The sequence below is a fragment of the Pleomorphomonas sp. NRK KF1 genome (assembly GCF_023721755.1).
Lineage (GTDB): Bacteria > Pseudomonadota > Alphaproteobacteria > Rhizobiales > Pleomorphomonadaceae > Pleomorphomonas.
In genome coordinates this window covers 515,858-571,771 of the sequence record NZ_JAMDLH010000001.1, presented here as the reverse complement: position 1 = coordinate 571,771, position 55,914 = coordinate 515,858, and the positions used below count along the sequence as shown (strand labels likewise).

The following is a 55,914-nucleotide window of genomic DNA, read 5'->3' as shown; positions in this document are numbered from 1 at the left end:
GAGCCGTCCTGAGCGGCGGCCGGCTGGAAAGCAACGAACCCGGCGGCGAGGCCGGCGATAAGGACGCGCATCAGCTCTTTCCTACGACGATACTGCCGTCGGCCTGGACCACGCCGACGATGACGGTGCCGGACTCGGTGTTGCGCACGCGGATCACCTCACCGACGCTGCCCGACTGCATTGGCTCGGCGTAGGTGATGATGGTCAGTCCCCCTTCGACGAACACGAGGCGCACCGGGACGCCTCGGCGCACCAGCTTGGCGTTCTCGACTGCGTTGACGGTGATCGGTTGTCCTGGAAGCAACGTGCGCCGCGCCACCTTGCCGACCAGCATTTCACGACCGGCGACGACCGCTTCTAGAGACGCTCGCGTCAGGCGGAAGCGGCGCTCGGTCAGCATGTCGTCGGTGATAGGATCGCCGGGGTAGATGGTGATGCCGGGCACCGGCAACGTCGACACCATCTGGGCTTCGGCCGGACCAAGGGCGAGGAAGCCGCCAGCCATGAAGACAAAGGCGGCGATGAGCAGCAGGCGTTTCATGGGAACGGCCTTTCTGGCGTCAGCGCAGCCCGTTCGAGACGGTGCCGGCCATGGAATCGGCCGCCTGGATGACCTTGGAGTTCATCTCGTAGGCGCGCTGGGCCGAGATGAGCTCGGTGATCTCCGACACGGGATCGACGTTGGACGCCTCGAGATACTTCTGGCGGATCTTGCCGAAACCGGGGTCGGTCGGAATACCGGCGACCGGCGTGCCGGAGGCGAGCGTCTCGCGATAGAGGTTGCCGCCGATCGGCTCGAGGCCGACATCGTTGGTGAAGTTGGCGAGCGAAAGCTGACCGAGAGACTGGGGCGCCGCCTGTCCGGGAACTGTGGCGAAGATCTCGCCGGACTCGTTGACGGTCAGGTCGGTGGCGTCCGTCGGCACGAGGATCGCCGGCTGCACCGCGTAGCCATCGAGCGTCACAAGCTGGCCGTCGGCGTTCTTGTTGAAGGCGCCGGCCCGCGTGTAGAGCGTCTCGCCATTCGGTCCGTCGACCTGGAACCAGCCGCGCCCGTCGATCGCCATGTCATAGGTGTTGCCGGTGAGGGTCATGCCACCCTGCAGATGCAGGTTGCGGATGGCGGCGGCACGAACGCCGAGCCCCTGCCGCACGCCTTCGGGAATGACAGACTGGCCGCCCTGGTTGGGTACGCCCTGCATGCGCTGGGTCTGGTAGAGCAGGTCGGTGAACTCGGCGCGCGAGCGCTTGAAGGCGGTCGTGTTGATGTTGGCGATGTTGTGGGCGATGACCTCGACGTTGAGCTGCTGGGCGGTCATTCCGGTGGCGGCGATGGCGAGCGCTTTCATCTCTGGCTCCTCAAATGGCCATGCGGCCGATTTCCTGATAGGCGGATACGACCTTGTCGCGGACGGCGAGCGCGGTTTGCAGCGACTTCTCGGCGGACATCACGGCCTCGACGACCTGCTGCACGCTCATCTTGCCTTCCATGCCGGCGATCGAGGCGGCTTCTCCTACCCTGAGGTCGGAAATGGCCGAGCCCGAGACTTCGGCAAGCACGTCCATGAAATCGACCGGTTTGGCGACCGCCGAGGCGGCGGCTTCGGTCGGTGCGGGAGCACGGACGGCGGGTGCGGCGGTCGGCGGCGACAATCGGTCGATGTTGAAATCGAGCGAGGAGATGGGGTTCAGCATCACGAGTTCCTCAGGAGATCGATGTTCATCGTCAGCATCGAGCGGGCCTGGGTGATCGCCTCGACGTTGGCCGAGTAGGATCGGTTGGCCTGGCGCAGGTCGCTGAGCTCGATGAGCACGTTGACATTGGGCATCTTGACGTTGCCATCGGCATCGGCGGCGGGGTTGCCGGGATCGTGGCGCACCTCGAAGGGGCTGCGGTCGGCGCCGATGTCCTTGATCATGACCATCGGCGTTCCCATGGCCCGGTCCATCTCCTCGGCGAACGTCACCGTCTTGCGGCGATAGGGATCGGAGCCGGGCGTCCTGCCCGTCGACTGGGCATTGGCAAGGTTTTCCGAGACGATACGCATGCGCGTCGACTGGGCCTGCATGCCCGATCCGGAGATCCTGAGGGCGGCTGCGAGCTGGTCCATCGGGTCACCCCTTCACGGCGGAGGTCAGCATGCGGCCGAAGGCGGCGACGATGCTGCGGTTGAGGGAGAAGCTGGTGTGGATGTCACCGGCCTTGATCATCTCCTGTTCGAGACTGACCGAGTTGCCGGAATGGGTTATCTCCCAGGCGTCCTCGCGACGGACGTCCGCGGTGGCCGCATCGAGGCCGCTCGGCGCCATGTGCGCGGGGTTGGTCGCGGCAAGCTGGAGACGGGTCTGCGAAAGGACGTCGCCGAAGGGTTCGACGTCGACCGCGCGATACTTCGGCGTGTCGGCGTTGGCGACGTTCTGCGCGATCGTCGCCTGACGGACGGACAGCCAGTCGGCTTGCCGGGAGGCGATGGAAAAGAGATGGATGGGCTGCAAGACGATCCCTCCGAAGGTTCGAGAGGGATCATGGCGGTGAAATCTTGCCCGAGGCTGGTCTCGCCGACCGGGCCTGACCTAATCAGCCGATTGGAACGAGGCGCGCGTCGGCGATCGCTTCGATGAGGCGGAGCGTGTTTTCTTCCGGATCACCGGACGAGCCGGAGACGGCGAAATAATGGATCTCTACGCCGGCGTTCAGCGGGCCAAGGATCAGACTGAAGAACACGGTCACGCCCTGGTTCTGGAACTCCATGTCGAGCGTCACGGTGGTCGGGCCGGACCAGTCGGTGTCGATGGCGGCGCGCCAGCCGTAGCGAAGCGTATCGGGCTTGAAATAGAGCTCGACCGAGGAGGCAACGAGATCGTCGAGGTTGCCGTGCTTCTCGAGCTGGATGTAGACGACCAGGTTGACGATATCGATCAGGCGCAACTCGGCCGCGACGTCCTTGACGCCTTCGGCGATCGCCTTCTCGCGGGCGATGGAGCGGTGGTCGTGTCGCGTATCCGTCATGAGTGGCCGTTGACGATGGCTGGCAGGTTACTGTCGGTCGACCGAGCCTGAAGCAGATAGATGATTTCCGCCACCGCCCGGTAGAACTCGACGGGGATCATCTGATCGAGTTCGACCTTACCGTACATGGCTCTGGTTAGCAATTTATCCTCGACCACCGGGATTCCGTTCTCTTCGGCGATCTCACGGATCTTGAGGGCGACGAGGTCCTGGCCTTTGGCGAGCACCACCGGCGCACCGCCTTCTTCGTAGACGTAGCGGAGCGCGATGGCATAGTGAGTCGGGTTGGCGAGAACCAAGGTTGCCCGGGGGACGTTCGCCATCATGCGGTGACGGATGCGATCACGCGCCAACGAACGCATGCGCGCCTTGACCAGCGGATCACCCTCGGTGTTCTTGAACTCGTCCTTCACCTCCTGCTTGGTCATGCGCAGGTTGCGCCGCCACTGGATCCGAGCCCAGATGAGGTCGGCCGCCACCAGAAGCACCGTGGCGATGCAGACGGCGGAGAGCAGGTGGATGGCGATGCCGACCGTGGAGTCGACCAGGGAGCCGGGGTCGGAGAACATGGCGTTCACCATCCGATGCTGTTCGGTTTTGAGGATGATCGACACCACGAGAGCCGTGGCGCCGAACTTGAAGAGCGCCTTGCCGAACTCGACGAGACTCTGTACGCCGAAAAGGCGCTTCCATCCCTTGGCGATCGACAGACGGCTGAGCTCGGGTTTGATGCGGTCGAACACGACCTGCGGCACATTCTGCACGAACGATCCGGCAAGGCCGGCGACCGCGAAGATGATGATGGTCGGCACCAGAAAGCGGCCCATTTCGAGACCGACGGCATCGAGCAGCAGAACGGCATCCTGTCCCTGTTCAAGGCGGACGTCTCCGGGGTTGTCCAGGAAGCCGCGAAGGGTTGCCGCCAGCCGGCCGGCACCCGTGCCGATCACCCAGACCATAACGATCAGCATGGCACCGAGCGAGAACAGCATGGGCAGTTCGCGCGACTGGGCTATGTTGCCCTTCTCGATGGCGTCCTGGGTTTTCTTGGGAGTTGCTTCTTCGGTTTTGCTGTCTTGATCGGGCTCGTCGCTCATGACGCACCTCAGCGTATGTAGGTGTCGTCATCCTGATCGGAGTTGAGCTCGATCTCGCCGCGCCCGGCCATGTCCAGGGCGAGGTCGGCGATCACGCGGCGCGCCTCGAGCACGTCGCGCTGCGGCGAGGGCTCGCTGGTGGCCAGCTCGTTTTCGACGATGCGGCGCGCACGCGTCGCCAGCGACGACAGGATAGCGTCGCGGAAGTCGAGGTCGGTGCCCTTGAGGGCGAGGACCACCCGTTCGGTCGGGATCTGGTCGAAGATCGCCTGGCGTGCACGCGGGGCCAGATTGATGATGTCGTCGAAGGTGAAGAGCAGACCCTTCAGCATCTCCGCCGATTCCGGCTTCACCTTCTTGATGCCTTCGAGCGCATCTTCCATGTCGTGACGCTCCATCTTGTTGAGGATGTCGGCCATGCGGGCATGGGTGTCGGCGCCCATGTTGCGCGAGAAGTTCAACATGAAGTCTTCGTGCAACGTGCGTTCGGCAATTGCCACCGTATCCTCGACGATCGGCTTGAGGTTCAGCATGCGGCGCATGAGTTCGTGGCGCAGCGGCTGCGGCAGGTGACTCATCGTGCGGGCGGCGAAGGTCGGCCGCACCTTCGACAGGATGAGCGCGGCCGTCTGAGGATGCTCCTTCTGGAGATAGTTGGCGAAGATCGCCTCGGAGACCGAGGAGATCCGATCCCAGATGGAGCGATTGGCATAGCCGAGCACGTCCGACATGATGTCGGAGACCTGATCGGGCGGCAGGATGCCGGTCAGCATCTTCTCGACGTCGCTGACGGTGCCGAGCAGATTGCCGCCCGTGAACCGGGTGGCGAACTCCTCGACGATGTCGGATATCTGCTTGGCCGACACGGCGCCGAGATCGGCGATCGAGCGCGTGACCTGCTTGATCTCCCCGGTGTCGAAGTGGGAGAGCAGCCGTCCGGACAGCGGCTGGCCGAGCGCCAGCAGCAGCACTGCCGCCTTGTCGGGACCCTGGAGCGGGCGATCGCCCTTGTTCTTTTTCGCCGTAGCCGTGGCTGCCATGATCTCCCGTCCGCTATTCAGGCGTTGGAGGCGTTGCCGCCGACGATTTCGGTGAGCGAGATGCCGAAGCGGGAGGTATCGTCTTCGACCACCACCACCTCGCCACGAGCGACGGTACGGCCGTTGACCACGACGTCGACCGGCTCGCCGACGCGGTGATCGAGCGGAATGGCCGAGCCGCGGCGAAGCTTCATCAGGTTGGCGACCGGCATGACGGCCGAGCCGAGAACGACCTGAATGGTAACGGGGATGCGCATCACCGCCTCGAGGTTGCGCACCGCGCCGAAGCTGTCCTCGACGCTGGGGCCGCTTTCTTCGCGGGGTTCGTCCTCGGAGCCGTTGTCGACGATCGTCTCGACGGCCACCGCTTCCAGAACGTCGCCGGCCGGCGTGGGAGCGGCGGGACCGTCCATCTCGGCCATGATCTCGTCGATGTCGCGTTGGGTCTTGGAACTGCGGGCCATGGTCCTGTCCTTTTCCTGAAAATTGACGGAGGGGCGATCGATCAGCGACCGGCGCGCGCGCCGCTTCTCATCGGTTCGGCCGAAGCAAGGCCGGCCGCCTTCTCAAGCTCGTCAAGCATGGCCCGCGCCCGTTCGATTTCGACGGTCAGGTTCTGCAGAGTTGTCAGGCCCTGCATGTTGATTTCGCGGATGGCGTTGCCGACCGTCATCAGGGCGACGCCGGTCTCGTCGAGAGAAGTGGCATAGGTCGCCTGGTTGGACTTGAGTTCGCGTAGCTCGCGACGAAAGACGAGCAGACCGGCGATGGTGCCGATCAGAGCGACCAGCAGGATGCTTTCAACGAGAAAGGATGTCATTGAGGAACTCCTGATCGGCATCGACGTGTTCGTCGATCTTGATGGTGTAGACGCCGTTGCTTTGGCCGAGCTGGCACCAGAAGAGCGGCTCGCCGCGGCAGGTCAGCTTGACGCGGCTGCGCGGTGTCGCCTGCAGCTCGATGACCTGTCCAACTTCGAAGTTGGAAACGTCGGACAGATCGATCAGCCTCTCTTCGAGAATGGCGTCGACGCGCATCTCGGTTCGTTGCACTTCGCTCTGGATCTGACGGGCCCAGCGTGGATCGCGCGGGGCTGCTTCTCCGGCCATGGTGTTGGCCAGCGTTTCGCGGACCGGATTCAGAACCGACTGCGGCAGGATGACGAACATCTCGCCTCCGCGGTTGAGCGCCTGCAGCAGGAACTTGGCCACCAACGCCTGGCTGTTGCGCCGCCCGATGATCGCAAAATCCATGCGGGTCTCGATGCGCTCGAACTTGAAGGTGGTGTCTTGGGACGCGCCGAAAGCCAGCGGCAGCACCTTGGCCATGCGCTCGAAGATCGCCTGGGCGATGTTGATCTCGATATTGGAGAACGGGCGCTCGACGTCGATCGGCGGTTCGCTGCCATCGGCGCCGAACAACACCTCGACCATGGAGAAGACGAAGTCCCGATCGAAACCGACGAGAATGCGCGAGTCCCAGGCCGGCACGTGGAAAACGCCGGCGATGGCGTTGGCTTCGTAATCGTCCAGGACGTCGTCGATGCGCGACGGCGCGATGTTGGACAGCGAGAAGTAAGCCGGGGACGACGACATCTGGCGAAGACTGTCGGCGCAGTGGGTCGCCAGACGGTCGAAGGCGACGTGCAGCATCGGGATGCGGTCGACGGAGATGCCGCTCGCATCGAGAAGCTTGTCGGAGACAGGGCGGGTGGCGGTATGCAGGCTGGCCATCAGGCGGCACTCCGCTGGGCGGTCTCACCGGGCTTGGCCGCGGCCGGAACAGGCGTGGAGATCACTTCGTCCTCGACATCGTCGATGGTCGGCCGCTGGTGGGCGGGGATGGTCTTGCGTCCGTATTCGAGGGCAATCTGCGGCACGGCGCCGTTCATGGATGCGATCAGCGTCTGCTTGATCAGGATGTAAGGGGCGAGCTGGCGTTCGCGTGTCACCTTGATCTTGCCGGCGATCGGAGCCACCACGCCGTAGGAAAGAAAGATACCGCCGAAGGTACCGACCAGGGCGGCGCCGATCAGCGCACCAAGAATCTGCGGCGACTGATCGATGGCGCCCATCGCCTTGATGACGCCGAGCACGGCGGCGACGATACCAAGCGCCGGCAGCGCTTCGGCGATGGCGCCAAGGGCGAGATAAGGCATAAGCCGCTCGTGGGCGATGGTCTGAATCTCTTCGTCCATCAACTGCTCGACCTCGTGCGGCCGAGCGTTTCCGACGATGATCAGGCGGAAGTAATCGCAGATGAAGGCGCGCATTTCCTTGTCTTTGGCGACAAAGGGAACCTTGCGGAAAATGTCAGAGTTTTCCGGATCTTCGATGTGCTTTTCGACATCGCTGCGCCCCTTGGATCTCAACTCGCGCATCAAGGCATAAAGAACCTCGAGGACGCCTAGATAGTGCTCCCGCCGGGGGATGTTGCCCAGCACCGCGTCAAGGACGCCGCGACCGGTATCGCGCACCGTCCGCAACGTGTTGCCGACGATGAAGATGCCCAGGGCGGTGCCGCCGATGATGACGAACTCCCACGGCTGCCACAGCACAGTGAGATGCCCGCCAAGCGCCGCATAGCCGCCGAGCAAGGAGCCGATGGCGATAATGAAGCCGATCAAACTACCCAAGTCCCTGCTCCTTCTCGTGGTTGTCTGTCGTCGGGTCTAGGCGGCGAGGCTTGTGCGAGGCTTGGGAGGCTCTCGCCAGCCACGAGCAAGGTTCGGCCGGCATTCATTGCAGCAAGACAAGGAGAAGGATCATGCTGTCGACACCGCTGAGCTATCAGATGATCACGCGCGACATGTCGGCGACGCTGACGCGCACGGCGGCTCAACCGGACGTCAAGCGGGCGACCGAGTATTACCGGGAGACCATCGGCCAAGTGACCAGTATCGAGGAGTTCCTCGGCGATCATCGCCTCTACTCCTATGCCATGAAGGCCTACGGTCTTGAGGACATGACCTACGCCAAGGCGTTCATGCGCAAGGTTCTGGAAAGCGACCTCACCGACTCCGAGAGCTTTGCCAACAAGCTCGTCGACAAGCGTTACCAGGAGTTTGCCAAGGCCTTCTCCTTCCTGAAGCCATCGGCGCAAAGCCCGGAAGCGCTCTCCGATATAGAGAAGCGATATGCCGCGAAGGCTGTCGAGCAGGGCGACTCCGAGTCCCTGATCAAGTTTGGTACGCTGGCCTACGAGCAGACCCTGGCCAACGTGAAGACGGTCGATGATTTTCTGGCCGACGACAGTCTCGTCGCCTATGCCACCACGGCGTTCGGCGTCGAACCGCCCGGCACGGCGGCCAGCGCCAAGTCATTCCTCCGGCGCATCCTCACCTCCGACCCCAACGATGCCGACAGCTTCGCCGCCAGTCAGACCAACTCGGCGTGGCGGGAACTCGCCGCGGCCTTCAACTTTTCGACGGAAGGGACCGTCCGGGTCCAGACGAACGAACAAGCGGAGAGCACGATCTCGAGCTATCTTCGACAGACGATCGAGACACAAGCCGGCAAGGAGAACGAGGGGGTGCGCCTTGCCCTCTACTTCGAGCGAAAAGTGCCGACCATTACATCGGCTTACAGCATCCTTGCCGATCCGGCTCTTCTCAAGGTGGCGCAAACGGTGCTCGGGCTGTCGACGCAAACCGGCAACGCCGATATCGACGTCCAGGCGAAGTACTTCGAGAGTCGGATCGACATCGAAAGCCTCTCCAAGCCCGAAGAGCTCAAGAAGTTCCTGACCCGCTTTACCGCCATGTGGGAAGCGGCAAATCCCAGCAGCACGGCAACGGCATCCGTCGCCACGCTCATTACCGGCCAAAGCAACGCGGTGATGAGTGCCGATACATTGATGAGCCTGCAAGGGCTGAAGCTTGGAGGCCATTGACCGTGCAGAGCTCCCTCTACGTTTCGCTGTCGGCGCAGGTGGCGCTGGCCAACCGTCTCGACACCTTGGCCAGCAATGTCGCCAACCTCTCCACCGCTGCCTATCGAGCGGACGAAGTGAAGTTCGACACCTATCTGTCGCGGGCTGGCACCGATCCCGTTGCCTACTCCTCGACCGGGCAGACCTTCATCTCCCGTGACAAGGGCGGTTTGCGCGAGACCGGCAACGACCTCGACGTCGCCGTGGATGGCGACGGCTGGCTGGCGGTTCAGACGCCGACCGGCAACGTCTACACGCGCGACGGTCGCCTGCAGGTCTCCGCCGACGGCGTTTTGCAGACCGTCGCCGGCAATCCCATCCTCGATCCGGGCGGAGCCTCCATCCTCATCGATCCCGACGCCGGCCGACTATCGATCAGTCGGGACGGCATGATCTCCCAGAACGGTCGGGCGATCGGCGCCCTCGGACTGTTCTCCATCCCCGACGAGGCGAAGCTGGCGCGCGGCACCAACTCGGGTGTCATTCCGGACCTGCCGGCCGTTCCCGTGGTCGACTTCGTCGGCCAGGGCGTCGCGCAGGGCTTCGTTGAGGAGGCGAACGTCAATCCCGTGCTGGAAATGACGCGCCTCATCGAGGTGACGCGGGCCTTCGAACAGGTCACCGCCGCGTCGAACAAGTCGGAACAGTCGATGCAAGAGGCGATCAAGCGGCTCGGGCAGGTCACGTGACAAAATCCTTCGGACTAGAGAACCTAGCAGATCGCGTTGCGACGGCCGCCCACGAACTCGGCTACATCCGTGTAGGCGGGCGTGTGTCCGAAGTGGCTCCCGACGCCTTCCGTCTGCGCGGACTGTCGCGTCACGTTCGCCTGGGCGACCGGATCGAAATCGCCGCCAAAGACGGAGCGAGCCTCGCCGAGGTGCTTCGGATCGATGGCGATGGCGTTACCGTCAAGCCGTTCGCGCCACGTATCGACGCCGGCCTCGGCGCCGCTGCCTGGCATGCCGGACCGGTGGTGCTGGCCCCGCATCCATCATGGAAGGGGCGCGTCATCGACGCCATGGCGGCGCCGGTCGACGGACTTGGTCAACTGACGCCCGGCGTGGTTGCCGTACCTGTGGACGGCCGGCCGCCCAACGCGCTTCGCCGCGCCCGCGTCACGAAACCGATCCGGACCGGCGTGCGCGCCTTCGATCTCTTCACGCCGATCTGCGCCGGCCAGCGCATCGGCATTTTCGCAGGCTCTGGCGTTGGCAAATCGACGACACTGTCGATGATCGCCCGCTCACGCGCCTTCGATACGGTGGTCATCGCCCTGGTCGGCGAGCGCGGCCGCGAGGTGCGCGAGTTTCTCGACGACTCCCTTGGCGACAATCGCGCCCGTTCCGTGACGGTCGTCGCAACCGGCGACGAGAGCCCGATGATGCGCCGGCTGGCGCCGCGCACCGCCATGGCTGTCGCCGAGTATTTCCGCGATCGCGGCGAGCAAGTCCTGCTGATCGTGGATTCGGTGACACGCTATGCCCACGCGGCCCGTGACGTGGCGCTCGCCGCCGGCGAACCGGCTGTGGCGCGCGGCTACGCGCCGAGCGTCTTCACCAGCCTGCCGGAGCTTCTGGAACGGGCCGGCCCGGGCGAGGAGGGCAGCGGATCGATCACCGGCGTGTTCGCCGTTCTCGTCGATGGCGACGACCACAACGATCCGGTGGCCGACAACATCCGCGGCACGCTCGACGGGCATATCGTGCTCGACCGAGCCATCGCCGATCAGGGACGCTATCCGGCCGTCAATGTACTGGCGTCGATTTCCCGCCTTGCCCAGCATGTCTGGAGTCGCGAGGAGCGGGATCTCGTTCTGCGCCTCAGGAGCCTGATCGCCCGTTTCGAGGATACACGCGACCTGCGTCTCATGGGCGGATACCAGGCCGGCCAGGACCCCGAGCTCGATCAAGCCGTGTCGCTGGTGCCTCGCATCTATGAAGGTCTCCGCCAGAACCCGACGGATCCGCTCAGTCAGGACGCCTTCCGAGAACTCGCCGAGAAGATGCAGCCGGCGCCGGCAACGAGTTGAACGAACGACAGTTCATCGCGTCGACAAAAAGGCGGCCCTCCGAAAAGGAGAGCCGCCTTTCATGGTTTGATACGAAGACGAGGGATCACTGCTTCATGGCATCTCGCGAGAAGTAGCCGATCTGGTCGACCAATACTTCCTGGACGATGTCGCTCTTCAGGCGAACGTTGACCTTCTGGCGAATGCCGTCTGCGAACGCCTTGAGGTCGTAGCGCTGGATGTGATCGAGATCGATGCTGTCATCGCCGTAGATCGTCCGGAAGGCTTCGTCGGTGACGAACAGCTCCGGCGGCACCGGAGCTTCCTTGAGACGAGTGCTGTCGGCGGTGAACACCAGCTCCAGCACGCTGTATCCCATCAGCTTGCCGTCACGGATCATCGGCACGTTGATCGGTTCGGTCTTGACATACTGAAGACCTTCCCAAGTCGGATCGGCCGTCGATTTCGCCAGACTGCCGTTCACCAGCCACCAGGCCGCGCTGTAGGCCGACAGGAGCGTGACGACGCAGACCCAGAGGCCCGTGAAGAAAAGCCGGCTCATTGCGGCCGCGTCCACAAACGCTGCGGCGGTGCGTAGGTCCCGTCGGACTCGGCGTCGCTGATAGCGGCGGTGAGGATGGCCGAGATCTCGCGCGTGGCGTCGAGGTGGGTCTTGAGCAGCATTCTGTTGCGTTCGAGTTGTTCGCGGAAGCTCTCGAGCCGGTCGCGAAGGTCGTCGCCGATGCTCAGGGGGTCGACGAGACGCATGGCACGCGTAAGCTCGAGGAGCCCATGACTCTTGCGATAGTTGAGGTCCTCGAAGGCGGGCGTCTCGCCCGCTCGAAGAGACTGCGTCTCCTGGTCCACGACCTGTTCGAGACGGGCGATGGCTTTGAGGAGGGCAAGGATCTCGATCGGCGTGCTGCCGTCCGGATCGGTCCAACCATCAAGGGTTGCGGATAGCGCCGTCGAGGCGCCGGTGTCGAATGGGGTGGCGACGGCGGCGAGCGGTTCGTCCATCAGGAAACTCCGAAATTAGGTCGGACGTCAGATACGTGGAACGGTGGAGAGGAGCGCGGCAAGGCGCAGCGGGGAGGGGCTGGTTGCGCCGGAATCGAGATTGGCAACCTGTCCGGGAACAAGCCGGTCGGCTATGCCGATGCCCCCAGCCCTGGCCATCTGGCGACCGAGCTGGTCGGACAACATGGATTTCCAGACATCGCCGGCCGTGCCGGAGCCGTAAACGCTTTCCGCGCCTTCGGGCAGCATCGAGCCAATGAAGGTGCTCAACACCATCGCCTCGAAGCTTTCCAGCGCCTTGGCCTGGCGATCGCCTGCAGTGACGGTCGCTCCGTCCACACGGGCGGCCAGGGCCGTTTCGTTCTGGAGACGCAGGCGAGCGCGATGAAGGTCGAACGGCACAGATGGCGAAGGATCGACCGTTGGCGTAGCCTCAGCCAGTGCGACAAGCGCACCGCCGGCCTCTGATACGGCGGGCATCAGGTCGGCAAAGGCCGTGCCGGCGGTCTCCGCCAGCCTGTCGAGCTTGGCGGTAGCTACCTTGAGCCGCTCGGGGTCGGCGGCGCGAGCGACGTCGAGAATGATATCCGACGGGGGAGAGATGGCCATCAGCGTCCTCCGGAAACGTTGCGAAACAGATTAGCCGGCCGAGCTTAAGCGAGGCTGGCGTGATGGCGCCGGGCGAGCGCGCCTTCGACTAGGCTTTCGAGCTGGCGCTTCTCCTCTTCGGCTGCGACGCCGCTCTCCAAACGATCGATCATCGTCTCGGCGAAGCGCGTGTGGCGCGCTTCGGTCATCACGGCGGCGATCTGTTGCGCCTTCAGCGGCTCAAGCAGCGTTCGTCGCTCCGTCAGACGCTTGAGACGGCCAGCCATGTGACCGGCGAACAGGCCGTGCAGGGGCGTGTCGTCGTTGAGCGTGGCGATCAGTGCCGCGCATTTCTCATCGATCTCGGCTTCCTCGCGCATCACGCGGGCAAGTCGCAATTCCTCGATCTGCTTGAGCTGGCGGCGAAGCTCGGCGATGCGACGCATCGCGTCGAGGCGCTTCCTGTCGGGGGCGGTCATTGGGAGGCCAGCCAATTCGAGAAGCCCAGCACGAACAACTGCTGGAACTCGACAGCGGTAAAGTAGAACAGCATCAGACCACCGAACAGGACGAAGGGCATCGAGATGAAATAGACCGGAATCGACGGCGTCATCTTGTTGACGAGGCCGAGCGTGAAGTTGATCACCAGACCGTAGATGATGAAAGGGCTCGCAAGACGCAGCGCCAGCCAGAAGGCGGCGGAAAGCGTGTCGGTCACTTCGATAAGGCTACCCTGCGGGTCGAAGACGCCGGCGACGGGAAGTACCCTGTAGGAAGAGATGACCGCTTCCAGCACTTTCACATGCTGGTCGGTCAGGAAGAACATCAGCGTCGCCGTGAGCATGATCAGGGTTGTCATCGCCGGCAGGGCTTCCTGATCTTCGACCGACGCGCCGGGCATGGAAAAGCCGACCGTCATCGCCATGGCGTGCGACAGCATTTGCAAGGCCAGGAAGAACAGGCGACCGAGAAAGCCGATGAAAAGGCCGGTGAAGGTTTCGGCGACAATGAGGCGCAGGAGCGTCACGGGGGTATCGTCGGTTATGGCCGCCGAAGCCTGGTCGATCAGCATCGGAGCCACGGCGAGCGTCAGGCCAAAGGCAAGGAACAAGCGGACCTGCGTCGGCACACGGGCGCTCGATATGCCGACCATGAGCATCAGAACGCCTCCGATCCGGCAGAACAGCAGGCAAACGGCCAGAACGGTGTTCGAGCCGATGCCGGTCATGAAATGGTCCCGAGCGCTTCCACTTCGACGCCGCGCGCAATCTCGACGTGGCTCAGCACAGGGAGCGACGGGAACAACCGCTCGACGATAAGCCGCACGTAGGGGCGCGCCTCGGGCGCGGTGACGACCGCGAAGCTGTGGCCCTGCGACAGGCGGCTGCGGACGGCTTCAGACACTTCGGTTCCGAACTGTTCGACGAGGCGCGGATCGATGTCGAACTCGATGACGTCGCCCTTGCCGTCGCGCTTCAGGCCCTGATGGAATGTGAGATCCCAGCGGTTGCCGAGGCGCAACACCTTGAGCGTGCCGCCATCGGCGAGGTCGCCGCAGATCTGCTGGGCGATGCGCATGCGGACGTGCTCGGCGATCTGCTCGGCGCGGCGAACATGCGGAGCGATTTCTGCCACCGCTTCCAGAATGAGGTGGAGGTTGCGGATCGACACGCGCTCGGCCAGCAGAAGCTTCAGTACCGCCTGGAGGCCGGAGAAGGAAATCTGCGATGGGCAGATATCGTCGACCAGACGCTTGTACTCGGGATCGAGGCGGTCGATCAGGATACGCATGTCCTTGTAGGAGAGGAGCTGCGGCAGGTTGTTTCGCAGTACCTCCGACAGATGGGTGAGCATCACCGACATGCTGTCGATCGGCGTATACCCTTCGCGCGTCACCTCGTTCACGTAGTCCTGCGACACCCATACCGCCTTCATTCCGAAGGCTGGCTCACGCGTTTCGTCGCCCGGTACGTCCGGTCCGGCCGTGTCGCCGGTGATCACCATCACTTCGCCGAGTCTCAGTTCCTGGGCGGCGATGACGGTGCCGTGGATCTTGATCCGGTACTCCTTCTGCGGCATGGCGAGGCTGTCGCCGAGCTTGATGTCGGGCACCACGAAGCCATACTGCTGGGCGAACTTGCGCCGCATCTTGCCGACGCGGTGTGCCAGTTCTCCGTGGTTGTTCATCATGCGGGCGGCAATCTGCTTGCCCAGGCAGAGTTCGATCTCGTTGGTGCGGAGCTGTTCCTTGACCGAGTCCTTGGCCTCGGACTTTGTCTCCTGTTCGACCCGGGTCTTCTCGGCGGCCTCGGCGGCGGCGCGCTCGGCGCGGCGCTTGGGGATCGACCGGGCGACGAAGCCCATCAGGGCGGCTGGAACGAGGAAGGGCAGAAGGGGCAGGCCGGGCACCAGCGACAGCCCCGCCAGAAGACAGGCGGCGACGAGGAGGGCGCGGGGATACCCGCCCAACTGTCCCATGACCGCCTGTTCGGCCGAACCACGCGTACCGCCCTTGGACACCAGAAGGCCGGCGGCCAGCGAGACGATCAGGGCCGGAATCTGAGTGACCAGACCGTCGCCGACGGCGAGCTTGACGAAGGCGTCGGCCGCCTCCGATACCGGCAGGCCATGGCGGGTTGAGCCGATGACGATGCCGCCGAAGATGTTGACGGCGGTGATGATGATGCCGGCGATGGCGTCGCCACGCACGAACTTGGAGGCGCCGTCCATCGAGCCGAAGAAGGTGCTTTCCTCTTCAAGTTCGCGTCGGCGCTGCTGGGCTTCCTTGTCGGTGATCAGACCGGCCGACAGATCGGCGTCGATGGCCATCTGCTTGCCGGGGATGGCGTCCAACGTGAAGCGGGCCCCCACCTCGGCGATACGAGTGGCGCCTTTGGTGATGACCACGAAGTTGACGATGATCAGGATGGCGAAGATGACGAGGCCGATGACGAAATCGCCGCTCATCACCAGGCGCGAGAAACCCTGGATGATGTGACCGGCGGCACCGTCGCCGACGTGGCCGCCCGACAGGATCTGTCGCGTCGTCGCCACGTTGAGAGCGAGGCGCAGCAGCGTGGCAATCAGGAGGACTGTTGGGAAGGAGGAGAAATCGAGTGGCCGCTGGATCCACAGCGCAACCATCAGGATGAGAACCGACAGTGCTATGGAGAACGCGAGACCGGTGTCGATGAGGACCGGCGGAATCGGCAGGAACAGCACGGCCAGGATGGCGACAATGCCGATGGCGAAGCCGATATCGCGTTTGCCGGATGTGCTCTTGGTCCCGGCAGAGGGCGACAGGCTGAGGTTCGACATGCGGTGCGCTCCTGAATGCGGTCGGTTCCGAAATATTCCCGGTAGATTGAGCGAAGCTTGCGCGCCGTCTCCCGGCTAGAAGCCGCTTTCGATGCGTCCGTAGACGATTTCCGTGAAGGCATAGATCTGGGCGCCGATGAACGGACCGGTGGCGACGATGGTCAGCAGGATGGCGACGATCTTCGGAATGAAGGTCAGCGTGATTTCCTGTACCTGCGTCAGCGCCTGCAGAAGCGCGATGACCACGCCCACCGTCATGGCGGCCAGGACCGCCGGTCCCGAGCCGATGATGATGGTCCAGATGGCGTCGCGGACCAGGTCGAGGGCGTCGAACTCGTTCATCAGGTGATGATCACGCCGGGGCCGAGCACCACCGACTTTCCGCTGTCGAGATCGGCGAGTGCGCCGCCGTTGACGATGCGAACCGCCGTGACCTTGCCGGAGACGCTACCGTCTTCGGAGGTCAGGGTCCGGCCAATGATGCCATCGGCTTGCGACAGGGCAAGCGAGGACAGGAGACCGTCGAGCTTGGTGTTCGTCTGCATCGATTGCTCGACCTGCGAGAAGGTGGCGAACTGCGCGATGTACTCCGTCGAGCTGGTCGGGGCCGTCGGGTCCTGGTTCTTCATCTCTGCCATGAACAGCTTCAGGAAGGCGTCATAGTCGAGCGAGCTGCCCTGACCGGACGTTGTCGCCGTCGAGGGCGAGCCCGAGCTCTGGCTGTTTGCGGTGTTGACTTGCATGGTAGGTCTCCTGATCAGGCGGCGATGAGCCCGCCGAGCACGCCGGCCTCAACCGGAAACAGCGAGCGGATCGTCTTGAGGGCGTCGAAGGGGCGTTCGGCGGCCAGCTGGGCCTCCACAGCCCGCAAACCGGCGCGAATGTCCGGGTTGATCAGCGTCCGGTCGAGCGAAGCGATCAGACCGGCGGCGATCGAACGAGCGCCAGGACTGTCGGCTCCGTCGATCATGATCATCTGGACGGCGAAGTAGAGCTGACGCAGCGGCGTGGTCGTCTCTTCGGGCTGCATGACATGCGCCTCGAGCAGGAAGCTCACGTCATTCAGGAGTTCGATGGAAACCTTGCGGTCAACGCGGATCACCGCGCCATTGATGTAGAGGCGCTCGCGGGCGCGCAGACCGATGTGCATCGAACGACTGCTCATGCCAGACCCGCCCGAATGATGCCGTTGATCTCGATAAGCCCGTCAAAGTTCTCGGACTCGTTGCGGCGGATCTGCTCGGCTTCCTTGATGATCCACAGACCGATCGAAATGAGGTCGGCGCGCAGCTTGTCCGGCAGATCGTTGTCGGGGCTGGCCAGGTCTTCGATGAGGTAGCTCCACAGGCGGCGAAGATAGAGGATGGCGTCGGTGGCTTCCCGCGACCGGCTACCCTTGGCCTTGGCCCGTTGGAGCAGTTCGACGGCATGGTCCATGGCCTCGGCCTCGTGCTGGCGCGCGAGGTTGACGGCATCGCCGACGATGTCGGCGTAGGAAAACTGATGCATGAAACACCCTGCGGGTTGACGTGAGACAATCTGCCCCGGCGGACCGGGAGGGTCAGAGGTAGTTGAGCAGGCTCAGCTGCTGCATGCGGCTGGTCAGCGCGAACGCCATGTCGAGCTGGGTCTCCAGCGCGGAAATGCGCGTCTGCGCCTCGATCGGATCGACCCGCTCGAAATCGTTGATGTTGCGGTTGAGGATATCCATCTGCGCCTTGATGCGGCCGTTGGCGTTGCTGAGCCGCTCCTGCGCGGTGCCGAGGCGGGCCTTGACGACCGTGAGATCCACCGTCGCCTCGCCGATAACCTGGGCGGTCTTGTCGATGAGGGTGTGATAGGCTGTCTCGGAAAGACCGGCATCGGCAAGTTCGCTGATCATCGTGTAGGCCATGGCCAGTTCGCGGAAGGCGGGTTCGTTGGCATTGGCCGAGGTTTCGATCAGCTCAGAGGTCGAGATCCTGCTCTTGACGTTCTGGCCGGAGGCGGACGACCAGCCGGTGGTCGGATCGGTCCAGCTTGTCTCGTCGAACATGCCGGCGAGATTGACATCGATGAAGGTCTCAAGATCGCCGGCCGTGAGATCGGCGGGGCTGGCGGCGCCGACGCTGGTGCAATAGCTCGCAAGCTCGGCATCGAAGGCGGCCTTGGTGGGGGAGGTTGGTGTCGAGTAGTAGTCGGTGACCGGACGAACGTCGGTGTTGATGCCGGCGAACAGATACTCGCCATTGATCGATGTGTTGAGCGAGGCGATCAGGGACTGCAGATTGTTCTTTGCGTCGTCGGCGATCACTTCGGCACCCACATTGCCGGAGCGGACCGCGATCAGCGAGGCAGCGAAGTCCTGAGCGTTCTTCAGCACGCCGTCGAGCGACGCCTGACTCGTGTCGAGACGCGAGGCAACCAGGCCGTTGGTGTCGCAGATGGCATCGAGCCGTTGATAGTCCTGACGCAGGGAGATGGTGCGCCCGGTCCTGTTTCCAAGTTCCAGGCCGACATCGGCCCAGCGGCCCGAGCTTAGTTCCTTGGTGTTCTTGGCAAGCTCGGTTTGCATCTTGAGGATGGAAAGGCGGGACGCGGTGGACGCCGCCTGGGTCGAGATGTAGGTGGTTTTCATGTCTCACTCCTCTCTCAGACGGCGTTGAGCAGGTCTTGAAGCATTTGGTCGACCGCCGCGATGAGCTTGGCGGACGCCGCGAAAGTGCGCTCGATCTCGAGCTGCTTGGACAGCTCGTCGTCGAGGTTGACGCCGGTTGTGTTGGACAGCGCTTCGGACGCGCGCTGCAGCATGGTCGACTGATAGGTCGCGGAGGTATCGACCTGTTGCCGGTTGAACTCGAGCCAGCTTGCCGAGGAAGCGGCGTAGTCGGAGAGCGTGTTGGTGGGATCGGCGCCGGAATCCGGATCGAAAACACGCGCCTCGCCGAACTCGGTGACCATCGTGTTCAGCCGTTCGGTGAAGCCGGCTTCGTCGGTCGTGTTGTAGTCGTAGGTGATGCCGTCGCGGATCAGATCGAGGTTGCCGCCGGTCGTCGGGTCGATGGCCGGATTGACCATGATGAGCCCGGCGAGGCCGGTCTCGATGGTGGCGCTTGCGGGAATGGTGCCGGCCGGCCAGGTAAACAGTCCCGGCACGTCCGGCCCGACGCTGGCGGGATCGCTTTCGGCGAACACTTCGATCAAACCACGGGCGATTTCGTCGAGCTGGCTCTGGTAGGTGACGCCGACGTCGTCGCGCAGCGTGGCGAGGCCGGCAAGGCGACCGGTCGTGCTGGGCATCGACGATGGGCCGCCGACCACGGCCACACCGTCAACGTAGACGGCGTTGCCGATGGTGGAGGCGTTGAAAACATTGGTCGCCTGGAAGGTGACCTCGCGCGGATGCGTCTCGAACAGGGCGACGCCGCCATCGGTGTAGATGGCGACGTCGTTGTTGTCGCGCGCCACCACTGAAATGCCGATCTCCTCGGACAGCTGGGAGATCAGGTTGTCGCGGCTGTCGAGATTGTCGGTGACGTCGGCGCCCGTCACGGTTCCATGGACAATGCTTGTGTTCAGGGAGTCGATCTTGGCGAGCAGATCGTTGATGCGCTGGACGGAGGAAGCCATGTCGGCGTCGGCAAGGGCTCGCGTGGCCTGCACCGTCGTGGTCGCCTGGTTGAGCGTGTTTGCCAGCGTGGTGGCAGAGCTCTGCACCGCCTGAGCCAAGATGGTGTTGCTCGGGTTGGCGGCATACTGCTGGAGCTTGTTGTTGAGGTCTCCCAGCTTGGCGGCCGGGCTCTGGTCGAGCTCCGGGTCACCGATAGTCTGGGACATCTTCGTCAGGCCATCGAGCAGCGCGTCCTGCGTGGCTGCGGCCGAGGTGGCCTTCAGCATGGTCTTGTAGAGGGCGGCGTCGGTCGCACGCTGGATCGACACGACCTGGACGGTTCCCCCGATGCCGGTAATGACCGTCGTCGACTTGCGGGAATAGGAGGCCTCCCTTCCGGCGGCGATGTTGCGCGACGTCGTCGCCGTCTGCACGCCGGAGGTTTGCAGAGAGGAGTTGGCGACGTTGAGGGCCATCGAGAGGGACATTGGAGGAATCCGCCAGTGGTTGGAAGTCAGCGCTTCAGGTTGACGAGAACGTCGAGCAGGTCGGAGCCGGTCTGGAAGACCTTGGAGTTGGCCGTGTAGCCGCGCTGCGCCTCGATCATGGCCGTCAGTTCGTTGGCCATGTCGGCGTTGGATTGCTCCAACGACCAGGATTTGATGACGCCGAAGCTCGACGAACCGGCGAAACCGACGCTGGGATCGCCCGAGTCCATCGAGATGGCGTAGGCGTTGCCGGCAACCGGCGTCAGATTGTCCGGGCTCGGCACGTTGGCCAGCGGGATCTGGAAGGTGGCCTTGCGGGTGCCGTCGCCGAAGATGGCGTAGACGATACCCTCGTCGCTGATCTCGATGCTGTCGACCGCCTGAGCCGCGTTGCCATCGGTGTCGCCGGTCGGATTGAACTCCTCGGTGCCGAGCTGGGTCATACCCGAGAGGTCAAGCGTCATGGTCTGCGACGACCCGTTGTTCGGAACGGAGAAGGAGGCCATGACCGGAGCGGTCAGCTTGCCGTTGGTGGCGTCGAAGGTGAGCGTGCCGGAGTCGAGCAGCGGACCGACCGCCGGCGTACCCGTGGCGGCATAGGGGAAGCCACCGGACGTGGCGCCAGCCCGATCGAAGACCGCGTACTCCCACTGGTTGGATCCGGTCTTGGTGAAATAGACATCGAGCATCACCTCGTTGCCGAGGTTGTCGTATGTCGTCATGGAGGTTTTGTTGGTATAGACGGAGGCGGCCGTGTTGGAACTGGCTGGTACGCCCGGCGGCGTGGTGGTGGTCACGTCGGTGGCGTTGGAGTTGAGCGTCGCGGTGATGTAGCCGCTCGTCGTCGGCGAGGCCGTCATGCCCAGGGCGTTGACGTTGACCTCAACCAGCCCCGTCAGGCTGTTTGCGGACGGGGAGGGAGGGCCGGCCGACAGATCATAGCCGAGCAAGGTGAAGCCGCCGGCATTCTTCAGGGTGCCGTCGGTCTGCTTCACGAAGGAGCCGGCGCGGGTGAGATAGGGAGTGCCGCCCGCATCCTGGACGACGAAGAAGCCGGAGCCCGTCACGGCGAGGTCCAGACCGCTCGTCGTCGAAAGATAGGAGCCAGCCTCACCGATGGCGTAGCGCGTCTGGGTAGTGACGCCGGCCGGCTGATAGGCGCCAGAGTGACTGTTGCCAATCACCATCGAGGAGAACTCAGTGGAGGCGCGCTTGTAGCCGACGGTATTGGCGTTGGCGATATTGTCCGCAGTGGTGGCCAGCCGACCGCCTTGGGCGTTCATTCCGGAAACGCCGCTGCGCAAGACACCGTAAAGACTCATCGCTGATCTCCTGAAGCACTGTCATTGCTTGCAGGAAACACCGCCACCCTTGCGCGAGGCTTGTCGTTTGAAAGCTAAAATTGAAAGTAAAACGCTATTGAAGTTGACGTTATTTCAGCTTCTTCTGCCATCATAGCTGGCGTTAACACGGTATTCGAGATTGCTGCTGAGCGGGTCAAAAATACCTAGGGTGTTGAGGGGGTATTTACAACACCCAGGCCGATCAAGGCGTCCGGCATCGTTTCGGTGACCATTCCACCACGGAAGTGTGCCGAACCGGCACATGTACCCTTCCTGACCGGATATCCATATGAGAAACAACTACTGGTTGATTTGAAAGCCGGCTCGATTCAAGCGAAAGCGACCGAAGGGCGCAGGATCAGGCACTCGCCAAGCTGACGGTCAAGGCTCTAAAAAAACGGAACATGTCACATTCCGCTCGTTTGCCCTGTCATGACATGTGCAATACCCGCACAGGAGATGACGATGCCCCGCGGAACAATCGCGACGATCGACGCCGAGACTGAACGAGTGACTTTGATCAACCTATACGAGGTCGAACCGGCAAAGCAGGCGGATCTCGCCCGACTGCTGTCCGAAATCACCGAAAGTACGATCCGACACGAACCGGGATTCATATCGGTCAGCGTACACAGCAGTCTCGATGGAACGAAGGTGGCAAACTATGCGCAATGGGCGTCGAAGGAACACTTTTCAGCCTTCATGAACAAGCCGGAGTCCAGGGAACTCCTGATGCGGTTTTCCGCGCTGGCCAAGTCCGTCTCGCCCGCGCTCTACAAGGTGAACTCTGTTCACTTGGACCGTTGACGAGGAGGGTGATCTCACCATGAGCGAAGAGTCTCCCGAGCGCATCTTGTCGAACCTCCGTCCCGGCCTGATCCGGATTGCCTATCGCATGCTGGGATCGGTCGCCGAGGCGGAGGACATCGTTCAGGAGACCGCAGTTCGCTGGCTTGCCGTCGATCACCAAGCGGTGCGCGAGCCAGCGGCCTTTCTGCGTCGAATCGTCACGAGGCTCTGTTTGAACGAGCTGCAATCGGCCCGCCGTCGGCGCGAGGCCTATGTCGGCCCGTGGTTGCCCGAACCGTACTTCGACCCTGAGGACCATGATCAGGCCGACGACATCACCTTGCCCTTGATGATTGCCTTGGAACGCCTGTCGCCATTGGAGCGAGCAGCGTTTCTTTTGCACGACATCTTCGGAATGCCCTTTGATCAGGTGGCCGACATCGTCGGGCGCGAAGCACCTGCCTGCCGCAAGCTGGCGAGCAGGGCGCGAGCCCATATCCAGGAAGCCCGTCCCCGCTTTGCCGTCGACAAGGATCGTGGGCTCGAGTTGGCACGGGCTTTCTTCACCGCGTCGCGAAGCGGGGACATGACCGCTCTTCGCGCCCTTTTGGCTGAAGATGTGGTGGCGATTGCCGATGGTGGCGGCAGGATCGTCGCATCGCTTGCGCCACTGGTCGGCCTCGAAGCGGTTCTGGCCCGGCATGCCGAGATGGCTCGGAGCTTTGCCATCCAACCTTCGCAGATCATCCGTTATGCGACGATCGACGGCTTGCCCGGGTTCGTCACGATCGAGGCGGGCGGCACCCTGCAGACGACCGCTCTGGATGTCATCGAAGGGCGGATCACAGCCATCTACGTGACCCGCAATCCCGACAAACTGCGACATGTGTCAGAGATAGGCGTTCAATAACAGGACGACGCCACCAGGGCTTGCTTCGGCAGAAGCCGATCACGTCTGATGCAGGATCGACATCACCTGCCGCGCTCGGTCCGGCGCGACGATCAGCGGCGTGGCGTCGGTAATCTGGTCTATCGAGCCGATGACTGCCCGTCCGCGAAGGAGCGGGTCGGTGATCGCGGAGGCCAGCCCGGCGCTGATATCTTCGGCATTGATCGTCAGGAACGGACGACCGAAGTACGGGCCGATCCTGGGCGTGACGGAGAGTGAAAAGCCGGCCGGTTCGTGCATTTCGGCGGCAGCTAGATAGGCCTGGGCCAGATAGCGTTGCCGGTCCTCCCAACTCTCCGCCGTCATAGCTGCGTTGAGCAGCGGCGTCAGCGTCTTGGCTGCGGACAAGCGGGCGAAAGCCGAGCCGAACCATTTCGGGTAGGGTGAGTACTGCCGCTCCAGAAGAAAGCATATGCGCATGACGTCGTGTACGAGCCTTGCAGTGATGACGCGCGAGCCGAGATCGTCGCCGACATGACCGGCTCGTCCGACAAAGGCCTGCTCGTCGGCAATGCGGCGCCACTGGGCCGAGAGCTTGTAGAGACTGACGTCGTGCGGGCAGTTGGCGAAGGTATCCCGGAGGTTTGAAAGCTCTCCGAGGCCGTCATGAAAAACCTCGCCGGCGGTCAGCTCCAGCACTCTTTGTTCGGGCAGGGATAGCCAGGTCAGGGTATCAACGGAGGCAGCCGGATCGAGAGCCAGCCGCGTTCTCAGTATTCCTGCGGCGGTGAAGACCTCGACACCATGCTCCACCCGACCAAGAGCGTCATCCGCGACAATGGGGGGATGAGGACGGGACCGGTAACCGATGGGTTCGCTGAGAAAGCTGGCGGGCTTGACCGCGTCGAAGCCGTTGACGATGGCCTCGGCATGAGCGGCGAAATCGGCCCCGGTCACCACCAGCTGGACGCGTGGTCCCCAGTTGTGGTCACGCGACATGTCGTCGTCGAGGCCAAGTAGCTCGGAGCCATAGCCGAAAATGCCCGCATCGTGCCTGAGGCTCGGAAATGCCTCGTCCAGCCAGGGGCGAACGACCTCCCGGTAGAACAGTCTGGATAGCTCCAAGCCTCTCATCTGGGCCTCAATGAGTAAGGTGCGTTTCGCTGACCACGTTGGCGAACAACTGGGTCAGAACAGCGCTGACGTCGCCGGACGGCGGTACTTCGGCATAGAGACCATCGGAGGCGCAGGCCTTCATCTTGGTCGCGATCCTCGTTTGGAACGGTGCGATCCAGGTCGTATACCAAGTGTTGCTCGGGATCTTCTGGTACGTGGTATAGAGGCTGGCGAGTTTGACGTCGTTGGCCTTGATCGAGACGCAGGGTGTCGTGTCGAGTGGTTGCTGGCAGCGATTTCCGTTCAGCTTCTCCCAGCAGTTCTTCGGACGTTCCGCGTCCTCAACGCCATCGCTGATGAGAAACAGCACCTTGATCGGATCGTTCGCCGACAATCCGCTACCACTCACGCCCATGATGCTTCTGATGCCGTTCAGCGCAGCTAGAAGGTCGGTTTGTTGATCGTTGTTGTAGTTCTGGTACGGAATCGTCATGAGATCGACGTTGGCTGCCGCAGAGGCGACGGACGCGAGAGATGACGACAGACCGGCAACCTGCGTCAGCTTGGTGGTCTGCGCATCAGCGCCTAGGGAATAGACTGCCATTTTGTACTGGTTCGATACCAGTTGGCTGGCAGCAGCATTGGTGATCATCGACTGTACAGCCCTCGACACCACCTTGTAACGCAAGGTGATGCCCTGCTTCTGAGCCAGGGCATATGTGTCATAGCTCGCCCCCGTGATGTGGCAGGCAAAGGCGCACCCGCCGTTCACAGCCTCGAGGGCGGAAATGTCGGCCGCCGTGGCGCCGAGACCCATGGATGGGCTGTTGTCGATCAGAACATAGAAGTTGTAGTAATAGATTGGCTTGTTCTGCGCGGTAGCTCGCACCGAAACCGTTACCGTATCGACACCAAAAATACGCACAAAGTAGGTTGGGACCTCCGATGTTAGGGCGACGTCGGAGCTGAACGTATTTCCGGTATACTGCACCGATATCTGCGACGAAGTAATATCCGAGAACCTCGATCCGCTGAAATTGGTTTGGGCAATCTTCAGGGCGTCGCTCTCCGCTACCTTGATTTCCCCCGACGTGCCGCTAGCGATGACTTGCTTAACGGCGCTCGAACTCATGGATATGGCTCCGACTGCGGCGGCATCGGCGGCCGCCTGCAGCATCTCCCTGGTACGGGCTGCGATCGCATAATCGACCGCTGCTCCCACAGCGATCATAAGTGGCAGGATGAGCAGGGCAAAGATAACACTGACGGCTCCGGACCTATCGGTCCTCGCTTGTCTCAGCGTGCGCCGCACCCGCTTGTCCGCTGTGCCGACTTCATTCGAGCGCATCACGAAACACCCCGCTTTCGGCGGGGGCACCCTCACGCAGTTCGCGGCGGTACGCAGTTCGGTCGCCTGCGATGCGCGCCACCTACCGATTAGCGCTCAGGCAGATGAAATTTTCGCTAAAGTTCGCTCGTACAAGCGGAATCCGGCGACCTAGCACTTCAGACGATCACGATTGCCCGGAAGTCGTTGACGTTGGTCAGTGTCGGACCAGTGACGACGGCGTCGTCGAGCGCACCAAAGAAGCCATGGCCGTCGTTGTTGTCCAGGGCCGCTTGTGGATTGATGCCGAGCGCCCAGGCGCGGGAAAGGCTGTCGGGCGTCAGGATGGCCCCGGCGATCTCCTCGACGCCATCGACGCCATCGGTATCGCCGGCGAGCGCCCAGACGTTTGGGATCCCGCGCAGATGCAGCCCGAGCGACAGAAGAAACTCCACGTTGCGACCGCCGCGTCCCTTGCCCCGCAAGGTCACGGTGGTCTCGCCGCCCGACAGCAGCACGCAAGGCGCCGTGAAAGGCTGGCTGCGACGGGCGACCTGCGCGGCAAATCCGCTCAGAACCGCGCCGACATCACGTGCCTCGCCTTCGATGGCGTCGCTGAGAATATGCACGGCAAGGCCGGCCTCTCGAGCCACGAACGCGGCGGCCTCCAACGAGGCTTGCGGCGCGGCGATGATGTGCGTCTCGCTGCCCGAAAGGCGCGCATCGTCCGGCTTCACCGTCTCGCTGCCTCCGCTCACGAGCAGGGCCTCCGCGGCTTTGGGAAGGGCGATGCGATAGCGTCGGACAATGGCCAGCGCGTCGGCGGAAGTTGTCGGATCGCCAATGGTCGGCCCTGAGGCGATGTCGATGGGATTGTCGCCGGGGACGTCGGAAATCAGCAGCGTCACCACCTTTGCCGGGTGGGCGAGCGCGGCCAGACGCCCTCCCTTCACCGCCGACAGATGACGGCGCACGCAGTTCATTTCCGAAATGGGCGCGCCGGAGGCAAGCAGCGCCCGGTTGATCGCCTGCTTGTCATCGAGGCTGATCCCGTCGAGCGGCAAGGCGAGCAGCGAGGATCCGCCTCCGGAGATCACACAGAGCACCGTGTCATCCGGGCCTGCGCTTGCGGCGATGTCGCGCATGCGTCGAGCCGCCTCAAGGCCGGCTGCGTCGGGAACCGGGTGGGCCGCCTCGGCGATTTCTATGCGTTCGGTGGGAACGGCATAACCGTACCGCGTCACCACCAGTCCTTCGATCGGCCCGTCCCAGTTCCGCTCCACGGCGCGCGCCATGGCCGCCGACGCCTTGCCCGCCCCAAGAACGATCAGCCGACCCTTCGGGCGAGGCGGCAGAAAGCGCGGAATGCAGAGATCCGGCTGGGCAGCGGCGATGGCCGCGTCGAACATGGAACGGAGGAGGTTGCGTGGATCCGGTGTCATGGATATCTCCTCAACCGAGCGAGCGGATGGCTGTCTTGTAAGCCTCGACGATTCCGGCGCAGTTGGCTTCGGAGGCGACCAGCTTCGAGGGGTGACCATCCCAAGCGCTGGGGCCGAAGGCATGCCCGTCGAGTTTCTGGATGGACTGCCCGATGGCGATGCCCTCGGTCACGACACGCACGGCCCCCGAGCGCAACGCAAACAACTCCGGAGCGACCAGGTAGGCGGCGGCGGCCACATCGTGCAGGCAGCACCCATCCACTTGGTTGCGACGGCGGTAGAGTGCTTCGTAGCCGCGCGAAATGTCCCAAAGGAAACGGCCTGCTTGGCCACTGGACGCCAGTTGGGCCGCATCGTCATGGGTCGCCACGCAGTGGCTGGTGACATCCAGGCCGATGGCGGTCACGGGCCAGTCCGCCGTAAACACCTTGTCGGCAGCGTGAGGGTCGTTGTGGACATTGGCCTCGGCCACCGGCGTCGCATTGCCGCGCCTGCCGCCCCAGGCGAAGGCGCCGCCCATGATCACCACGTCCTTCACCAGCGTTGCAATGCTGGGGGCGCGGTCGAGGGCGAGGGCGAGATTGGTCAATGGCGCGACGGCGAGAATGGTCACCCGGCCGGGATTGGCCTTGATGATCTCCACCATCCGGTCGGCCGCGTGCCCCTCGGCCGGTCGAGCCTCGAAGCTTTGGGTTGCCCCGGCATCACCCAGCCCATCTTCACCGTGAATGAACACCGGTGCCGGACCGCGCTTGATGGACAAGGGGTGGGTCGCACCAGCGTAGACCGGCGCGTCGATGCCGAAGCGCCGAGTGAGATAAAGTGCGTTGCGGGTCGTGACCTCGGTTTCGGCATTGCCAAACACCGTGGTGACGGCAGCAAGCTTCAGACTGGACTGAGCCTTCAGGAACAAGAGCGCCATGGCGTCGTCGATCCCCGGATCTGTATCGAAGATGACGAGGTTTTTCTCCGTATCGGTCATTGCAGTTCCTTTTGGCGCAACCTCTAAGACCCGCCAATCAATTTGATTTCAACAGGATCGCACGGGTCGATCCTGTTTATGTCGCGACAGTTGACTGGACAACGACGTTCAGCCGACCTCTGTCCAAGTGTTGCCGGCAGCGTTGGATTTCAGGCAGGCCTCGACGAACTTCGAACCACTGACGCCATCGAGGGCCGAGGGCACCACCGTGCTCGCAGCCTTACCCGAGAGGATGTCGGCAGCGTCGCGGTAGAGGTTGGCGAACGCTTCGAGATAGCCCTCGGGGTGAGCTGCCGGCACGCGGCTGCCGGCGATTGCGGAGTTTGTCGCTCCGGCGCCGTTGCGGCGGATCATCTGACGTGGTTCGCCGAGCCGGGTGAACCACAGCTCCTCCGGCTTTTCCTGCCACCATTCGAGACCGGCCTTGTCGCCGTAGATGCGGAACGACACGTTGTTTCCGTTGCCCGGCAGCACCTGGCTCGCCAGGATCGATCCCTTGGCGCCCGAGGCGTAGCGCAGGAGGATGGCCGCGTCGTCGTCAACCCGACGCCCCTCGACCAAGGTCGATAGTTCGGCAAGAAGGTGGGTAGGCTCTTCGCCGGAGACGAAGGCGGCGAGATTCCAGGCGTGGGTTCCGACATCGCCGATGGCGCCGCCGGCGCCGGCCCTCTTGGGGTCAGTCCGCCACACGGCGCCCTCAGCGCCGGTGTTCTCGACCGGTGCGGCCAGCCAGTCCTGGAGATACTCCACCTCGACGCGACGAAGCCTGCCGATCTCGCCGGCGGCGATCATCTCGCGGGCCTGCCGCACCATCGGATAGCCGGTGTAGGTATGGGTCAGGAAGAAGCGGTGACCTGTGCTCTCGACCAGCGCGGCCAGCGCCTCGGCGTCTTCGAGCGTGGTGGTCATCGGCTTTTCGCAGATGACGTCGAAGCCGGCTTCCAGCGCCGCCTTGGCTATGGGGAAATGCAGGAAGTTGGGGGTGACGATCACCACCGCGTCGACGCGATCGGGGCGTAGCGCCTCCTTGTCGATCAGGTCCTGGTAGGTGGCGTAGGCGCGATCAGGGGCAATGCCCAACGTGGCGGCAAAGGCGCGGCCCCGCTCGGCATCGACGTCGAGCGCGCCGGCCACCAGCTCGAAGCGGTCGTCCATGCGCATGGCGATGCGGTGCACCGCACCGATGAAGGCGGTGGCGCCGCCACCGACCATGCCGAGTTTGATGCGGGTCTGGCTCATGTCCTGTCCTCAACCGATGCCGAGCAGTCGGCGGTTCGTGGCAGCGTCGACGCCACTCTGGGCAAAGTCATCGAAGGCATGCTCGGTGACGCGGATGATCTGATCGGCGATGAAGGGCGCCCCCTCGGCGGCGCCGTCCTCGGGATGCTTCAGCGCGCATTCCCATTCGAGCACGGCCCAGCCGGGATAGTCGTACTGCGCCATTTTCGAGAAGATGGCCTTGAAATCGACCTGACCGTCGCCCAGCGAACGGAAACGGCCCGGCCGGTCCACCCATGACTGGTAGCCGCCATAGATGCCCGAACGCCCCGATGGGTTGAGCTCGGCGTCCTTGACGTGGAAGGCCCTGACCCGCTCGTGGTAGATGTCCAGGAAGGCGAGGTAGTCCAGCGCCTGCAGCACGAAATGCGAGGGATCGTAGAGGATGTTGGCGCGGGGGTGGTTGCCGACCTCCGACAGGAAGCGCTCGAAGGTCGCTCCGTCGTGAAGATCCTCTCCTGGGTGCAGTTCGAAGCAGACGTCAACGCCGACCTCCTCATAGGCATCGAGGATCGGCTTCCAGCGCCGCCCCAGTTCTGCGAAAGCTTCCTCGACGAGACCGCCCGGCCGCTGTGGCCAAGGGTAGATGAAGGGCCAGGCGAGCGCTCCTGAAAAGGTGGCATGGGCCGCAAGCCCGAGCCGGCGCGATGCTTGTGCGGCAAGCTTCACGTCACGCGTCGCCCACTCGATGCGGGCGGCGGGGTTTCCTCTGACAACCGCCGGGGCAAAGCCGTCGAACAACTCGTCATAGGCAGGGTGGACCGCGACGAGCTGCCCCTGAATGTGGGTTGAAAGCTCGGTGATCTCGACACCTGCCTCGGCAAGGCGCCCCTTCAGCTCGTCAGCGTAGGTCTGCGAAGTGGCCGTCTTTTCAAGGTCGAACAGGCCGGCAGTCGTCGGGAGTTGAAGCCCGACGTAACCGAGCCCGGCGGCCCAATGCGCCAGCCCGTCGAGGCTGTCGAAAGGCGGGGCTCCCCCCACGAACTGTGCCAGGAAAATGCCCGGTCCCTTGATCGTCTTCATGACGGTTTCCTTGTTTCCCAGACGGAGCCGATCCATCCGCCCGGCGGTTTGAGCCAGCTTACATATCGTTTCAAGGGGAGGTAAGTCCCTTGAGCGGGATTGGAGCGACATCGTCTCAGAGAGCTCGGCGAAATCATCAACAAAATCAGCACTATCACTTACTTACCTCTCTCCGGACCGTCCGGTTTTCCGGACGACCGTCGAAAGCCCGTGTCCGGATAACCGGATCAGTGGCTCGTCCAACTGAGAAATTAAATCGATAGAACAACCGCTTAGCCGGCGCCTCTGGTTGGCACGCATGATGCCATTCAGTCGGCATGCGACGGCCGCCTTCCGAGGAGGGAACGAGGACGGAGGGTCGGGGCATATCGGTTGGCGAATGCGAGCTTTGGAGGCCGCAGAGCTCGGACCGAAGCCATTCCGGCGCCGGCAGTCCCGGACGACCGGACAGTCCCTGAACAGGTCCGCCGCAAAACGACATGCGCCGGGCAGGAGGAACGAACATGACGGACATCACGCAGAACGACGCGATCGCGGCGGAGACGGGCGGCAGCCTTCTGTCCCGCATCGCCGCCTACAAGGTCGGCCCGGTGCCGCTTCCACTCTATCTTGCGATCGCCAGCGTCGTCTTCGGCGCCTCGGTGATCGGCAAGCTGCCGGCCGACATGATTGGCGGCTTTGCCGCCATCATGGTGATGGGCTTCCTGCTTGGCGAAATCGGCGGCCGCATTCCCTATCTGAAGAGCATTGGCGGCTCGGCCATCCTCTGCCTGTTCGTGCCGTCGGCCATGCTCGGCTATCAGGTCATGAACCCGGCGACGTCGGACGCCATCAAGGCGGTGATGAAGACGTCGAACTTCCTCTACCTCTACATCGCATGTCTGGTGACCGGTTCCATGCTCGGCATGAACCGAAAGGTGCTGATCCAGGGCTTCCTCAAGATGTTCGTGCCGCTCGCCGTCGGCACGTTCGCCGCGGTCATGGCCGGCGGGCTCGTCGGCATGGCTTTCGGCTACGAGTTCAAGCACACCTTCTTCTTCATCGTCATGCCGATCGTCGCCGGCGGTATCGGCGAGGGCATCCTGCCGCTATCGCTCGCCTATTCCGAGATCCTCGACACGGCGCAGCCGGAACTGATCGCCTCGCTGATCCCGGCCGCCCTGATCGGCAACGTCGTGGCCATCATCTCCTCCGGTGTTCTGAAGCGCATCGGCGAGAAGAAGTCGCGGTATTCCGGCAACGGCCTTCTGGTCCGGACCGGCGATGACAACGAGCTTCTGAAGGAGATGTCGGTCGAGAAGAAGATCGAGCTGCCGCTGATGGGCGCCGGTCTTCTGATGGCCTGCACCATGTTCATCCTCGGCGCCTTCCTGTCGCCGTTCACCGGCATTCCCGGTCCGATCCTGATGATCATCGGCGCGGCAGTCCTCAAGGTGTCCAAGCTCATTCCCGAGCGGATGGAGACCGGCGCCCACCAGATGTACAAGTTCATGACCACCAACATGACCTTCCCGCTGCTGGTCGGCCTCGGCACGCTCTACGTTCCCTGGAACGACCTGATCGCCGCCTTCACGCCGGCCTACTTCGCCATCTGTGCCGCGACGGTGCTGGCCATGGTGTCGTCGGGCTGGTTCATCGGCAAGCTGCTCAAGATGTACGAGGTCGAGGCGGCCATCGTCACCTGCTGTCATTCGGGTCTTGGTGGCACCGGCGACGTCGCCATCCTCTCGGCGTCGAACCGCATGGGCCTGATGCCCTTCGCCCAGATCTCCACCCGCATCGGCGGCGCCGCCATGGTGGTGCTGGCGGTCTTCCTCCTGAAGATCTTCGCCTGATCCCGGCCTACCGGCACGCGTTGGCCGTCCGGCTTTCCCGCCGGGCGGCCATGCGCTATCGGTGATACATGGAAGCCGGCGGGAGGAGCCATGGTGGCCGAGGAAGCCGACAGAATCTCGCCGAAACGCAAGCCGTTTCGTCTCGCGGCGGCACTTCCGCTGGCAGGCGCCATTACCGTCGCGGCCGTCGTCGCTTTCGTCGCCTATCGCGTCGTCTTCGAGGTGTCGCTGTCGGCGACGCGCGCGAGCGCAGGCCACCGGCTCGATCTCTATGCGGCCAGCTTCGAGCGCGAGGTCGGCAAATACGCGAGCTATCCTTATGTGATGGCGCTCGACGGCACGATTCTCGCGCTGCTCGACAACCCCAACGACTCGATGCAGCGCTATCGCGCCGACAGCTATCTCGAGGCGCTCAACGACCGCATCGGCACGCTCGACGTGTTCCTGCTCGACAAGTCCGGCCGGGTGATCGCTTCCAGCAACTGGAACAAGTGGGACAGTTTCGTCGGCCGCGATCTCTCCTATCGCCCATACTATCAGAATGCCGGCGTCGGCCGGGTGACGCGCTTCTACGGCATCGGCACCACCAATCGCCAACCCGGCTACTTCCTGGCGACCGCGATTGCTCGCGGCGATGACACCCTGGGCTTCAGCGTCGCAAAGGTCAGCCTGGAGCAGCTCGAACGCTCCTGGGCGTCGGCGGAGTCGCCCGCCATCCTAAGCGATGAGCACGGCGTCGTCGTGCTCTCTTCGGTGCCCGCCTGGAAATACGGAACCTTGGTGGCGCTCGACGATAAGGCCCGGCGAGAGATTGCCGAGGCGCAGCAATACAACGATCGGTCGCTCGCACCGATCGGTCTCTCCACCTTGCGCAATCTCGGCGGCGGCACCCGGATTGTCCGCCTGCCGGGCGTCGCCGGTTCGGATAGCGGCTTCTCGACGCAGGGCCTTTTTCTCGCCGAGAGCCGGGCAATGCCCGAGACGCCCTGGACCTTGACCGTCTTCACCGATCTCTCGGAGATGGACGATCTCGCACGCCTTTGGGCGGCGCTTGCCGGTCTCGGCAGTCTGCTGTGTCTTGGCCTTCTGGCAGTCTACCGCCAGCGGCGGCGGCATCTTCGCGAGATCCTGGCAGCGCGTGCCGCGTTGCAACAGGCCCACGACCACCTCGAAAGCGAGGTGGCCGACCGAACAGCAGCGCTGTCGGCGACCAACGAGCGCTTGCTGCGTGAGGTAGAGGAACGCGAACGAACCGAGCGCACACTACGCGATGCCCAGTCCGGCCTCGTGCAGGCCAGCAAGCTCGCAAGCCTTGGCCAGCTTTCGGCCGGCATCGCCCACGAACTCAATCAGCCGCTCGCAGCTCTGGTGACGCTATCCGGCAATGCCGTGAAATTCCTGGAGCGTGGCGAGCTCGGCACCGTCCGTGGCAATCTCGAACGCGTCCGTCCGCTTGTCGAGCGCATGGGCCACCTGACCGGCGAACTCAAAACGTTTGCTCGCAAGTCGTCGGGCGAACCGCAACTCATCGGACTGCGCAAACTCGTTGACGACGTGCTGTTCCTGCTCAACCACCGCCTGAGGCGTGGAGGCGTGGCGGTGACGATCGACATCGACGGCGGCGATATCGACCTCTGGTGCGACGCCAACCGCTTCGAACAGGTGTTGCTCAACCTGATCGGCAATGCCGTCGATGCCATGGAGGGCGAAGAGGACCAGCGCATCGTTCTCTCCGCCCGACGCGAGGGGGACTTTGCCCGGATCGATATCCGCGACAGCGGACCGGGCCTGCCGCCGGAACGGCTCGCCCATATGTTCGAGCCGTTTTTCACTACCAAGGCGCCTGGCGTAGGCCTCGGCCTGGGCCTGACGATATCGGCCGGCATCATTCGCGACTTCGGCGGCGAGCTTGTCGCCTCCAACGCGGAGGGGCGGGGCGCCGTGTTCTCGATGACCGTTCCAGTAGGCGCCAGGGAGGCGACATGACGAAGGCTACGATCGACGACCTGCGGGTTATGATTGTCGAGGACGACCCCGACGTGCTGCTCGGCTGCGAGCAAGCGCTTCAATTGGAGGGAATGTCGACCATCGGCACGGGGTCGGTCGAGGAAGCGTTGCGGCGGATTGCCGAGGCACAGCCGGGCGTCATCGTCTCCGATGTGCGTCTGCCCGGCCGCGATGGTCTGTCGCTCCTCAAGGACATGCAGGCGGCCGACGTCGACTTGCCCGTCATTCTGATCACCGGTCATGGAGATGTCTCGCTCGCCGTTCAGGCGATGCGCTCGGGCGCCTATGATTTCATAGAGAAGCCCTTTTCTCCGGAGCATCTGGTCGACGTGGTTCGCCGGGCGCGCGAGAAAAGGGCGCTGGCGCTGGAGGTTCGCCGCCTCCGCCACAAGCTTACCGACGGCGGCCGCCTTGAGGGACGCATCATCGGCCGCTCTCCGGCCATGGTGAAACTTCGCCGGGTCATTGCCGATATCGCCAGCACCAATGCCTCGGTGCTGATCAGCGGCGACACCGGCACCGGCAAGGAGTTGGTGGCTCGCTGTCTTCATGACGAGAGTTCTCGTCGCAAGGGCAACTTCGTGGCGATCAATTGCGGCGGATTGCCCGAGCACCTCGTCGAAAGCGAGCTGTTCGGCCATGAGGCCGGCGCCTTCACCGGCGCGACCAAGCGACGCATCGGCAAGATCGAGCACGCGAGCGGCGGCACGCTGTTTCTTGACGAGGTCGAGACCACGCCTACCAGCGTTCAGATCAAGCTCCTGCGCGTCCTCCAGGAACGAACACTGGAGCGGCTTGGCTCCAACACATCCGTTCCCGTCGACTGCCGCATCGTCGCAGCCGTCAAGGGCGACCTTGGCAAGATGTCGGCCGAAGGGCGCTTCCGGTCCGACCTCTACTACCGGCTCGCCGTGGCCTCGCTGGCGCTGCCGGCGCTCCGGGATCGGCGCGAGGACATTCCGCTGCTGTTCGCCCATTTCGCCGAGCAAGCTTCCGTGGTGCACGGCCGGCCGGCGCCGGCGCTCGATGATTCCCGCCTGCGCACGCTGATGGCTTACGACTGGCCGGGCAACGTACGCGAGCTGCGCAATGTGGCCGACCGCTGCGTCCTTGGCATCGAAGCCGGATTCCCGCCGTTTGCCGAGGCTCAGCCCCTGGAGCCGCTGTCTCTGACCGAGGCGGTGGCGGCGTTCGAGCGGGCGATGATCGTCGACGCTCTCAGGCGCAGCGGCGGCGGCCTCGGGCCGACCGCCCAGGCGCTGCGAGTTCCGAAATCGACCCTCTACGACAAGATGACGCGTCTCGGTCTCGTCGACAGCGACCGGGACACGCAATAGGCCGGTTCAGGCGAAATCGGGCAGGCGAGGCGTGCTCTCGAGGAGGCGCTGCGTGTAGGGATGCTTCGGTGCCGACAGGATGTCCCGAGCCGGCCCCTGTTCGACGATATGGCCCTTTTCCAGGATGACGAGATCCTGGCAAAGGAGAGCTACGAAGCCGATATCGTGCGAAACCAGCACCAGAGTCGTGTTTGCCGATAGAACGTTCAGAAGTTCGACGATGCGGATACGCGTCGTGAGGTCGAGCGCACTAACGACCTCGTCCGCCAGCACCAGCTCGGGCTGCGAGACGATGGCGCGCGCGATGGCGATGCGCTGACGCTGACCGCCGGAGAACTCGTGCGGATAGCGGCCGGCAGCCTCGCGCGGCAGATCGACGGCGGAGAGGGCCTCGGCGACAGCGGCATCGACATCGGTGGCAATCTTCAACGACCGAAGGGGCTCGGCGACGATGTCGACGATCTTCTGGCGCGGGTCGAGCGACGAATAGGGATCCTGAAACACGGCCTGGACGGCGCGACGGAAGACGCGCATGAACGAGCGGTCGCCCGGATCGATCGGCGCGCCGCGAAAGCTGATATCGCCGGAAGACGGTCGGACAAGGCCGAGCAAGAGGCGGAGAATGGTCGTCTTTCCCGATCCGCTCTCGCCGACTATGCCCAGGTTGTGTCCCGCCTCGATGCGAAGATCGATGCCGTCGAGCACGGGGCGGCCGCGCCCGTAAGCGAAGGATACGGCTGTGAGATCAATGAGGCTCATAGTGCCGCTCCTATGGCTTGGTCGAAGGCGCGCGCCGCCTCGACGAGGCCGACGGTATAGGGATGGCGCGGCTGACCGAAAACCTCGGCGACCGGCCCTTCCTCGACCAGTTCACCGGCCCGCAAGACCAGCACGCGATCGACGGCGGTGCCCACCACCGGCAGGTCGTGGCTGATGAACAGCAGCCCCATATTCTCCTCGCGCACCAGCATTTCGAGAAGCTTCAGCACCTCGGCCTGTGTCGTGACGTCGAGGGCGGTGGTCGGCTCATCAGCGATGAGCAGGCGTGGCCGACAGGCGAGCGCCATGGCGATGGCCGCTCTCTGGCGTTGGCCGCCAGACATCTCGTGCGGGTAGGCGCGGGCAAGGCGAGCGGGATCGGGCAGGGCGACGCGCGCCATCAACCCCATCACCTCGGCAAGAACCTCGGTTCGCGAGAGGGAGCGCCCGTCGCGGCGGACACGCCGCCGCACAACCTCGGCAATCTGACCGCCAATCCGCATCAGCGGGTCGAGAGCGGTCAGCGGCTCCTGGAATATGGTGGCGGCCACCGCGCCTCGCAGGCCGACGACCTCACGGTCGGTGGCGCCGATCACCTGACGGCCAGCGAGTCCGACGGACCCCGAGGCGGTCATTCCGTCGGGAAGGAGTCCGATGGCAGCAAGCGCCGTCAGAGACTTGCCCGACCCGCTTTCGCCGATCAACCCGACGCGCTCTCCGGCGGCGACGGATAGCGACACGCCGGAAACCAGGGAGCGGCCGGCATGGCGGATCGAGAGATTCTCGATGGTGAGGAGTTCGTCCATCAGCGCCTCCGCCGGGTCGGATCGGCGACGTCGCGAAGACCGTCGGCGAAGAGGTTCAGGCCGATCACCAGAGACACCAGCGCTATGCCCGGCGCAATGGCGCCAAAGGGTGCGGTGTAGACGGTAGCCTGAGCTTCCTGCAGAAGCCGCCCCCATGAGGCATTCGGTGGGGGGGCGCCGAGCCCGAGATAGGACAGCGAGGCCTCTGCAATGACGGCGAGACCGAACTGCAAGGCAAAGTTGACAATCAGCGTCGGCCATATGTTGGGCAACACGTGGATGCGAACAATGCCAAGCCAGCTGGTTCCCGACACGCGAGCCGCGGTGATGTAGTCCATGGCCAGTACTCGCCGTGCCAGGATGCGGGTCAGGCGGGCGACGATGGACGACGACGCGATGCCGATGGCGAAAATGGCGGTTCCCAGGCTGGCGCCGTCGCTTGCCGCCACGATCAGCATGGCGAGAAGCAAGGTCGGGAACGCGATCAGGATGTCGAGCGTCGCAGCCAATACGTCGTCGACGGTTCGGGACGCGAAAGCGGCCAGTAACCCCAGGGTTACGCCGATGGAGGCGGCAATGGTCACGGCGCCGATGCCGACGGACAGCGCGATGCGAGCGCCGACCATGATTTCCGTGAAGAGGTCGCGGCCTAGCCGATCGGTGCCGGCCCAATGAGCAAGGGATGGCGGGGCGAGGCGACCGCCCGTCATCGCCGTCGGATCATAGGGCGTCCAGACGAGCGTCAGCAGCCCGACGACGATATGAAGTCCGACCAATGTCGCGCCGATGAGGAACGTCGGCGTTACGCGCATGGAGGTGGGCGGAGCGAGGACGGGTGTCGTATCGGTCATGACCGGCCCCCACTTTGTCCGCGCAGGCGTGGATCGATCAGGCGCTGTACGATATCGGCCGCGAAGCCCACGAGAAGCACCAGGAGCGTCGAAATGAAGAGAACGCCCTGAACGCTCGGATAGTCCCGTTGCTCGATGCCGCCGAGCAGCATGGAACCCAAGCCGGGCAGCGAGAAGACGCGCTCCACCACCACGGCGCCGAGCAGCGTCGAGGCGAGTTCGATTCCAAGAATGGAGATGACGGGCACCGCGCCGTTGCGAATGCCGTGACGAATGAGTGCTTCGCCGTAGCCGGCGCCCAACGCCCGGGCCGTGCGAAGGTAGTCGGAGCCGATGACGTCGAGCGTTGCCGAACGAACGTAGCGGATGAGGGAGGCCGACATCACCAGGGCAATGGTGAGGATGGGCAAGGCAAGCTGGTGCAGGGCCATGAGCGGGTCGCGCCAGCCGGATGTGGGAAACCCGCCCGACGGAAAGAGCCGCAGCTTCACGGCGAACGCAGTGACCAGGAGGATGCCGATCCAGAACACCGGGATGGCAACGCCGAGCTGGGAGATCACCGAGATGAGGTTGCCGTACCAGCGGTCGCGCTTGACTGCGGCCAGGATGCCAAGCGGCACCGCAAGGAGTATGGCGCAGATGAAGGCGAGGGCAGTCAGCGGCAGTGTCAGCGTCAGGCGTCGTCCGATCTCGTCAAGCACCGGCACACCGGACACGAAAGAGGCTCCAAGGTCGAAGCTGCCGAGCTGGCCAAGGTAGCGGACGAACTGCGCGGCGAGCGGCAGGTCGGACCCGACCTGGCGACGGGCGGCTTCGATCTGTTCGGGATCGGCTCCCACGGAGACGAGCGCGTTGGCGGGATCGCCCGGCAGGAGGCGCAGCAGCAGGAACAGGACAGCGGCGGCGATCAGCACCGATACCAGGAGGATCGCCGTCCGACGAACGAGATAGGCAAGAATGGCGGCACCTTTTGGGAAAGCATCAAGCGCCGCCCGAGATTAGGTCGGGCGGCGCCGGGTGTCGAGCGGTGGAGCGAAGCCGCATCAGCGGGCTCCGCGCGTTCCGAAAGAGCTCAGTCCGCTTTCTTGATGCCGTAGGCGAAGAACTGCGAGTTGAGACCGTTGAGGGGGTAACCGCTGACCGACGTCTTAGACACCACGATCTGCGGGTAAAGATAGAGCCAGTTGCTGGCCGCGTCCTCGGCGATCTGGATGTTCGCTTCTTTCAACTTCTCGGTCTGTTCGTCGACGGTCTTGGCCTCTTCGGATGCCTTGATCAGATCGACGACCTTGGGGTTGTTGTACCCCCAGTAGAAGTCGGGGTTGCCGTAGAAGACGATGTCCCGGTGGTTCACGTGCTCCTGCAGGGTCGCCTGGAAATCGTGCGCCTTGTAGATCTTGGTGTACCACTCGTTGGCCGTGATGACATTGATCACTATCTTGACGCCGACCTTGGCAAGCTCACCCTGCAGGAACTGCGCGGCGAGGGGATGCGGATCGTAGTTGGGGGTGTCGATGGTGAAGGTGAAACCATCGGGATAACCGGCCTCGGCCAGCAGCGCCTTGGCGCTTTCGGGGTCATAGGCATCGACCTTGGTGAGATCGACGTACCAGGGATCGGTCGGCGGCACGAAGGAGCCGATCAGGGTGCCGTACTCGCCCCACACCGCTTCCAGCAGCTTCTTGTCATCAACGGCACGGGCCAGCGCCTTGCGCACCTTGACGTTGTCGAACGGGGCGACGCGGTCGTTGTAGGCCAGCAGCAGCTTGGTGGTCGACTTGCCCTCGGCGACGGTGAAATCCGGGTTGTCCTTGAACTGAGCCAGCGAGTCCGGGCTCTGCACGGAGGTGATGACGTCGACGGCGCCAGTCAGCAGGGCGTTGTTGAGGGCGGTTGCCTCGGTGAAGTACTTGAAGACGACCTCGCCGTTCTCCGGCTTCGGACCCCAGTATTTGTCGAAGCGCTTGACGGCAAGCTGGGAACCACGCTGCCAGCCATCGAGGGCGTAGGGTCCGGTGCCGTCCTCGGTGGACTGCAGGTCCTTGGCCGCGTCGTTGATCACCCAGACATAGGAGAGATTGTAGGGCAGGGAGATCGAGCGCGAGGAGAGCTTGATCACCACGGTCGCATCGTCGGGCGTCTCGATGGATGCGATGGGCTTCAGAGAGTTCTTGCGCGAGCTCTTGCTGTCGGGCGACGTCACGCGCTCGATCGACCACTTGACGTCGGCGGACGTCAGAGGATCGCCGGAGTGGAAGGTCACTCCCGGCTGGAGCGTGAAGGTGTAGGTGAGACCATCGTCGGACACCGTGTAGTCCTTGACGAGGCTGGGCGACACGGAACCGTCGTCGTTGAGGCGGAACAGCGCTTCGTAGACGTTGCCGTTGAAGGCTTCGTTGATGCCCTGGCCGGCGCCGGCCGTGTTGTCGAGGTTCTGCGGCTCGTAGAGCGAGCCGATGCTGATGGTAGCGTCGGGCCCACCCTCGGCGGACAGCGCTGGCGCAACGCCCATGAGGAGCAGCATGGCAGCCGTTGTGGCTTTCAAGACCGAACGGTGGGTTCGGTGGGCGCGGGCGGACAAAGCGGTCATGTTTCTCTCCTCGGTGATGGCCGGCTGGGCGACCTTGTTGGCGGCCAGTCTAGCCGAGGCCAGGGAAATGAGAATGTCGGCATCGTCTCTAGTGGCCGACGGTCAGGAAACAGGTTTGCGCAGGACGAGCAATAATCGGATTAATTTACTCGTCTAGTCTTCCATAGACAAGGCGAGCTCCGTCGGCCTGGCTTATGAGAGCGGTTCGCCGTCGGTGATGTCGATCGATGCGTGATAGCTGTTTCCGATCGTGCAAACTTTGTGCGCTTCCTCGATCAGGGATCGACGCTCGGCATCGTTGAAATCGCCCTCGATGGAGAAACGGCAAGTCTGTTGGGCAATGCGCGACGGTGGCTCGGCGGCCTTGGCACCGATCACTTCCACGGAGACGGAGCCCAGCCGATCGTTGAGCCCCAGGTTGCGCGCCGCAATGCGAACGCTCAACGCCAGGCAACCGGCGAGCGATGCGTCCAGCAGTTCCAGCGGATTGAAGCCCTCCATCGATGGAGATCCCGCCAGCGTCAGACTGGCGCCGGAACGGGCGACGACGCCGCCGCGACCGTTGCGATCGAGACTGGCGGTGGCGCCCATCGGGCGGATCCTTACCTGCGACATGGGAATCTCCTTTCTCGGGGCATTGGCCACCTTTCAAGATAACCGGATTGCCGAACTGTGGCGAGAAACGATCGCTCCAACAAGAAGCGGCGACGAACCGTTGCCGGTGCGCCGCCGTCAGTTTGTGGGGGAGGTGTCTTTTCTTGGGGAGGATCAGATGTCGAACTGGGCGGGGAGGATCACCAGATCGCGGACGATGACGTTGCGCGGGCGCGTCAGCATGAACATGACGGCGTCGGCGACTTCCTCGGGCTCGATCAGACCACCGGCGGCCTTCAGGGCGGCGAGCCGCTCGGGGACCCAGTCCTTGAGCAGGGCGGTGATCACTGGACCCGGCTGCACCGCGCCGACGCGCACGTCGTGCTTGGCGACCTGACGCCGCACGGTGTGCACGAAGGCCTGAACGGCGTGCTTGGAGGCGGTGTAGATCGGCTCGACCATCACCGGCACCACGCCAGCCACCGAGCTGGTCATCAGGATGTCGCCATGCTTGCGCTCGATCATGTAAGGCAGAACGGCGTGAACGGTGCGGAAGGCAGCGTTGATGTTGAGGTTCAGCATGCGGTCCCAGGCGTCGGGGTCGCCGGTGGCGGCGTCACCGCCGATATAGGCGCCGGCGTTGGCATGCAGGATGTCGAGCTTGCCGGCCTTCTCGATGATCTGCGGCAGCATGGTGGCGACGCTCTTGGGATCCAGGAGGTCGATGCGAACCGGGAAGGCCTTGGGGCCGATCTCGGCGCAAGCCTTGGCGAGGCCTTCCTCGTCGCGGTCGACGACGGCGACACGGGCACCAGCCTCGGCCATGGCCTTGGCGCACGCCAGGCCGATGCCGGACGCACCGCCGGTGATGGCGGCAACCTGACCTTCGATACTCACAGCCATTTCAGTCTCCTTTCGTCCGTCACCGACGGACACTCACTTTGCTTTTTTGGGCGTTTCCTCAAATCGTCTCATGCGGCCTGGAGCAGACCACCAAGGCGCATCTGCTCGATCATCCAGCGCCGGGCGGTGGCGATCTCCACCACCGGCTCGTCGGACTTCTCCGTCCACATCTCCATCAGGAAGGGGCCGCGATAGCCGAGGTCGGCGAGCGTGGCGAAGCAGGCCTTGAAATCGACGCAGCCGTCACCGAAGGGCACGTCGCGGAACTGGCCGGGAAAATCGCCCGTAACCTTGCGCGTGTCCTTGAGATGAATGGCGACGATCCGATCGATGCCGGCCCTGAGTTCGGCGTCGACATCGTTACCCCAGGCCGTCAGGTTGCCGAGGTCGGGATAGACGCAGAAGTAAGGCGAGTGGATGAGCTGGTCATACTCGCGCCAGCGGGTGATCGAGTTGATGAAGGCGGTGTCCATGATCTCGACCGCCAGCATCACCTGCGCCTTGGCCGCCTCGCGCACCGACCACTGCAGCCCTTCGATGAAGCGCTCCTTGGTGCCGATGTCGGCTTCCTCGTAATAAACGTCATAGCCGGCCACCTGGATGGTGCGGATGCCAAGGTCGACGCAGAGGTCGATCGCCCGGCGCATGATGTCGCGCGCCTTGACGCGCGTCGCAGGGTCGCGACTGCCGAACGGGAAACGGCGATGCGCCGACAGGCAGACGCTCGGCACGGCGACGTCCAGATCGCGCACGGACGCGCAGAAGGTGGCGCGTTCAGCCTTCGACCAGCTCAGGCGCGTCATGCGCTCGTCGGTCTCGTCGATCGACATTTCGACGAAATCGAAATCCAGTGCCTTGGCGAGCGCCAGTCGCGCCGGCCAGTCGAGGTCCTTCGGCAGCGCCTTCTCGTAGATGCCCAGCGGGTTGGGCAACGCCTCTCGGGTCACGACGTCCTCCAGATCTTGATGGCTCAGCGTCCGGCCGGCAGGTTGGACAGTGTTTCGGCCAGGCGGCGGAAAGCCGCATATTTCTCGCGATAGGCGGGGAAGCTCTTGACGTCGGGCTCGATCAACGCGCCGGATGGGCACATGGCGGCCATGGCTTCCTTGAAACCCTTGTGAACTCCGGTTCCGACCGCGGCGGCGATGGCCGCGCCGAGGCAACCGGACTGCTCCACGTGCATCACTTCGACCGGCATCTCCGAGATGTCGGCGACCATCTGCATCCAGGGCTTGGAGCGGGTCGGACCGCCGGTGAGGCGCAGTGTCTTGTCGCGCCCCGAGAGCTTGACGATCCGCTCCAGGTGGACGTGCTGCGAGAAGCAGATGCCTTCGTAAACCGCCTGAAGAACCTGGCCGAGGCCGTGGGCATTGGCGAGGCCGTGAAGGCCGGCCGAAAGATCGTCGCCGAGGTTCGAGGCGAAAAGATAGGGCAGGAACTGGATGTCGGTTCCGGCCTTCGGCAACGCCGAGATCATCAGGTCGGCCTGGCGGTAGCAGTCGGGCATGCCGCCGAGGAATGTCCGGACGAACCACTCGAGATTGCCGGCCGAGGTCGGACTGCCCTCGTGGACGAAGTAGCGGTCCGGCATGCAATAGCGCCCCCAGATGTAGGGCCAGGCATCGCCTTCCGGCTTCAGGATGCGGTCGGTGGTCCAGGTGACGATGGTCCAGGTGCCCATCACCACGTTGACGAAGCTCGGGTCAGCAAGGCCGGCACAGACGGCCGCCGACACGACGTCGAAGAAACCGCCGAACACCGGCGTTCCCACCTTGAGGCCGGTTTCCTCGGCGGCCTTGGCGCTCAGCCCGGCAACGCATTCCTCGGATCCGACGACCGGCGGCAGACAGCCTTCCATCTCGTCGATGCCGAACATCTTGAAGAGCGCCGGGTCGTAGGCACCTTTCTCGACATTGTAGAGGTTGCTTCCGGAGATGTTGGTGACCTCGGCGGCGAAAACGCCCGTCAGCTTGTAGCGGATGAAGTCGTGCGCCATCAGCACGTGGCGCGTCCGGCGGTAGTTGTCCGGCTCGTTGGCCTTCATCCAGGCGAGCAGGGAGACCGGATGGCCGGTCCAGAGCTGCTGATAGCCGAAGGGGTAGCTCGCCGCGTCGAGACCCTTGGCCTTCCAGTCCTTGACGATGGACAGCGAGCGGTTGTCCGAGGAAATGATGCCGTTGCGCACCGGCTCTCCGTCGGCATCGAGCGCATACAGTCCCTTGCCGTGGGCGGAGAAGCTGATACCGGCGATCTCGTCGGTGGAAACGCCGGCCTCGGAGACGACGCGGCGGATGGTGCCAGCGACGATCCGCCACATGGCGTTCATGTCGCGTTCGGACCAGCCAAGGTGGGCGGCAACACCGTTGTCGACCTCGGAGGCGACGGCCTTTTCGCGTCCCTCGGTGTCATAGAGGCCGCTCTTGATGACGGTTCCGCCGATGTCGATTCCGAGAAAGTAGGTCACGGCTCTTGGTCCTCTGAAGAAACGCGAGACTGTTCCGGCCAGGGCCGGGCAAGGCGAGGGCGCTCACCGGGCAGTTGGCCCGGCGCTCGGGAGGTTTCGGTTCGGGCGGCTCGGTGGGCGATCGGTTGGCGGTAAGCAGGCCGCGACACTCAACTGCTTGGCCGCATTGTCCGACCGGGCCGCTGGTCCGGTCGGAAGTCTTGATTACTGTGTCAGCGGGAGTTCTGCTTGCGGAGGTAACCGATGAGGACGGCGACCAGCAGGATCACGCCCTTGACGACGCGCTGGCTGTAGGGTGACAGGCCGATCATGTTGAGGCTGTTGTTGAGAACGCCGAGCAACAGGGCGCCGATCAGCGTGCCCACGATGTGGCCGCGACCGCCGGTGATCGCCGTACCGCCGAGCACGACCGCAGCGATGGCATCGAGCTCCACGCCGATGGCCGAGTTGGGCTGGCCGGACAGGAGGCGCGAGGTCTGGATCATGCCGGCGATGGCGGCGGTGAAGCCGGAGACGGCATAGACCATCAACTTGATGCGGGCGGTGCGGATACCCGAGAGTATGGCCGCGTCTTCGTTGCCGCCGACGGCGTAGACATAGCGGCCAATGGGCAGACGGTTCAGCACGAAGTAGGCAGCCGCGAAGACGATCAGCATGATCAGCGTCGGGATCGGCATGCCGAGCACATACTCGCGGCCGAGGAAGCCGAACTCGCGGTCGATCGGCAGCGGATAGCCGTTGGTATAGATGAGGCCGAGACCACGCGGGATCTCCATCATCGCCAGCGTGACGATGATCGGTGGCAGGGCAAAGCGGGCGATGAAGAAACCCGAGACGGCTCCGGTCAGCGCGCCACCGAAGATGGCCACCAGCGCCGCCGCCCAGAAGGGGAAGCCCATGTTGGCGATCATGCCGGCCATCAGCGTCGAGGCAAGCGCCACGATGGCGCCGACGGAAAGGTCGATGCCGCCCGTCAGGATGACGAAGGTCATGCCGACGGCGATGATGCCGGTTGTGGAGACCTGACGCGTGATGTTCATCAGGTTGTCGACCGTGAAGAAGTTCTCGTTCATCATCGCGGTCAGGACCATAAGGACGATCAGCGCGACGAAGGAAACGAACTCCGGCCGGGCGATGATGGTCTTGGCAAGACCAGCCAAACCAGCGGGCTCTTCGCGCGTCTTGGCGCCGGTGGCAGCAGCTTCACCCATTTTCACCTCCCGAGGCGTAAGTCATTATTTTTTCTGAGTTGATGTCGGCGCCGGTCAGCGTGGCGCGGATTGAGCCGTAGCGCATGACGAGCACTCGGTCGCAAAGGCCGATGACTTCCGGCAAATCCGAGGAGATCACCACGACGCCGAGACCCTGAGCCGCAAGCTCCTGCAGCATCACGTAGATCTCCGCCTTGGCGCCCACGTCGATGCCGCGGGTCGGCTCGTCGAAGATCAGAAGCTTGCAATTGCTGGCCAGCCAGCGGGCGATGATGACCTTCTGCTGGTTGCCGCCGGACAGCTCCGATACCGTCTTGAGATCGGAGGTGGTCCGAATGCGCATGCGATCGATGAAGCGGTCGCTGAGTGCCTTCTCCTCGCGCGGCAGCACCATGCCGAGCTTGTTGGTCAGCCGGGTCAGGGTGCTGATGACGATGTTGGAGCGAATGGAGAAGGGCAGGAACAGGCCCGTCCGCTTGCGATCCTCGGGCAGGTAGCCGATGCCGTGGCTCAGTGCCTCGTGAGGTGAGCGCAGCTCGATCGGCTGCCCCTGGAACAGCACTTCTTTCTCGATCGAGGCGTCGCGGCCTATCAGCGCCAGGAAGCTCTCGGTGCGCTTGGCGCCCACCAGGCCGGCCACACCGAGGATCTCGCCACGGCGCACCTCGAAGGAAATGTTGTCGGAACCGGGGAAGCGCAGCTTGCGCACTTCCATGATCGGCGGCTCGGCATCGTCGGCGACGCCGCGCTTGGCCGGGAAGGCCTGCGTCACCTCGCGGCCGACCATCTTGGAGATCAGTTCGTCCTGGGTACAATCGGCGACCGGTCCGGTATGGACGTGGCAACCGTCGCGCAGCACCGAAACGGTGTCGGCGATCTCGAAGATTTCCTCGAGATGGTGCGAAATGAAGAAACAACCGACGCCTAGCGCCTTGAGACGCTCGATCACCTCGAACAGCTTCTTGACCTCGCGCGGCGTCAAGGTCGCCGTCGGCTCGTCCAGCACCAGGAAGTTGCACTTGAAGATGGTCGCCTTGACGATTTCCACCGATTGCTGCTCGGCGACCGTCAGCCCTGCAACGGGGCAATCGAGGGGGAAATGCATGTCGAGCCGATCGAGGGCTTCGCGGGCCATACGGCGCATGGTGCGGCGGTCGAGCGTGCCGAGCTTCGTGCGGATCTCGCGGCCGAGAAAGATGTTCTCGAAGGCGTTGAGATCGGGAACCAGGCTGAACTCCTGGAAAATGATGTTGATGCCGAGCTTCTCCGACTCTCGCGTGCGCGTCGGATGAACCGCCTCGCCGTCGATCAGCAGTTGGCCCTCGTCGGCCTGATAGACGCCCGACAGGATCTTCATCAGTGTCGACTTGCCGGCGCCGTTCTCGCCGACCAGCGCGTGAACCTCGCCGCGTTTCAGCGAGAGGGAGACATCGTTGAGGGCGACGATGCCGGGGAACCTCTTGGTGATGTGTTTCATTTCGAGCATGGCGAAACCCTCGGAACGCGCCGTCCGGGACGGCGGTGCTGATCGGACAGTCCGGAAAACGGGTTCGCCGCGGGAAGGGCTTATGTCTCCCCGCGGCGGATCGATTACCAGGCGAAGGTTTCCGCGTTGGACTTGTCGACGAGCTCGACGTCGATCGGGATCACGGCCGGGACATGGGCGCCCATGTACTTGGCAAGCGCGATCGCAAGGCCAATGCGCATCTGGTCGCGCGGGAACTGGGCGGCCGTCGCCTTGAAGGCGGTGCCGGCGGCGATCGCCTTGACCGCTTCCGGAGCGCCGTCGACCGAGGTCAGCACCACGTCCTTGCCCGAGCCTTCGATGGCGGCGAGAACGCCCATGGCGCCGCCGTCATTGACCGAGAAGATACCCTTCAGGTCAGGATGCGACTGCATCATGTTCTCGGCGACGCCGACGGAGATGTCGCGCTCCTGGCGGCCATTCTGGATGTCGACCAGCTTGACGTCCGGCGCCTTGGCGAGGGCGTCCTTGCAGCCACGCACACGCTCCAGGATCGGAACAACGGCGATGCCGTCGAGAATGGCGACTTCACCCTTGCCGCCGATTTCCTTGACCATCGCGTCGCAGGCGAGCACGCCGGCGTCATAGTTCTTGGAGCCGACGAAGGAGTCGACGCCGGCAGCCTGCGCGTCCACGGACACCACCGTCACGCCCTTTTCCTTGGCGGCTTCAACGGCACTGCGCACGCCCTCGGAGTCAGTCGGGTTCACCACCAGGATGTTGACACCCTTGGAGACCATGTCTTCGATGTCGCTGAGCTGCTTGGAAACGTCATGACGAGCGTCAGCGACGTAAACTTCAGTATTGTCGCCGAGCAGCTTGGCGAATGCCGTGACTTCCTCGTTCATAACGATGAAGTAAGGGTTGTTCATTTCCTGAAAGGAAACACCGATCTTGGGAGCGTCCTTGGCGAGAGCTGCGCCTGCCGACAGAACAAGCGTCGCCGAAGCGGCGAGAAGCGCCGCTTTTGCATGGATATTCATAACGTCTCCTCCGTAATTATTGCCTTTCGGCGAATTCGTTCTAGCCGAAGGACGTGGCGACCCCTAGACGGTTTTCCTGATTTGTCTTGTACTTTTTCCACCTATCCATTGAGTCATCTACGAAATCCGGCCTGCCGCTTAGCCTTTGGTCTGAGTGGAAAGGGAGGGTCACCGGGCCTGCTTGACAGGAGTGCCGCCGGCTCCCGATCATCGGCGACGGAGACGCGACCGATCAGCGGATGAAGGACCGACAATGCCCGAGATGAAACCGTCGCTGGTTGTGAACGACAACAACCTCGGAAACTCCTTCCGCTTCGAGCGCTGCGGGTGGCCGAACGACAGCGACAAGTGGCATTTTCATCCGGAGTACGAACTGCATCAGATCGTCAGAACCAGCGGCAAGCTGTTCATCGGCGACAACGTTCTGAACTTTCGGCCCGGCAGCCTGTTCCTGATCGGCCCCTACACGCCGCACAACTTCGTCAGCGATGCCCGCAGTGGAACCATGGTTCCAGAGCGCGACCTTATCCTGCAGTTCCGAAAGGAGTGGATCGAGGCCAGCGCCAACGTGCTGATGGAGCTGCGTCTACTCCGCCCCGCCTTCGATGAGGCGGTGTTCGGCGTCGAGTACGGCGGCGAAACGCAGCGGGCGGTCTACGGCCTGATGAACATCATCGATACGCAGGAGCCGCTGGAGCGATTGATCTCGTTCATGCGCATCATCGACCAGTTGAAACAATGTCGCCGCAAGACGGTACTCGGTACCTCACGCTACTTCATCGACATGCGCACCGCCTCTCTCCGGCGGTTCAACAAGGTGGTCGACTATATTCGCGAGCACATCGAGGAAGACGTCTCGATGGAGGCGGCGGCCGAGCTCGTCGGCATGAGCTACAAGATGTTCTCGCGCTGGTTCATCGAGTGCACGGGTATCGGTTTTCGCCGCTACGTCATCAAGACGCGGATCAACAAGTCCTGCGAGTATCTGTTCTCCACGTCCCGCTCCATCCAGGAGATCTGCTACCTGGTGGGCTTCAACAACGTGTCCAACTATAATCGGTTGTTCCGACAGGTCATCGGCGTCACGCCCAGCGAGTTCCGCCACAAGTCGCAGGAGGCACAAGAGTACGAGTTTCCGCTCGAAGGCTTTGCCGCCGCCTGAGGCGCCGTCAGGTCTCGGTGGCCGTCGGAAAATAGGACTTCATGTGTTCGTAAAGGCGCTTGAAGTTCTCGTAGCTGCGCTCGTAGACGGCGTTCGCGTCCGCATCGGGGGTCAGGACCTTTGCCGGCTGGACACTCAGCCAGTCCGCCATTTGCTCCCGGTCGATCATTCCGATCCCGTAGGCGGCGATCACCGCTGCGCCATAGGCGGCCTTGCCGCTGTTGGGCAGGACCCGCACCGGCCGGCCTGTAACGTTGGTGATGATCTCCACCCACAGGTCGGATTTCGAGACGTCGCCGACGACGGTCAACTGCTCCTCCAGACCGCGAAAGGCGGCGCTGCCATAGTCGATGTTGTTCTTGAGCGCATAGGCGACGCTTTCGAGCATGGCGCGATAGAGGTGCGACTTGGTGTGGTTGAGCGTCAGCCCGGTGATGGTGCCCCGCGCATCGACGTCCCAGATCGGGCTGCGCTCGCCCATGAAATAGGGCAGCACCATCAGGCCGTTGGACCCCGGCTGAATGGTGGAAGCGTGTTCGTCCAGTAGGTCGAAGGCTGAAATCTTTCGCTTGCCACCGCTGGTTAGCGATTCCACCAAACGTTCGTTGTCGGCAAAGTTGTCGCGGAACCACTGGACCACTGACCCCGAGGTCGCCGAGCCGCCGTAAGAATAGGTGAGCGTTTCGCTGTCGATCACGTAAGGCATCGAGACGAGGCCGGGGAAGCGATCGGCGCTGGAGTGGATGAAGCCCCAACAGGTCGACGAACTCAGCATGGCCGCGTGCTGCCCTTCGTGCACGACGCCGGCTCGAAGCGTGGCAACCGCGGCATCGACACCGCCGGCGCAGACCGGCAGTCCTTCGGTAAGACCCAGCATGCGGGCGCCGGCCTTATGCAGCCGCCCTACGACTTCCTGCGAGCCCACGAGCCGTTCCGGAAAGAAGTATGGAGGGATGTCGAGGATGTCGGCCATCTCTTCCGACCAGGCTCGTTTGCCTAGATCATATACCCCCCCGATATTGCAGGCCTGTGAGTGGTCGACGGCGATCTCACCGGTAAGGCGATAGATGATGTCGGCATTCGGCGGCAGGAAATAGTTGATGCGGGACCAGACTTCGGGTTCGTGGTGCTTGATCCAGAGGATCTTGGTAAAGCCGAAGTAGGAGTCCGCGCCGTTGCCGGTGATGGCGTAGAGGTCTTCCTCGCTGATCATCTGGCGAACGCGTTCGCTTTCGATCTTGGCGCGACGATCGAGCCAAAGCAGACAAGGGCGGATCGGTTGCATGCCGACGTCGACGGGTATGCCGGTGCCGCCACCGATCGCCGACACCGCCATGCCCTTCACGTTCTGGGCAACGACACCCGCGCGCAAAAGCGTCTCCCGCACGGCCTCCGTGAAGGCATGCAGCCAGACTTCGGACGATTGTTCGGCCCACAGGCTGTGAAGGCTGACGAACCCGTATTCCGCTCGGCCCTGGCCGAGAATACGACCGCCCCGATCGACAAGGACCGCCTTTACCGACGACGTGCCCAGGTCCACGCCCAATACACAATCGGCCCCGGTCATTTCGTACCAGGCCTCCTCTTCCGCTTCATCCCTTTGGCGGCGGGATTCTTGCGCCCGCTTGCTCAAGTTCAGTCATAGTAGTCCATTCCGCCACGCCGGGGCAATGAAGGGATTCAAACAATTGGCCGGTTGGGAAAGCTAAATTTGGGTCCCTGCCTCCTTTTCTGCCTTGGTACAAATCGCAAGCCGGCCATGACATTGAGTATCGGTGCGTTCTCGCTACTTTATTTTGTGCGCGTCATGAAATACACTAATTCGTGGTGTGGCTTCTGCTGCCAACCTTCCCAAGCTCCCTTGATCGCTACGCTATCCGTCGACCATCGCCAAGCTGGAGACTCCGATGACAGTCAAGTCGCCCAATCCGATCGACATTCACGTCGGTGCGCGTGTCAGGATGCGCCGGTTTCTTGTCGGGATGAGTCAGGGCAGGCTGGCAGAGCAGTTGGGGGTCACATTTCAGCAGGTACAGAAGTACGAGAAGGGGACGAGCCGGATCAGCGCGTCCCGCCTCCAAACGATCGCCAACGTCTTCGAGGTGCCCGTAGGCTTTTTCTTCGAGAACATCGCCGACAACTCCCACCTGGAGAGCGACCCATTGTCGGATGCTGCGGACGCCTCTCTGCTGACGCAGGATGGGGTAGCCCTCAACAGGGCGTTTGTTCGCATCAAGAGCGCAAAAGTCCGACGCTCGATCATCGAGCTCGTGAAGTTGCTCGCCGACGACTGCGATGAGTCACTCCTGGATCGGGCCTCCGATATGGACATCAGGGGGCTGCGCTCGCATTGAGTCTCAAGTTGCTTTCACACCAAGGGGGAGGGACCGCGTGTCCTTCGGACTGAAGACTTACGGCGAAATGCGGTTGATCGGGCCCGACGGCCAGCCCGTCGGTTTCCCCGACAAAGGGCTTATTGCAATCGTGTTCCTGGGATTTCGGCCATCCGGGCGGGTTTCCCGAGCCGAGTTGGCGTCTTTCCTTTGGGGAGAAGACGAGGATGGCGGAGCAAAGGCGCTCGGCAATCTTCGCCAGCTCCTGTCACGGGTCAGGACTCGTCAGCGCGAACTGGGGGCAACGTTTCTCGAAATCGAATCCGCCGACATCGCCCTCTGCAGGGGCGGCGTCCGGTTCGATTTCGAGGACATGCAGACGAGGCATCTTCAGGACCCCGTCATACGCCTCGACACGTTTCTGCGGAGCATGTCGGGACAGTTTCTCGCCGACGTCGACATCCCCTCGGAGACAGGCCAACTCTGGCTTCTCGAGCGGCGTGATTTCTGGCTCGGCGAGTTCGCCTCAGCACTGGAAGACGCAGCGTCCACGCTGTCGGGCCAGAACGGCGCGTCGATCAAGGCGGCGGCTGCTCGGCTCATCGAACTCGATCCCTATAGCGATATCGCCCATCAGGTTCTGATGCGGGTCTATGCCAAGGATCGGAGGTTGTCGCAGGCTCGCCTCATTTACGACCGCTACCGCCAGCAACTCTGGTCCGAGCTCAACACCCAGCCGTCGGAGGATATGCTTCGTTTCGCTCGCCTGCTTTTCAATGACGAGGAGAAAAGGGTGGCCGCCATTGCCGTGGGGCCGACCGTGGAGCAGGAGGAACCACGCCATCCGGCCCCGGCGACGTCGCGACCGCACCTGCCACGCCTGCTGCTACTGCCTCCGAGGAGGCCCGACGATCAGCGCAACTGGGCTCTCGTGTCCGGCCTGATCGAAGACGTCACGATCGGCCTCTGCCGTATCCGCACCATCGCGATCGTCGCCCCTTACACGGCGCGGCGGATCGCCATGATGGCGTCGGAAGAGGTCGACCTTCTGAGACAGTATGATGTTTCCTACGTTCTGGAGACGCGCCTTCAGGAGCGGAACGGCGAGACGGCGCTCTACGCTACGCTCGTTCACGTCGCAGGCGACGAAGTACTCTGGTCGGAAAAGTTTCGCGGCCATCCGGACCATTTCCCAAACACCTACGGCGAGCTGGTCGCGCGCATCGTGCTGGAGACAGCGGGTTCGATCGAACGGAAAGAACTGGCCAGGATCCATACCGTGTCGAAGCCGACCGCCTATCAGAACTATCTCCTCGGTCAGCATAGCCTGTCCGTTGCCGATCTGCCGGGCATTCGCCGCGCCAGGAAGTTCTTTCGAGCCGCCCTTCACGATGCGTCGGAATATGCCTCCGCAATCGCCGGACTGGCGCGGACCGAACATCTCGAGTGGCTCCTGACGGCACGAGGTGACCGAGAACTGCTGCAGTCGGCGGAAGCCCATGCGCGGGACGCGATCAGGATTGGCGCCGACGACGCCGGTGGCTACCATCAGCTCGGTGTCGCCAAGCTTTACCAGGGGCAGTTCTTCGAAAGCATGGAAGCCTTCATGGAGGCGGAAAGCCGAGCCCCATCGCACGCCGACCTGATGGCCGACCACGCGGACACGCTCGTGCACGCAGCCGATCCGATCCTCGCTCTCGACAAGATCAAGCGGGCGATCGAGCTCAACCCGCTGTGCCCGGATCTCTACTGGTGGACGGCGGCAGGCGCGAATTTCTTCCTGGAAGAGTTTGGCGAGGCCATCGCCTGCATCGGTCGCATGGCCGATCAAGCGAAGGCGGGACGGCTGGCGGCGGCGGCCTATGCGATGCTCGGCGACCAACGCAACGCCAAGCGGGAAATGCGCCGCACACTTGCGATTTACCCCGACTTTACGGTCGATGACTGGCTGACGAACGTGCCCATCCGCGAGAAATGGAAGATGGACATGTTTCGAGACGGCCTGCGCAGATCGGGCTTCAGGTGACGCCCGTTTTTGAGGAGAGACGAACATGGCTAAGTTGGCAGTTCTGGGGATCTCCGGTGAGTCCGGATATTGGCTTGTCGATTTCGAGAATGGGACGGTGTCCGCCCTTCCGGATACCGCGAAGGAACCGTTCGATTTTTCCAAGACCGCCCGCGACAAGGGCGCAAAGCTGGTTGCCGGCGTCGATCTCGCCGTGGCACTTGACAGCGGTGATGAAGCGTTTGCCGGCAACGGCGAAGCCTTCTCCGGCCGCCTCAGCGCCTATTCGGGCCGCCTCAACGGTTAACTGCATCTGCGGTCCGACGTAAGTGACATCCAGTGGACATACCTACTCGGACCGCATGTGCCGTCCGGAAGAGACTTTGGCGCGCGTGATGCCGGCTCTCACGGAGCACGGCATCACGCGCATCGCCAAGGTGACCGGGCTGGACCGCATCGGCATTCCGGTGTGGAACGCCATGCGCCCAAATGCTCGTGCGCTTTCTGTCCATCAAGGCAAGGGCATAGCCGACATCGACGCCAAGGCATCGGCCGTCATGGAGGCGCTCGAACGGGCCTGCGCTGAACGACCGCACTTGCCGGTTCGGTCGGCATCGGCGGACGAGATTTTGCGCGCGGGTGAAAGCTGTGACCCGCTCGACGACCTCGTCGCTATCGGCCATCAGCCGACGGATCGCGCCTGCCGGTTGGATTGGGTCGCGGGTCAAGACCTGATGGATGACGGGGTCGTGTGGGTTCCGTTCGAAGCGGTCCTGCTCGATTTTACCCGTCCCTCCCACTTCTGGCAATCATCCGACGGACTGGCATCCGGAAACACCGAAAGAGAAGCGATCTTTCACGGCTTGCTCGAACGCATCGAGCGAGATGCCGACACTCTATGGTCCCTGGGTCGCATGGAACAGCAAGCTGAAACCTGTTTCTCATGCGCCGATCTCGGAGACCCCGTTGCGAGCGCGCTGGCGGACCGGATCGAGCGCGCCGGATTCCGGCTGCAGCTCTTCGACATGACAAGCGATTTGGGCGTACCGACCATATCCGCCCTCATGTCTCCGGCCGAGGCGTCGGAGCGTCGCTCCCTCCGCTACATCGACGTGACGATGGGAAGCGGGACCCATCCCATCGCTTATCGTGCCGCGCTCCGCGCCATGACCGAGGCGGTCCAGTCGCGGTTGACGCTGATCACGGGGACGCGCGACGACGTCGAGGACGACGTTTACGAAGGGGACGCATCGGAGTTTCTTCGGCGCAAGTTGAGCTTGCGCCCCCAAAGCTCGCCCCCCGAAGACCTGAGCTCTCCCGGCGACGGGGTGGAGACGATGCTGTCACGCGTACTGGACAAACTCAGGGAGAAGAGGATCGGCCGCATCATCACGGTCCGGATGAATCCCGGGGAGGATCGCTTTGCGGTGGTCAAGGTGATCGTGTCGGGGCTGGAACACCCAGAAGGGCGACGACAACGCCGGTTTGGGGCAAGGGCGCTCTCTCGTCTGCTGGTGTTCCGATGAAGCTGATATTTGCCGGGCCATCGCTTCACGGGATGAGCGTTCCCATCCCTTCCGACATCGAACTGCGCCCGCCGGCGGCGAAGGGCGATATCCGCCGGGCCGTGGAGGAGGGGGCCGACGTCATAGGTCTCGTCGACGGCTACTTTGAAACGACGGCGGCCGTCTGGCACAAGGAAATCCTTCACAGCCTGTCCCTTGGCGTGCACATGTTCGGTGCCGCAAGCATCGGAGCGCTGCGAGCCGCCGAGTGTGCCACCTTCGGGATGACGGGCATCGGGGCCATCTACGAGGCCTACGCCGCCGGCGATGTGGAGGACGATGCCGAAGTTGCGCTTTTGCATGCACCACGAGAGCTTGGCTATGCGCCGTTGTCGGAACCCTTGGTCAACGTGAGGGCTACGATCGATCGCGTACTTCGCGCCGGCCTCGTCGATGATCGCCAGGCCCGCGCCCTGATCGAAGCGGCCTCATCGATCTTTTACAAGGAGCGCACGTGGAAGACGATCCTTGCGGAGGCATCTCCGTCTCCGGACGAGCGCGCGCTTATCGGCGATTTGGTTCGGAAACATCGTGTCGACCAGAAGGCAATCGACGCGGCTGCGCTCGTGAAGGCGGTGGACCTGGCGGATGGCCGGCGTGCGACGTGTGCTACAGGGTGGGACTTCTCGCATACGTCCTATTTCGACATGCTTGCTACCCAGAGGTAGACCCCGTGTTTCTCGTCTGTAACGGCGCTGTCACGG

At 63.4% G+C, this 55,914-nt stretch carries 58 protein-coding genes; 14 read left to right on the top strand and 44 right to left on the bottom strand.

All coding sequences use genetic code 11. The annotated features are described in order from the left end of the window. Window positions 1–70: 70 nt before the first annotated feature. From flgA to motA, 12 genes are all read right to left on the bottom strand, one after another. Window positions 71–541 carry a flagellar basal body P-ring formation chaperone FlgA gene (gene flgA / locus M4J39_RS02595; RefSeq protein WP_251726238.1) on the bottom strand — a complete coding sequence of 157 codons (471 nt, stop codon included), beginning with the start codon at window positions 539–541 and terminating at the stop codon, window positions 71–73. Window positions 542–560: 19 nt separating this feature from the next. Next, window positions 561–1,349: a flagellar basal-body rod protein FlgG gene (gene flgG, locus M4J39_RS02590; protein WP_251726237.1), complete on the bottom strand. Its 789-nt coding sequence runs from the start codon at window positions 1,347–1,349 to the stop codon at window positions 561–563. Between the two features lie 10 nt (window positions 1,350–1,359). Beyond that, on the bottom strand, window positions 1,360–1,695 hold the full coding sequence (locus M4J39_RS02585; RefSeq protein ID WP_251726236.1) for a flagellar hook-basal body complex protein FliE: 336 nt from the start codon (window positions 1,693–1,695) through the stop codon (window positions 1,360–1,362). Then, window positions 1,695–2,111, bottom strand: coding sequence for a flagellar basal body rod protein FlgC (gene flgC / locus M4J39_RS02580; protein WP_251726235.1), 417 nt, complete (start codon window positions 2,109–2,111; stop codon window positions 1,695–1,697). The genes M4J39_RS02585 and flgC overlap by 1 nt, the downstream gene beginning before the upstream one ends. A 4-nt stretch (window positions 2,112–2,115) precedes the next feature. Further along, entirely contained in the window at window positions 2,116–2,496 is a 381-nt protein-coding gene (flgB, locus tag M4J39_RS02575) for a flagellar basal body rod protein FlgB (RefSeq protein ID WP_251726234.1), read from the bottom strand. 82 nt (window positions 2,497–2,578) lie between these two features. After that, on the bottom strand, window positions 2,579–3,010 hold the full coding sequence (locus M4J39_RS02570) for a hypothetical protein (protein WP_251726233.1): 432 nt from the start codon (window positions 3,008–3,010) through the stop codon (window positions 2,579–2,581). After that, on the bottom strand, window positions 3,007–4,107 hold the full coding sequence (gene flhB / locus M4J39_RS02565; RefSeq protein ID WP_251726232.1) for a flagellar biosynthesis protein FlhB: 1,101 nt from the start codon (window positions 4,105–4,107) through the stop codon (window positions 3,007–3,009). The genes M4J39_RS02570 and flhB overlap by 4 nt, the downstream gene beginning before the upstream one ends. A gap of 8 nt (window positions 4,108–4,115) precedes the next feature. After that, window positions 4,116–5,147: a flagellar motor switch protein FliG gene (locus M4J39_RS02560; protein WP_251726231.1), complete on the bottom strand. Its 1,032-nt coding sequence runs from the start codon at window positions 5,145–5,147 to the stop codon at window positions 4,116–4,118. Between the two features lie 17 nt (window positions 5,148–5,164). After that, entirely contained in the window at window positions 5,165–5,569 is a 405-nt protein-coding gene (fliN, locus tag M4J39_RS02555) for a flagellar motor switch protein FliN (protein WP_371875391.1), read from the bottom strand. Window positions 5,570–5,652: 83 nt separating this feature from the next. Further along, window positions 5,653–5,967: a hypothetical protein gene (locus M4J39_RS02550; protein WP_251726230.1), complete on the bottom strand. Its 315-nt coding sequence runs from the start codon at window positions 5,965–5,967 to the stop codon at window positions 5,653–5,655. Continuing rightward, window positions 5,948–6,880: a flagellar motor switch protein FliM gene (locus M4J39_RS02545; protein ID WP_251726229.1), complete on the bottom strand. Its 933-nt coding sequence runs from the start codon at window positions 6,878–6,880 to the stop codon at window positions 5,948–5,950. Before M4J39_RS02545 ends, M4J39_RS02550 begins: the two co-directional genes overlap by 20 nt. Further along, entirely contained in the window at window positions 6,880–7,782 is a 903-nt protein-coding gene (motA, locus tag M4J39_RS02540; protein ID WP_251726228.1) for a flagellar motor stator protein MotA, read from the bottom strand. The genes M4J39_RS02545 and motA overlap by 1 nt, the downstream gene beginning before the upstream one ends. A 131-nt stretch (window positions 7,783–7,913) precedes the next feature. Between motA and M4J39_RS02535 the strand changes: the two genes are divergently transcribed. Genes M4J39_RS02535 through fliI form a run of 3 tightly spaced genes read left to right on the top strand, consistent with a single transcriptional unit; the run spans window position 7,914 to window position 11,109 of the window. Then, entirely contained in the window at window positions 7,914–9,038 is a 1,125-nt protein-coding gene (locus tag M4J39_RS02535; protein WP_251726227.1) for a DUF1217 domain-containing protein, read from the top strand. Window positions 9,039–9,040: 2 nt separating this feature from the next. Next, window positions 9,041–9,766 (top strand): flagellar basal-body rod protein FlgF, encoded by a 726-nt coding sequence (gene flgF, locus M4J39_RS02530; protein WP_251726226.1) that lies wholly within the window; start codon window positions 9,041–9,043, stop codon window positions 9,764–9,766. Beyond that, window positions 9,763–11,109 (top strand): flagellar protein export ATPase FliI, encoded by a 1,347-nt coding sequence (fliI, locus tag M4J39_RS02525; RefSeq protein WP_371875368.1) that lies wholly within the window; start codon window positions 9,763–9,765, stop codon window positions 11,107–11,109. The genes flgF and fliI overlap by 4 nt, the downstream gene beginning before the upstream one ends. 85 nt (window positions 11,110–11,194) lie before the next feature. Here fliI and M4J39_RS02520 read toward each other — a convergent pair whose 3' ends face one another. The 13 genes from M4J39_RS02520 to M4J39_RS02460 form a co-directional block, all read right to left on the bottom strand. Further along, window positions 11,195–11,650 (bottom strand): hypothetical protein, encoded by a 456-nt coding sequence (locus M4J39_RS02520; protein ID WP_251726225.1) that lies wholly within the window; start codon window positions 11,648–11,650, stop codon window positions 11,195–11,197. Beyond that, a complete protein-coding gene (locus tag M4J39_RS02515) occupies window positions 11,647–12,108 on the bottom strand; it encodes a flagellar protein FlgN (protein ID WP_251726224.1) in 462 nt (153 codons plus the stop codon). The genes M4J39_RS02520 and M4J39_RS02515 overlap by 4 nt, the downstream gene beginning before the upstream one ends. 27 nt (window positions 12,109–12,135) lie before the next feature. After that, window positions 12,136–12,717, bottom strand: coding sequence for a rod-binding protein (locus tag M4J39_RS02510; RefSeq protein WP_251726223.1), 582 nt, complete (start codon window positions 12,715–12,717; stop codon window positions 12,136–12,138). Window positions 12,718–12,761: 44 nt separating this feature from the next. Further along, complete coding sequence (locus M4J39_RS02505; RefSeq protein ID WP_251726222.1) at window positions 12,762–13,175, bottom strand: hypothetical protein; 414 nt, start codon at window positions 13,173–13,175, stop codon at window positions 12,762–12,764. Continuing rightward, a complete protein-coding gene (locus M4J39_RS02500) occupies window positions 13,172–13,924 on the bottom strand; it encodes a flagellar biosynthetic protein FliR (RefSeq protein ID WP_251726221.1) in 753 nt (250 codons plus the stop codon). The genes M4J39_RS02505 and M4J39_RS02500 overlap by 4 nt, the downstream gene beginning before the upstream one ends. Continuing rightward, complete coding sequence (flhA, locus tag M4J39_RS02495; protein ID WP_251726220.1) at window positions 13,921–16,014, bottom strand: flagellar biosynthesis protein FlhA; 2,094 nt, start codon at window positions 16,012–16,014, stop codon at window positions 13,921–13,923. Before flhA ends, M4J39_RS02500 begins: the two co-directional genes overlap by 4 nt. Before the next feature lie 75 nt (window positions 16,015–16,089). Beyond that, window positions 16,090–16,356, bottom strand: a complete 267-nt coding sequence (gene fliQ / locus M4J39_RS02490) for a flagellar biosynthesis protein FliQ (protein ID WP_100079153.1) — start codon at window positions 16,354–16,356, stop codon at window positions 16,090–16,092. Next, window positions 16,356–16,757, bottom strand: a complete 402-nt coding sequence (flgD, locus tag M4J39_RS02485; RefSeq protein WP_251726219.1) for a flagellar hook assembly protein FlgD — start codon at window positions 16,755–16,757, stop codon at window positions 16,356–16,358. Before flgD ends, fliQ begins: the two co-directional genes overlap by 1 nt. A 14-nt stretch (window positions 16,758–16,771) precedes the next feature. Continuing rightward, window positions 16,772–17,179, bottom strand: a complete 408-nt coding sequence (flbT, locus tag M4J39_RS02480) for a flagellar biosynthesis repressor FlbT (RefSeq protein ID WP_251726218.1) — start codon at window positions 17,177–17,179, stop codon at window positions 16,772–16,774. After that, complete coding sequence (gene flaF / locus M4J39_RS02475) at window positions 17,176–17,523, bottom strand: flagellar biosynthesis regulator FlaF (RefSeq protein WP_251726216.1); 348 nt, start codon at window positions 17,521–17,523, stop codon at window positions 17,176–17,178. The genes flbT and flaF overlap by 4 nt, the downstream gene beginning before the upstream one ends. Window positions 17,524–17,575: 52 nt before the next feature. Next, entirely contained in the window at window positions 17,576–18,631 is a 1,056-nt protein-coding gene (locus M4J39_RS02470; RefSeq protein WP_251726214.1) for a flagellar hook-associated family protein, read from the bottom strand. A 14-nt stretch (window positions 18,632–18,645) separates the two neighbouring features. Then, complete coding sequence (gene flgK, locus M4J39_RS02465; RefSeq protein WP_251726212.1) at window positions 18,646–20,091, bottom strand: flagellar hook-associated protein FlgK; 1,446 nt, start codon at window positions 20,089–20,091, stop codon at window positions 18,646–18,648. Between the two features lie 26 nt (window positions 20,092–20,117). Beyond that, the gene (locus M4J39_RS02460; RefSeq protein WP_251726211.1) at window positions 20,118–21,413 is read right to left on the bottom strand and encodes a flagellar hook protein FlgE; all 1,296 of its coding nucleotides are present in this window, start codon (window positions 21,411–21,413) and stop codon (window positions 20,118–20,120) included. A 486-nt stretch (window positions 21,414–21,899) separates the two neighbouring features. On the opposite strand from M4J39_RS02460, the gene M4J39_RS02455 reads away from it, so the two are divergent. Beyond that, window positions 21,900–22,241 carry an antibiotic biosynthesis monooxygenase family protein gene (locus tag M4J39_RS02455; protein ID WP_251726209.1) on the top strand — a complete coding sequence of 114 codons (342 nt, stop codon included), beginning with the start codon at window positions 21,900–21,902 and terminating at the stop codon, window positions 22,239–22,241. 19 nt (window positions 22,242–22,260) lie between these two features. Next, window positions 22,261–23,133 (top strand): sigma-70 family RNA polymerase sigma factor, encoded by an 873-nt coding sequence (locus M4J39_RS02450; protein ID WP_251726207.1) that lies wholly within the window; start codon window positions 22,261–22,263, stop codon window positions 23,131–23,133. A 39-nt stretch (window positions 23,134–23,172) separates the two neighbouring features. Here M4J39_RS02450 and M4J39_RS02445 read toward each other — a convergent pair whose 3' ends face one another. The 6 genes from M4J39_RS02445 to M4J39_RS02420 all read right to left on the bottom strand — a co-directional run bounded on the left by M4J39_RS02445 (window position 23,173) and on the right by M4J39_RS02420 (window position 30,280). Continuing rightward, window positions 23,173–24,246 (bottom strand): DUF4037 domain-containing protein, encoded by a 1,074-nt coding sequence (locus M4J39_RS02445; protein ID WP_251726206.1) that lies wholly within the window; start codon window positions 24,244–24,246, stop codon window positions 23,173–23,175. Window positions 24,247–24,253: 7 nt separating this feature from the next. Continuing rightward, the gene (locus M4J39_RS02440; RefSeq protein ID WP_251726781.1) at window positions 24,254–25,576 is read right to left on the bottom strand and encodes a pilus assembly protein TadG-related protein; all 1,323 of its coding nucleotides are present in this window, start codon (window positions 25,574–25,576) and stop codon (window positions 24,254–24,256) included. 158 nt (window positions 25,577–25,734) lie between these two features. Beyond that, the gene (locus M4J39_RS02435) at window positions 25,735–26,997 is read right to left on the bottom strand and encodes a glycerate kinase (RefSeq protein WP_251726204.1); all 1,263 of its coding nucleotides are present in this window, start codon (window positions 26,995–26,997) and stop codon (window positions 25,735–25,737) included. A 10-nt stretch (window positions 26,998–27,007) separates the two neighbouring features. Further along, window positions 27,008–27,979 carry a nucleoside hydrolase gene (locus M4J39_RS02430; protein WP_251726202.1) on the bottom strand — a complete coding sequence of 324 codons (972 nt, stop codon included), beginning with the start codon at window positions 27,977–27,979 and terminating at the stop codon, window positions 27,008–27,010. Between the two features lie 108 nt (window positions 27,980–28,087). Further along, a complete protein-coding gene (locus M4J39_RS02425; protein WP_251726200.1) occupies window positions 28,088–29,218 on the bottom strand; it encodes a Gfo/Idh/MocA family protein in 1,131 nt (376 codons plus the stop codon). Between the two features lie 9 nt (window positions 29,219–29,227). Beyond that, complete coding sequence (locus M4J39_RS02420; protein WP_251726198.1) at window positions 29,228–30,280, bottom strand: sugar phosphate isomerase/epimerase; 1,053 nt, start codon at window positions 30,278–30,280, stop codon at window positions 29,228–29,230. A 503-nt stretch (window positions 30,281–30,783) separates the two neighbouring features. Between M4J39_RS02420 and M4J39_RS02415 the strand changes: the two genes are divergently transcribed. The 3 genes from M4J39_RS02415 to M4J39_RS02405 all read left to right on the top strand — a co-directional run bounded on the left by M4J39_RS02415 (window position 30,784) and on the right by M4J39_RS02405 (window position 35,459). After that, on the top strand, window positions 30,784–32,115 hold the full coding sequence (locus M4J39_RS02415) for a 2-hydroxycarboxylate transporter family protein (RefSeq protein WP_251726197.1): 1,332 nt from the start codon (window positions 30,784–30,786) through the stop codon (window positions 32,113–32,115). Between the two features lie 90 nt (window positions 32,116–32,205). After that, window positions 32,206–34,101: an ATP-binding protein gene (locus tag M4J39_RS02410; protein WP_251726195.1), complete on the top strand. Its 1,896-nt coding sequence runs from the start codon at window positions 32,206–32,208 to the stop codon at window positions 34,099–34,101. After that, a complete protein-coding gene (locus M4J39_RS02405) occupies window positions 34,098–35,459 on the top strand; it encodes a sigma-54 dependent transcriptional regulator (protein WP_251726193.1) in 1,362 nt (453 codons plus the stop codon). The genes M4J39_RS02410 and M4J39_RS02405 overlap by 4 nt, the downstream gene beginning before the upstream one ends. Window positions 35,460–35,465: 6 nt before the next feature. On the opposite strand, the gene M4J39_RS02400 is transcribed toward M4J39_RS02405, so the two are convergent. The 12 genes from M4J39_RS02400 to M4J39_RS02345 all read right to left on the bottom strand — a co-directional run bounded on the left by M4J39_RS02400 (window position 35,466) and on the right by M4J39_RS02345 (window position 48,145). After that, a complete protein-coding gene (locus M4J39_RS02400; RefSeq protein WP_251726192.1) occupies window positions 35,466–36,218 on the bottom strand; it encodes an ABC transporter ATP-binding protein in 753 nt (250 codons plus the stop codon). After that, window positions 36,215–37,024, bottom strand: coding sequence for an ABC transporter ATP-binding protein (locus tag M4J39_RS02395; RefSeq protein ID WP_251726190.1), 810 nt, complete (start codon window positions 37,022–37,024; stop codon window positions 36,215–36,217). The genes M4J39_RS02400 and M4J39_RS02395 overlap by 4 nt, the downstream gene beginning before the upstream one ends. Continuing rightward, on the bottom strand, window positions 37,024–37,875 hold the full coding sequence (locus M4J39_RS02390; RefSeq protein ID WP_371875367.1) for an ABC transporter permease: 852 nt from the start codon (window positions 37,873–37,875) through the stop codon (window positions 37,024–37,026). Before M4J39_RS02390 ends, M4J39_RS02395 begins: the two co-directional genes overlap by 1 nt. Beyond that, on the bottom strand, window positions 37,872–38,834 hold the full coding sequence (locus M4J39_RS02385) for an ABC transporter permease (protein WP_371875390.1): 963 nt from the start codon (window positions 38,832–38,834) through the stop codon (window positions 37,872–37,874). The genes M4J39_RS02390 and M4J39_RS02385 overlap by 4 nt, the downstream gene beginning before the upstream one ends. A 113-nt stretch (window positions 38,835–38,947) precedes the next feature. After that, window positions 38,948–40,399: an ABC transporter substrate-binding protein gene (locus M4J39_RS02380; protein WP_251726778.1), complete on the bottom strand. Its 1,452-nt coding sequence runs from the start codon at window positions 40,397–40,399 to the stop codon at window positions 38,948–38,950. A 258-nt stretch (window positions 40,400–40,657) separates the two neighbouring features. Next, window positions 40,658–41,080, bottom strand: coding sequence for an OsmC family protein (locus M4J39_RS02375; RefSeq protein ID WP_251726188.1), 423 nt, complete (start codon window positions 41,078–41,080; stop codon window positions 40,658–40,660). Between the two features lie 153 nt (window positions 41,081–41,233). Beyond that, on the bottom strand, window positions 41,234–41,962 hold the full coding sequence (locus M4J39_RS02370; RefSeq protein WP_251726186.1) for an SDR family oxidoreductase: 729 nt from the start codon (window positions 41,960–41,962) through the stop codon (window positions 41,234–41,236). A gap of 68 nt (window positions 41,963–42,030) precedes the next feature. Continuing rightward, window positions 42,031–42,909, bottom strand: a complete 879-nt coding sequence (locus M4J39_RS02365) for an L-ribulose-5-phosphate 3-epimerase (RefSeq protein ID WP_251726184.1) — start codon at window positions 42,907–42,909, stop codon at window positions 42,031–42,033. Between the two features lie 23 nt (window positions 42,910–42,932). Then, window positions 42,933–44,426: an FGGY family carbohydrate kinase gene (locus M4J39_RS02360; RefSeq protein ID WP_251726183.1), complete on the bottom strand. Its 1,494-nt coding sequence runs from the start codon at window positions 44,424–44,426 to the stop codon at window positions 42,933–42,935. 212 nt (window positions 44,427–44,638) lie between these two features. Further along, complete coding sequence (locus M4J39_RS02355) at window positions 44,639–45,637, bottom strand: ABC transporter permease (protein WP_251726182.1); 999 nt, start codon at window positions 45,635–45,637, stop codon at window positions 44,639–44,641. Then, window positions 45,630–47,123, bottom strand: coding sequence for a sugar ABC transporter ATP-binding protein (locus M4J39_RS02350; RefSeq protein WP_251726181.1), 1,494 nt, complete (start codon window positions 47,121–47,123; stop codon window positions 45,630–45,632). The genes M4J39_RS02355 and M4J39_RS02350 overlap by 8 nt, the downstream gene beginning before the upstream one ends. A 104-nt stretch (window positions 47,124–47,227) precedes the next feature. Then, window positions 47,228–48,145 (bottom strand): substrate-binding domain-containing protein, encoded by a 918-nt coding sequence (locus M4J39_RS02345; protein WP_251726180.1) that lies wholly within the window; start codon window positions 48,143–48,145, stop codon window positions 47,228–47,230. A gap of 253 nt (window positions 48,146–48,398) precedes the next feature. On the opposite strand from M4J39_RS02345, the gene M4J39_RS02340 reads away from it, so the two are divergent. Continuing rightward, a complete protein-coding gene (locus M4J39_RS02340; protein ID WP_251726179.1) occupies window positions 48,399–49,307 on the top strand; it encodes an AraC family transcriptional regulator in 909 nt (302 codons plus the stop codon). A 7-nt stretch (window positions 49,308–49,314) separates the two neighbouring features. Here M4J39_RS02340 and M4J39_RS02335 read toward each other — a convergent pair whose 3' ends face one another. Next, a complete protein-coding gene (locus M4J39_RS02335) occupies window positions 49,315–50,874 on the bottom strand; it encodes an FGGY-family carbohydrate kinase (protein WP_251726178.1) in 1,560 nt (519 codons plus the stop codon). Between the two features lie 340 nt (window positions 50,875–51,214). Here M4J39_RS02335 and M4J39_RS02330 point away from each other — a divergent pair, with 340 nt between their 5' ends. The 5 genes from M4J39_RS02330 to M4J39_RS02310 are packed head-to-tail and all read left to right on the top strand — an operon-like array spanning window position 51,215 to window position 55,878. After that, window positions 51,215–51,661 carry a helix-turn-helix domain-containing protein gene (locus tag M4J39_RS02330; protein ID WP_251726177.1) on the top strand — a complete coding sequence of 149 codons (447 nt, stop codon included), beginning with the start codon at window positions 51,215–51,217 and terminating at the stop codon, window positions 51,659–51,661. 37 nt (window positions 51,662–51,698) lie between these two features. Continuing rightward, the gene (locus tag M4J39_RS02325; RefSeq protein WP_251726176.1) at window positions 51,699–53,666 is read left to right on the top strand and encodes a BTAD domain-containing putative transcriptional regulator; all 1,968 of its coding nucleotides are present in this window, start codon (window positions 51,699–51,701) and stop codon (window positions 53,664–53,666) included. 25 nt (window positions 53,667–53,691) lie between these two features. Next, window positions 53,692–53,952: a hypothetical protein gene (locus M4J39_RS02320; protein WP_143741474.1), complete on the top strand. Its 261-nt coding sequence runs from the start codon at window positions 53,692–53,694 to the stop codon at window positions 53,950–53,952. Window positions 53,953–54,007: 55 nt separating this feature from the next. Next, complete coding sequence (locus M4J39_RS02315; RefSeq protein ID WP_256469660.1) at window positions 54,008–55,171, top strand: YcaO-like family protein; 1,164 nt, start codon at window positions 54,008–54,010, stop codon at window positions 55,169–55,171. Beyond that, window positions 55,168–55,878 carry a TfuA-like protein gene (locus tag M4J39_RS02310; RefSeq protein ID WP_251726173.1) on the top strand — a complete coding sequence of 237 codons (711 nt, stop codon included), beginning with the start codon at window positions 55,168–55,170 and terminating at the stop codon, window positions 55,876–55,878. Before M4J39_RS02315 ends, M4J39_RS02310 begins: the two co-directional genes overlap by 4 nt. The last annotated feature ends 36 nt before the right edge of the window (window positions 55,879–55,914 follow it).

Coding starts and splice junctions, on each gene's coding strand:
- M4J39_RS02470 (WP_251726214.1), bottom strand. CDS start 18,631: ATGAAAACCACCTACATCTCGACCCAGGCGGCGTCCACCGCGTCCCGC.
- M4J39_RS02410 (WP_251726195.1), top strand. CDS start 32,206: ATGGTGGCCGAGGAAGCCGACAGAATCTCGCCGAAACGCAAGCCGTTT.
- flhA (WP_251726220.1), bottom strand. CDS start 16,014: ATGTCGAACCTCAGCCTGTCGCCCTCTGCCGGGACCAAGAGCACATCC.
- M4J39_RS02515 (WP_251726224.1), bottom strand. CDS start 12,108: ATGGACGAACCGCTCGCCGCCGTCGCCACCCCATTCGACACCGGCGCC.
- M4J39_RS02560 (WP_251726231.1), bottom strand. CDS start 5,147: ATGGCAGCCACGGCTACGGCGAAAAAGAACAAGGGCGATCGCCCGCTC.
- flbT (WP_251726218.1), bottom strand. CDS start 17,179: ATGAGCAGTCGTTCGATGCACATCGGTCTGCGCGCCCGCGAGCGCCTC.
- flhB (WP_251726232.1), bottom strand. CDS start 4,107: ATGAGCGACGAGCCCGATCAAGACAGCAAAACCGAAGAAGCAACTCCC.
- M4J39_RS02415 (WP_251726197.1), top strand. CDS start 30,784: ATGACGGACATCACGCAGAACGACGCGATCGCGGCGGAGACGGGCGGC.
- M4J39_RS02320 (WP_143741474.1), top strand. CDS start 53,692: ATGGCTAAGTTGGCAGTTCTGGGGATCTCCGGTGAGTCCGGATATTGG.
- M4J39_RS02460 (WP_251726211.1), bottom strand. CDS start 21,413: ATGAGTCTTTACGGTGTCTTGCGCAGCGGCGTTTCCGGAATGAACGCC.
- M4J39_RS02340 (WP_251726179.1), top strand. CDS start 48,399: ATGCCCGAGATGAAACCGTCGCTGGTTGTGAACGACAACAACCTCGGA.
- M4J39_RS02500 (WP_251726221.1), bottom strand. CDS start 13,924: ATGACCGGCATCGGCTCGAACACCGTTCTGGCCGTTTGCCTGCTGTTC.
- M4J39_RS02520 (WP_251726225.1), bottom strand. CDS start 11,650: ATGAGCCGGCTTTTCTTCACGGGCCTCTGGGTCTGCGTCGTCACGCTC.
- flgD (WP_251726219.1), bottom strand. CDS start 16,757: ATGCAAGTCAACACCGCAAACAGCCAGAGCTCGGGCTCGCCCTCGACG.
- M4J39_RS02350 (WP_251726181.1), bottom strand. CDS start 47,123: ATGCTCGAAATGAAACACATCACCAAGAGGTTCCCCGGCATCGTCGCC.
- flgA (WP_251726238.1), bottom strand. CDS start 541: ATGAAACGCCTGCTGCTCATCGCCGCCTTTGTCTTCATGGCTGGCGGC.
- flgG (WP_251726237.1), bottom strand. CDS start 1,349: ATGAAAGCGCTCGCCATCGCCGCCACCGGAATGACCGCCCAGCAGCTC.
- M4J39_RS02550 (WP_251726230.1), bottom strand. CDS start 5,967: ATGACATCCTTTCTCGTTGAAAGCATCCTGCTGGTCGCTCTGATCGGC.
- M4J39_RS02335 (WP_251726178.1), bottom strand. CDS start 50,874: ATGACCGGGGCCGATTGTGTATTGGGCGTGGACCTGGGCACGTCGTCG.
- fliQ (WP_100079153.1), bottom strand. CDS start 16,356: ATGAACGAGTTCGACGCCCTCGACCTGGTCCGCGACGCCATCTGGACC.
- M4J39_RS02330 (WP_251726177.1), top strand. CDS start 51,215: ATGACAGTCAAGTCGCCCAATCCGATCGACATTCACGTCGGTGCGCGT.
- M4J39_RS02370 (WP_251726186.1), bottom strand. CDS start 41,962: ATGGCTGTGAGTATCGAAGGTCAGGTTGCCGCCATCACCGGCGGTGCG.
- M4J39_RS02510 (WP_251726223.1), bottom strand. CDS start 12,717: ATGGCCATCTCTCCCCCGTCGGATATCATTCTCGACGTCGCTCGCGCC.
- M4J39_RS02430 (WP_251726202.1), bottom strand. CDS start 27,979: ATGACCGATACGGAGAAAAACCTCGTCATCTTCGATACAGATCCGGGG.
- M4J39_RS02345 (WP_251726180.1), bottom strand. CDS start 48,145: ATGAATATCCATGCAAAAGCGGCGCTTCTCGCCGCTTCGGCGACGCTT.
- M4J39_RS02390 (WP_371875367.1), bottom strand. CDS start 37,875: ATGACCGATACGACACCCGTCCTCGCTCCGCCCACCTCCATGCGCGTA.
- M4J39_RS02315 (WP_256469660.1), top strand. CDS start 54,008: ATGTGCCGTCCGGAAGAGACTTTGGCGCGCGTGATGCCGGCTCTCACG.
- M4J39_RS02420 (WP_251726198.1), bottom strand. CDS start 30,280: ATGAAGACGATCAAGGGACCGGGCATTTTCCTGGCACAGTTCGTGGGG.
- flgC (WP_251726235.1), bottom strand. CDS start 2,111: ATGGACCAGCTCGCAGCCGCCCTCAGGATCTCCGGATCGGGCATGCAG.
- flgK (WP_251726212.1), bottom strand. CDS start 20,091: ATGTCCCTCTCGATGGCCCTCAACGTCGCCAACTCCTCTCTGCAAACC.
- M4J39_RS02450 (WP_251726207.1), top strand. CDS start 22,261: ATGAGCGAAGAGTCTCCCGAGCGCATCTTGTCGAACCTCCGTCCCGGC.
- M4J39_RS02375 (WP_251726188.1), bottom strand. CDS start 41,080: ATGTCGCAGGTAAGGATCCGCCCGATGGGCGCCACCGCCAGTCTCGAT.
- M4J39_RS02405 (WP_251726193.1), top strand. CDS start 34,098: ATGACGAAGGCTACGATCGACGACCTGCGGGTTATGATTGTCGAGGAC.
- M4J39_RS02310 (WP_251726173.1), top strand. CDS start 55,168: ATGAAGCTGATATTTGCCGGGCCATCGCTTCACGGGATGAGCGTTCCC.
- M4J39_RS02505 (WP_251726222.1), bottom strand. CDS start 13,175: ATGACCGCCCCCGACAGGAAGCGCCTCGACGCGATGCGTCGCATCGCC.
- M4J39_RS02535 (WP_251726227.1), top strand. CDS start 7,914: ATGCTGTCGACACCGCTGAGCTATCAGATGATCACGCGCGACATGTCG.
- M4J39_RS02585 (WP_251726236.1), bottom strand. CDS start 1,695: ATGCTGAACCCCATCTCCTCGCTCGATTTCAACATCGACCGATTGTCG.
- fliN (WP_371875391.1), bottom strand. CDS start 5,569: ATGGCCGAGATGGACGGTCCCGCCGCTCCCACGCCGGCCGGCGACGTT.
- M4J39_RS02445 (WP_251726206.1), bottom strand. CDS start 24,246: ATGAGAGGCTTGGAGCTATCCAGACTGTTCTACCGGGAGGTCGTTCGC.
- M4J39_RS02380 (WP_251726778.1), bottom strand. CDS start 40,399: ATGCTGCTCCTCATGGGCGTTGCGCCAGCGCTGTCCGCCGAGGGTGGG.
- M4J39_RS02440 (WP_251726781.1), bottom strand. CDS start 25,576: ATGCGCTCGAATGAAGTCGGCACAGCGGACAAGCGGGTGCGGCGCACG.
- M4J39_RS02400 (WP_251726192.1), bottom strand. CDS start 36,218: ATGAGCCTCATTGATCTCACAGCCGTATCCTTCGCTTACGGGCGCGGC.
- M4J39_RS02395 (WP_251726190.1), bottom strand. CDS start 37,024: ATGGACGAACTCCTCACCATCGAGAATCTCTCGATCCGCCATGCCGGC.
- M4J39_RS02355 (WP_251726182.1), bottom strand. CDS start 45,637: ATGGGTGAAGCTGCTGCCACCGGCGCCAAGACGCGCGAAGAGCCCGCT.
- M4J39_RS02545 (WP_251726229.1), bottom strand. CDS start 6,880: ATGGCCAGCCTGCATACCGCCACCCGCCCTGTCTCCGACAAGCTTCTC.
- M4J39_RS02435 (WP_251726204.1), bottom strand. CDS start 26,997: ATGACACCGGATCCACGCAACCTCCTCCGTTCCATGTTCGACGCGGCC.
- flaF (WP_251726216.1), bottom strand. CDS start 17,523: ATGCATCAGTTTTCCTACGCCGACATCGTCGGCGATGCCGTCAACCTC.
- M4J39_RS02425 (WP_251726200.1), bottom strand. CDS start 29,218: ATGAGCCAGACCCGCATCAAACTCGGCATGGTCGGTGGCGGCGCCACC.
- M4J39_RS02570 (WP_251726233.1), bottom strand. CDS start 3,010: ATGACGGATACGCGACACGACCACCGCTCCATCGCCCGCGAGAAGGCG.
- M4J39_RS02455 (WP_251726209.1), top strand. CDS start 21,900: ATGCCCCGCGGAACAATCGCGACGATCGACGCCGAGACTGAACGAGTG.